Raw genomic sequence first — 55,071 nt, forward strand, 5'->3', positions numbered from 1 at the left:
TTACATTCCGAACCCGGAAGCTAAGCCTTTCAGCGCCGATGGTACTGCATGGGGGACCGTGTGGGAGAGTAGGACGCCGCCGAACTAAATTTGATAAAGCCGTAGGCCCCGGATCGATGACAAATCGATCCGGGGCCTACGGCTTTTTTGTGTTTCCCGATAGCGTGGCCGTCATGAGCGGTCGTGCACAACTGATGTGGGATGAAGCGGTCACCGGTTACGACTTCGGTCCGGGACACCCCATGGATCCGGTACGCCTCGCCCTCACCATGCGGCTCGTCGAAGCGTTCGGTCTGGACAAGGCGGTGGACGTCGTCGCGGCCAGGCCGTCCGGGGAGTCGACACTGCGGCTGGTGCACCGTCAGGACTACATCGAGGCCGTCCGGGCGGCTTCGGCCGACCCGCGGGCCGCCGACCCCGCCTATGGACTCGGGACCCCCGACGATCCCGCCTTCGCGGGTATGCACGACGCGTCCGCGCTGATCGCCGGCCAGTCCGTCGCCGCCGCCGAGGCCGTGTGGCGTGGCGAGGCCGCGCACGCCGTCAACTTCGCCGGCGGGCTGCACCACGCGATGCCCGGCTCGGCGGCCGGCTTCTGCGTCTACAACGACGCCGCCCTCGCCGTCGCCCGGCTCCTCGAACTGGGTGCCGAACGCGTGGCCTACGTCGACGTGGACGTCCACCACGGGGACGGCGTCCAGGCCGCGTTCTGGGAGGACCCCCGCGTCCTCACCATCTCGCTGCACGAACACCCCCGCACCCTCTTCCCGGGGACCGGATGGCCCGAGGAGACCGGGGCTCCGTCGGCCGAGGGCGGCGCCGTCAACGTGGCGCTGCCGGCCGGGACGGGGGACGCCGGATGGCTGCGGGCGTTCCACGCCGTCGTCCCCGAACTGCTGGCCGCCTTCCGCCCGCAGGTGCTGGTGACCCAGCACGGGGCCGACACGCACTTCGAGGACCCCCTCGCGCACCTGACGGTCTCCCTGGACGCCCAGCGCCTCGTCGCCGAGTCCTGCCACGCTCTCGCCCACGAGCACGCCGACGGGCGCTGGGTGGCCCTGGGCGGCGGCGGGTACGCGGTCGTCGACGTCGTGCCGCGGGCCTGGACGCACCTGTGCGCCATCGCCGCCGGCCGGCCCGTGGAGCCCGGCACGGCCGTCCCGGAGGACTGGCGGCACGAGGTCTACCGGCGCACCCGCCAGTGGGGTCCGCAGCGGATGACCGACGGACTGCGGCCGGAATGGCGGGACTTCGCGACGTCCGGCTACGACCCCGCGGACCGCCTGGACCAGGCGATCCTGGCGACCCGCCGGGCCGCCTTCCCGTCCCACGGCCTGCTTCCCTGAGCGTCCCCGAGCCCCGATGTCCCCATGCCCCGGAGCCGCAGCCCACGCCCGTAGCCCACGCCTGTAGCCCACGTCCGTAGGACCACGGTCGCAAGGCACGTCCGTAAGCCCCCCGTACCCCGCCCCCGCCCGTCCCCGTTACCCGTGCGTGGAACGCTTGCGCGCGCATCTGCTCGCCGCCGGCCTCGCCGGGGTCGTGGCCACCACCCGTGAGCGGAGCCTTGACCGCTATCGGCGGTTCGTGGCCGGGGACCCCCGGGTGCTGATGGGGCTGGAGCCGGAAAGTGACTGGCACTACGAGGAATTGTTACGGCTGATGGGCCGAAGGTGTGGAGTTTCAGCCGATCCTGAACAGACTTCCGGGCATGATGTGATCGATCCCGATCGAACGCTGACGGCGCTGGGAGCCTTCGCGGAACGCGTCGCCACGGTCGCCGCGAAGGGCGCTCCGGTGCTGATCGGTACCGGTCACCCCCACCGGCTCCTGGGTTTCTACGCCGGGTTGGCCGCAGGTCTGTCGTCGGCGGGATGTGCTGTCCTCACCCCGGCGCAGGGTCGAAGTATCGACATAACGACCCGGTTTGGCGTACGCACATACAACCTTGACTACGTCCGGGGAGTCGCGATGGTGCGCGAACCCGGCGCGCACGCCACCGCGAACGAGCCGGGCGCACACACGCATTCACCCCTCCCGCTTCGTACCGCGCTGGCGGCCGCGGCGGATGTCGGCGGCCCTCTCCCGGCCCTGGTCATCGGGGACCACGGGTGGGTCTGCGGGGCAGGTCAACTGGGCTTTGAGGCCATCGGACTGGCGGATTCCGACGACCCCGCGGTCTTCGTCGGGGAGGCCGAGGGAAGGGTGTCCGTGGCCGTTCCGCTTGATGACACTGTGCGGTCTGATTACTACCGACCGCTTACTCGCTATGTACTCAATCGAGCGTGTCTGTCACGGTAGGCGGCCGATGGCTGCTCCTCTTCCCCACTCGCATCACCCGCCCCTAATCTGGGGAGTGAGCGCGCAGCGACGAGGAGTCACCGGAGGGGAAGCCGGTGCGCGTCATGTGCGGAAGGTTCAGGTGTGTCATGGCTGCTGGCGAAAGGCCTCTCAACGAGGTCGTGTTCCTGACCGTGGCGGAAGTCGCCGCGGTGATGCGCGTGTCCAAGATGACCGTGTACCGCTTGGTGCACAGTGGTCATCTGCCGGCGATCCGGGTGGGAAGGTCCTTCCGGGTCCCAGAGCAGGCGGTGCACGAGTACCTCCGTGAGTCATTTGTGGGGGTGGAAACCGCCTGACGAGGACCTCGGATTACGCTGTTCGCCCGGTGCCGGGTAGGCTGGCCCGATGTAGGTCGTGTGGGCTCGGACGCCCCGCACCGAGTGAATCGATGTAAGCGAGGGTAGTCGTGGGCTCTGTTATCAAGAAGCGGCGCAAGCGGATGGCCAAGAAGAAGCACCGCAAGCTGCTCAAGCGCACTCGCGTTCAGCGCCGCAACAAGAAGTAAGCAGCGTCGCTGTGTTCGTCCCGCAGCCCTCTCATCGCCTCGGCGGTGGGAGGGCTGCGGTGCGTCCGGCTCCGGGCCGCTCAGGGGGCACGGGAGGCGCCGGGCCCCGTGTGGGGCGTACGGAGCCTCCAGGGGCTTCCGGGGCCCGCCGGGCCGTCCGGGACGCCCCGGGCGCCCCAGGCCCCGTACGGCCGTCCCCGCGGCCGGAAATGTGGCTCCCCGCGACGAGCGCACCTCACAGCGCGACGGCGACCCGCTACGGTGGCCGCCACAGGGCACCCGGAACCGGGTGGGGGACGCCCCCGGGAATGTCCTCCGGGGCGCCCTCGGGATCCTCCTCGGGAACGTTCCCACGGAAGGGAAGGCGCTGACCTTGGGCAGGGTGGTGCTCGTCACCGGAGTCGCACGCCGGCTGGGCGGCCGGCTCGTCCGCAGGATCCTGCGGGAGCCCGGCGTCGAACGGGTCGTCGGCGTGGACGCGGTGCCGCCCGAGCACGGCCTGGGCGGGGCGGAGTTCGTCCGGGCCGACATCCGGCAGCCCGCCATCGCCCGGGTGCTGACCGAGTACGCGGTCGACACCGTGGTCCACATGGACGTCACCGGCACCCCGCTCGGCACGCGCGGCAGCGGCCGGGGGAGCCGGAGCGCGGTCAAGGAGACCAACGTCATCGGCACCATGCAGCTGCTGGGCGCCTGCCAGAAGACCCCCTCCGTGCAGCGGCTGGTCGTGAAGTCCACCACGAGCGTCTACGGCTCGGCGCCTCGCGACCCCGCGGTCTTCACCGAGGCGACGCCGCCCAAGTCGCTCCCCGGCGGTGGCTTCGCGAAGGACGCCGTGGAGGTCGAGGGCTACGTCCGGGGATTCGCCCGCCGGCGGCCCGACGTCGCGGTGTGCGTGCTGCGCTTCGCCAACCTGCTCGGCCCCCACGCCGACTCGCCGCTCGCCGAGTACTTCTCGCTGCCCGTGCTGCCCACGGTCCTCGGCTTCGACCCCCGGCTGCAGTTCGTGCACGAGGACGACGCCGTCGAGGTGCTGCGGATCGCCGCCTCGGAGCCCGCCAGGGGCACGCTCAACAGCGGGACGTTCAACATCGCGGGCGACGGCGTCGTCCTGCTCTCACAGGCCGCCAGGCGCCTCGGACGCCCCACCCTGCCGTTCTTCCTCCCCAGCGTCACCTGGGCCGGCGCCGCGCTGCGCGCCCTGGGGATGCTGGACTTCTCCCCGGAGCAGATCCGGCTCCTCACCCACGGCCGCGTCGTGGACACCACCCAGATGCGGGAGACGCTCGGCTTCCACCCCCGGTACACCTCGGCGGGGGCCTTCGCCGACTTCACCCGGAGCCGTGGCACCGGCCTGCTGCCGCCCCACACCCTCGCCCGTACCGTCGACCGGATCGCCGCCGCGGTGCCTGCCGGCCGCGGCCTGAAGTGAGGAGCGCACGCACCATGGCGGACGCGAAGGTCATCCCGTTCGGCGAGGAGCCGCGCTCCCGGCGGCGGTCGCGGCGCGGCGCCCCGGCCGGCCGTACCCCGCGGGCCGCCGCGGCGCCCCTCGCGCCCGTCCCGCCGCCGCGCGACGAGCCGGCCGCGACGGACGCGACGAACGGGTCCCCCGGGATCTCCGACGCCGCCGAGGCGGCCGCCGACGGCTGGGAGCGGAAGCTCGCCCACGGGCTGAGCTTCCTGCGCCGCCGGATCACCGGCGACTACGAGGTGGACGAGTTCGGCTTCGACAAGGAGCTCACCGACCAGGTCGTGCTCTCCGCCCTGCGCCCGTTCGCCGAGAAGTACTTCCGCGTGGAGGTGCGGGGCATCGAGAACATCCCGGAGAAGGGCGCGGCGCTGGTCGTCGCCAACCACTCCGGGACGCTCCCGATCGACGGTCTGATGCTCCAGGTCGCCGTGCACGACCACCACCCGGCGGCGCGGCACGTCCGGATGCTCGCCGCCGACCTGGTCTTCAAGCTGCCCGTCGTCAACGAGATCTCCCGCAAGCTCGGCCACACCCTCGCCTGCGCCGAGGACGCGCAGCGGCTGCTGGAGCGCGGCGAGGTGGTGGGGGTGATGCCGGAGGGCTTCAAGGGGATCGGGAAGCCGTTCTCGGAGCGGTACCGGCTGCAGCGCTTCGGCCGGGGCGGCTTCGTGTCGACGGCGCTGCGGGCCGGGGCGCCGATCGTGCCGTGCTCGATCGTCGGGGCCGAGGAGATCTATCCGATGATCGGCAACTCCAAGACGCTGGCGCGGCTGCTCGGGCTGCCGTACTTCCCGGTGACGCCGACGTTCCCGTGGCTCGGACCGCTGGGCGCGGTCCCGCTGCCGACGAAGTGGACGATCCAGTTCGGGGAGCCGGTGCCCACCGACGGCTATCCGCCGGAGGCGGCGGACGACCCGATGCTGATGTTCAACCTGACCGACCAGGTGCGGGAGACGATCCAGCACACGCTCTACAAGCTGCTGGTACAGCGGCGGTCGGTGTTCTTCTGATCCCGAAGCCCTTTCGGCACGGGAAAAAACGGTGGCCGGCGTTCCCCGTGGGAACGCCGGCCACCGCCGCGTCGGACCGCTACTTCTGCTCCTCGCCGTGGATGCCGAGCCCCGGGATGATGTCCGGGAGCAGCGGCGGGAGCGTGACGTCCGGCTGCCTGGACGGCTTGCCGTCCTTGCCGTGCGGCGCGGTGCCGGCCGGGCCGGAGCTCTCCGCGGTCGGGGCCGGGTGGAGCAGTCCCGTGCCGCCGAGCAGCCCTTCCTGCTCGTCCTGGGCGCTCTGGGAGGGCGCTTCCGGACGGTGGGACGCGTGCTTGTCGCCGCCGCTCGCCGACGTGTGGGGCGCGGGGGCGCTGTGGCCCGGCGTGCTCCGGTGGTCGGTGCGCGGAGGAGTGGCGGCGTGCCGGCCGTGGTTCTCGTGCCGATCCTTGTCGTGGATCAGCGACTGCAGCGGCTCGATCTCGTCGTCTATGGCCCTGAAGACCGAACTCACGTCGTCCCGGACGTCGGTGAGCTGGAGCGGCAGCCGGTCGCGGAGCTGGCTCCAGCCCTCGCGGTGCGAGGCGGTGAACGACGAGAGCCGCCGCATCGGACCCAGCGAGCCGTCCTGGTGGTACGCGGCCCGCAACAGGCGGTGGCCCTCGGAGACGTCCTGGCGCATGCCGGTGAGGGTCTTGCGGATCTCGCTCAGCGACTCGTGGTCGAGGTGGCCGGAGCGGCCGCGCTCCATCAGCCGGCGGGCCTCCTGGAGGCGGGTGGACGCCTGGTCGAGGAGGATGTCGCCGCGCTCGGAGTCGCTGTCGGCCATGCCGAGCTTGAGGTCCTCCATGCCGCGCTTGAGCCCGTAAAGGGTGTCTCCCGGAAGGGCGTTGGAGCTGGCGGCGGCGACTCCGCCGAGGGCTCCGGCCGCCACGCCCACCGTGAGGCCGCCGGCCGCCAGCCCCTTGGACCAGCGGGAGCGCGGCTTGAGCCGGCCGAGCGGGCCGGCCCGGTGGGCCCCCCGTCCGGAGGACCCGGCCGACCCGGCCGACCCGGAAGCGGCCCTGCGGGGCTCCGGGACCGTCGCGGTGCCACCGGCGAACTGGGCCTCCATGGCGGCGATCAGCTGCGCCCGCTGCACGGTCCGCACCTCGGGATCGAGCTCCGGGGCGGGCAGTGCGGCGAGGCCGCCGGCCAGGCTCAGCAGCCGCCCCCGTTCGGTCTCGTCCGCCGGTGCGCCGGTCCGTACGGCCGCCTCGCCCTGGAGTTCCTGCTCCTCCAGGGCTTGGGCGAAGGCGTTCGCCCGCCGGTGCGCCGAAACGTTCGCGATCACAGGCGGCACCTCCTCTCGTCATGACGATCGACTCCCCCGGACACCTGGAGGTTGCACGCCTTGAGTGCATCCACTCGATCGAGTGAGTGTGTGCGGGCATGGCGCGACAGCGGGAAGTCTGCATCCCGCACAACGAGCGGCGTGGCAGTCGGGTTACGCGCCGCCGTCGCGGGCGGGCCGTCGGGCGGCCGGCCGGCGGGTCCCGGCGGCGTCTCACCGGGGGTCGGCGGCGTCTCAGCGGGCGTCGTCGGGAAGGAGCCGGGCGAGGGTGCGGACGGCCCGGTACTGCAGGGTCTTGATCGCGCCTTCGTTCTTCCCCATGACCCGGGCGGTCTCGGCGACCGACAGGCCCTGGAGGAAGCGCAGGGTGACGCACTCCTGCTGCTGGGGGTTGAGCTTGCGCACCGCCTCCAACAGGGCGGCGTTGGACAGGGATTCGAGGACGGAGTCCTCGGGGCTGCGCTCGACCTCGTTGGCGTCGAGCATCTCGCCGGTGGTGACCTCCAGGCGGAACCGGGAGGACTTGAAGTGGTCCGCGACGAGATTGCGGGCGATGGTGACCAGCCAGGCGCCGAAGTCCCGGCCCTGCCAGGTGAAGGTGCCGATGCGGCGCAGGGCGCGCAGGAACGTCTCGCTGGTCAGGTCCTCGGCCGTGGCCCGGCCGCCGACGCGGTAGTAGATGTAGCGGTAGACGGTGTCGGCGTACTGGTCGTAGAGGCGGCCGAACGCCTCGGCCTCGCCGGCCTGGGCGCGTTCGACGAGGTCCAGCATGCGGGCGCTGTCGCTGTCGGCGCTGGGACGGCGCGTGGGGGTGGTGGGCCCGGAGGCCGCGGTGGCGGCGGTGCCGCGGCGGGCGCGTCTGCCGACGGCGGCGCCGGCCTCGGCAAGGGCGTAGCAGGGGCTCCTTTGCCCGGCAGCGCCAACGGCTACCGCGGGGACGGGTGTGGCGAAGGCGGGGACGGCGTACGCGGTGGGGACGAAGCCGCGCAGGCGGTCGACGACCGCTGCGCGCAGCGTAGCCAGGCCCGAGGCGTCAACCCCGACGTGTGGGTACACGGGACTCCCAGAGGCAGAGCTTCCATCACGTGCAGTGCCGGTGCGTTCACTCGACGTAGGGACAAGCGAGGTACCGGATTGCGTTTGAGGAGAATAACCCTTCGTACAGGCAGCACTACACCGAGTTGCTCAAATCACCGTTTCCGTTCGCACTCCCACCTATTGCTGCACGTTCAAATATCGAACTCCCGGCGGAAGTTGACCGTATTTGCTGTGGGTGTGGCCGATTGGGCAGCGTGTTGTGGCAATCCGGACATGGCAGGACTGTCGGGGGGTGAGTGGGGGTATGACAACCGGATTGCCTGTGGGGGAACGCCGGTTACGCAGAGTGGCCCATGAGGCGTCTGCGGCTCGCCTGGGTGATCGCCCGATCCGGTGACGGTGGGTGGACGGGCCCGGGCGCGGCCTTTCTTCGGTTCTTCGGGGCGCGGCTCGTCATCCGGGCGCGGTCCGGCGGCGGGAGACGCCGGCGTCGGAGGGCGTCAGCGGCGGCGGCGGTGCAGGGCGACGGCCGCGGCGGCGCCGCCCGCCAGGGCGCCCAGGCCGACGGCGGCCGGGATGCCGATCCGGGCCGCCTTGCGGCCGGTGCGGTAGTCGCGCAGCCGCCAGCCGTGCTCCCGGGCGTGGCGCCGCAGCCGCGCGTCGGGGTTGACCGCGCAGGGGTGGCCGACCAGCGACAGCATCGGGATGTCGTTGGCGGAGTCGCTGTACGCGGCGCACCGGGAGAGCTCCAGGCCCTCGGCCGCGACCAGCGCGCGGACGGCCTCGGCCTTGGCCGGGCCGTGCAGCATCTCGCCGACGAGCTTGCCGGTGTAGACGCCGCCGACGGACTCGGCGACGGTGCCCAGGGCGCCGGTCAGGCCGAGCCGGCGGGCGATGATCGTCGCCGTCTCGATGGGGGCCGCGGTGACCAGCCAGACCTTCTGGCCCGCGTCCAGGTGGGCCTGGGCGAGGGCGCGGGTGCCGGGCCAGATGCGCTCGGCCATGTACTCGTCGTAGATCTCCTCGCCGACGGACATCAGCTCGGAGACCCGGTGGCCCTTGACGATCGACAGGGCGCTGTCGCGCGCGTCCTGGATGTGGGCCGGGTCCTCGTTGCCGGCCAGCCGGAACCACGCCTGCTGCCAGGCGAACCGGGCGAGTTCGCGCTTGCGGAAGAAGTGCCGCTTGTACAGGCCCCGGCCGAAGTGGAAGAGGGCGGCGCCCTGCATCACGGTGTTGTCGAGGTCGAAGAAAGCCGCCGCCTTGGTGTCGCCCGCGACGGGGAACTCCGGTTCCGCGGCCCGCGCGCCCTTCTTGCCGCTCGGGGCGGGGGCCTCCTCGACGGTGGCCGGCGCGGCCTCCCGGGCCTCCTGCTCCTGGACCGTCTTGCGGGCCGCCTCGGCCGCCGCCTCGCCCGCCCGGACGCTGCGCGCGGTGGCGTAGCGGCGCGGCGAGAGCCACGTGAGCCAGGACAGCCAGCGGAATTCGAGGCGCCCCGCGAAGGGGCTCCTGCCGGGACGGCGGTCGGGCGACGGGTGGGCGGCCATGCCGCGAGCATAGCCAGTTTGTTCGGAGTGATCAGGGCGGTGAAGGAGCCCTGACATGAACGATACGTGTCGGTAACCTCCGCAGGCCTCCGGGCGCCGCCCGCGCGGGCGGGTCAGCCGCCGAGGGCCTTGCGGAGCCGGTCGGGGTCCACGCGCCAGAAGTCGTGCTGCTCCCCGTCGATCAGGACGACCGGGATCTGCTCCCAGTAGGCGCGGTGCAGCTCCTCGTCCTGGGTGATGTCCTTCTTCTCCCAGCGGGTGCCCAGGCCGCCGCAGACCTCGGCGATGACGGCCTCGGCGGCGTCGCAGAGATGGCAGCCGGGCTTGCCGACCAGGGTGACCAGGTGATCCGCGGGGTTCTTGCGGCGGCGCAGCAGACTCATGCCGCCATTGTGCCGGGACCGGGCGGGTGCGGAGGGGGCCGGACGGGCCCTGGTGATCAGGCGGGCCGGCCGCCCCGCGCGGGGCGAATAGGTGCCTGAGTCGACTACCATCATGGGCGATTTGTAGGTGTCCGGGGGTATAGCGGTGAGGAGTGAGCGCCCGTGTCCCCGTCGACCGACCCCTGGTGCGGGCGTGACGTGCGTGGTTGTAGGCGTGGCCCGGCCAATGGTTCCCCGAACCGGCCGAAAGACCGCGTGACGCCTGTCACTTTGCACGGACAAAGCGGACACCATCTTTGTGCACGCGTTCACAAAGACATAGCCTGCATACGACGGGGCGGTCCTGGGACAGGGCGCCGCCCGCAGCCCCGCTCTACCCGCAGGAGCACCGTGGCAACTGGCCGAACTCACCGACCGGCGACCCGAAGCCGAGGGATCCCCGAGGCCACCGTCGCCCGGCTTCCGCTGTATCTGCGCGCGTTGACCGCGCTCTCCGAGCGCTCGGTCCCCACGGTCTCCTCGGAGGAGCTCGCGACGGCGGCGGGGGTCAACTCCGCCAAGCTGCGCAAGGACTTCAGCTACCTCGGCTCGTACGGCACCCGCGGCGTGGGCTACGACGTGGAGTACCTCGTCTACCAGATCTCCCGCGAGCTCGGCCTGACCCAGGACTGGCCGGTCGTCATCGTCGGCATCGGCAACCTCGGCGCGGCCCTCGCCAACTACGGCGGCTTCGCCTCCCGCGGTTTCCGCGTCGCGGCCCTGATCGACGCCGACCCCGCGATGGCGGGCAAGCCGGTGGCCGGGCTGCCCGTGCGGCACACCGACGAACTCGAGTCGATCATCAGCGACAACGGCGTCTCCATCGGCGTCATCGCCACCCCGGCCGGCGCCGCCCAGCAGGTCTGCGACCGCCTGGTGGCCGCCGGGGTCACCTCGATCCTCAACTTCGCGCCGACCGTGCTCGCGGTGCCGGACGGCGTCGACGTCCGCAAGGTCGACCTGTCGATCGAGCTCCAGATCCTGGCGTTCCACGAGCAGCGCAAGGCCGGGGAAGAGCCGGGGCAGGCCGCACGGACCACGGCTTCGCGATCGGGAAGCCCCCGTCCGGCCGCCGCCGCGGGCCGCGACGGCAGGAAGGGTCCGGACGGGGACGTCCCCGCCGTGATGCCGGCATGAGCCTGCTCGTCGTGGGTCTCAGCCACCGCAGCTCACCGGTGAGCGTGCTGGAGCGGGCCTCGCTGACCCCCGAGGCCCGGGCCGCGCTGGTGCACGACACCCTCGCGGCCGAGCCGGCCACCGAGGCGGCCGTGCTCGCCACCTGCAACCGGATCGAGCTCTACGCCGACGTGGACAAGTTCCACGCCGGTGTCGCCGAGCTGTCCACGCTGCTCGCCCGCCACACGGGCGTCCCGCTGGACGAGCTCACCCCGTACCTCTACGTCCACTACGAGGACCGGGCCGTCCACCACCTCTTCTCGGTGGCCTGCGGCCTGGACTCGATGGTCGTCGGCGAAGGCCAGATCCTCGGCCAGATCAAGGACGCCCTCGCCCTCGGCCAGGAGCTGCACAGCGCGGGACGGCTGCTCAACGACCTGTTCCAGCAGGCCCTGCGGGTCGGCAAGCGCGCCCACAGCGAGACCGGCATCGACCGGGCCGGGCAGTCGCTGGTCACCTTCGGCCTGGAGCAGCTCCACGACGGCCCGTCCGTCGAGGAGTGGGTCGCGGGCAAGCGCGCCCTGGTCATCGGCGCCGGCTCCATGTCGTCCCTCGCCGCCGCCACCCTCGCCCGCGCCGGCGTGGCCCACGTGGCCGTCGCCAACCGGACCCTGGAGCGGGCCCGGCGCCTGGTGGAGATCCTCACCGAGCCCGGCGCCGCACGCGTCACCGCGAGCGCCGTCGAGATGACCGCCCTGCCGGACGAGCTCGCGCTCGCCGACATCGTCGTCTCCTGCACCGGCGCCACCGGACTCGTCCTCACCGCCGACGCGGTCACCACCGCGCTCGCCGGCCGGCCCGGCTGCGCCGTCGACGCCGACTGCGCCCGGCTCGCCCTGCTCGACCTCGCCATGCCGCGCGACATCGACGCCGCCGCGCACGGCATCGACGGCGTGCGGTTCGTCGACATCGAGGCGCTCGCCGAGGCCTCGGCCGACGCGCCGATGGCCGCCGACGTCGACCGGGTGCGGACCATCGTCTCCGACGAGGTCGCCGCCTTCGGCGCGGCCCAGCGGGCCGCCCACATCACGCCCACCGTGGTCGCCCTGCGCACCATGGCCGCGGACGTGGTCGCCGGCGAGATCGCCCGGCTCGACGGTCGGCTGCCCGGGCTGGACGACAAGCAGCGAGCCGAGATCACCCAGACCGTCCGGCGCGTCGTCGACAAGCTCCTCCACGCACCCACCGTGCGCGTCAAGGAACTCGCCTCGACCCCCGGCGGCGCCGGCTACGCCGACGCCCTGCGGGAGCTCTTCGACCTCGACCCGCAGGCGGTCGCCGCCGTCAGCCGGGCCGACGCGCGGCACGACACCAAGAACAACGCACGGGAGTCGGCATGAACGGCACAACCCCGCTGCGCCTGGGCACCCGGCGCAGCAAGCTGGCCATGGCCCAGTCGGGCCAGGTCGCCGAGGCGGTGAGCCGGCTGACCGGCCGCCCGGTCGAGCTGGTGGAGATCACCACCTACGGCGACGTCTCGCGCGAGCACCTGGCGCAGATCGGCGGCACCGGGGTGTTCGTCTCCGCGCTGCGCGACGCGCTGCTCGCCGACGAGGTCGACTTCGCCGTGCACTCGCTCAAGGACCTGCCGACCGCGCAGCCCGACGACCTCGTCCTGGCCGCCGTCCCGCGCCGCGAGGACCCGCGCGACGTACTGATCGCCCGCGACGGCCTCTCCTTCGAGGAGCTGCCGGCCGGCGCCCGCGTCGGCACCGGCTCGCCGCGCCGCATGGCCCAGCTCAACGCCTGGGCCCGGGCGCTCGGCAAGGAGATCGAGACCGTGCCGGTCCGCGGCAACGTCGACACCCGGCTCGGCTTCGTCACCGGCGGGGAGCTCGACGCGGTCGTGCTGGCCGCCGCCGGGCTGACCCGCCTCGGCCGGATCGACGTGGCGACCGAGTTCCTGTCGCCCGACACCGTTTTGCCCGCCCCCGGCCAGGGGGCCCTGGCGATCGAGTGCGCCGCCACCGCCGCGCCGCTCGCCGCCGTGCTCGCCGAGCTCGACGACCCGTACACCCGGGCCGCCGTGACCGCCGAGCGTTCCCTGCTCGCCGCCCTGGAGGCCGGCTGCTCCGCACCCGTGGGTGCGCTGGCCGACCTTTTGGGAGACGAGCAGGACGTACCCGAAATGCGCCTGCGCGGCGTCGTCGGCACGACCGACGGCTCGACGCTGGTGCAGCTGTCCACCACCGGTCCCGTTCCCGCGTCGCACCACGACGCCCTGGCCCTCGGACGCGAACTCGCGGCCGACATGCTGGACAAGGGTGCGGCCGGTCTTATGGGGGAGCGAGCACATTGAACCCCACCGCCCCGAACCACCCCGCGCACGGGCACGTCACCTTCCTCGGTGCGGGCCCCGGCGATCCGGGACTGCTGACGCTCCGCGCCGTCGAGGCGCTGGCGTCCGCGGACGTCCTGATCGCCGACCCACAGGTGCTGGAGGTGGTGCGCGCGCATGCGCGCGCACATGTGGACATGCCGGCGCAGCCCGTCCCTGACGAGGCGTCAAAGGCCGCCGACATCCCTGTCCTCAGGGACACGGCCAATCTTGTCATGACGGCCGCGCGCGGCGGCAAGCGGGTCGTCCGTGCGGTCCTCGGCGACCCCGGCCTCGACGGGAACGCCGCCGACGAGATGCTCGCCTGCGCCGCCGAGGGCATCACCTTCGAGGTGGTCCCCGGCGTCGCCACCGCCGTCGGCGTACCCGCCTACGCGGGGGTGCCGCTGCGCGACCCGAAGGGCGGTGACGTGCGGTTCGTCGACGCCCGGACCGCCTCCGACACCTGCTGGTCCGAGGTGGGCGCGAGCCAGGCCACGGTCGTGGTGACGACCACCCTGGACACCGTCACCGCCGCCGCCGGCGAACTGGTCGCGGCCGGCCGCAAGCCGGACACCCCGCTGAGCGTCACCGTCGCCGGCACCACCACCCGCCAGCGCACCTGGACGGCCACCCTGGGCACGGTCGCCCAGGTGCTCAAGGCGGCGAAGGTGCTGCCGTCGCCCGACGGCGGGCAGCCCGTGATAGCCGTGGTCGGCGAGCGCAGCGCGGCCGACCACCGCGAGCCGCTGTCCTGGTTCGAGTCCAAGCCGCTGTTCGGCTGGAACGTCCTGGTGCCGCGCACCAAGGAGCAGGCAGCGTCGCTCTCCGACCAGCTCCGCTCGTACGGCGCCGTGCCGCACGAGGTGCCGACCATCGCCGTCGAACCGCCGCGCACCCCGCAGCAGATGGAGCGCGCGGTCAAGGGCCTGGTCACCGGCCGCTACGAGTGGATCGCCTTCACGTCAGTGAACGCCGTCAAGGCGGTGCGCGAGAAGTTCGAGGAGTACGGGCTCGACGCGCGTGCCTTCGCCGGCATCAAGGTCGCCGCCGTCGGTGAGCAGACCGCCAAGTCGCTGATCGAGTTCGGCGTCAAGCCCGACCTGGTGCCGAGCGGCGAGCAGTCGGCCGCCGGGCTGCTGGAGGACTGGCCGCCCTACGACCCGGTCTTCGACCCGATCGACCGCGTCTTCCTGCCGCGCGCCGACATCGCCACCGAGACCCTGGTGGCGGGCCTGATCGAGCTCGGCTGGGAGGTGGACGACGTCACCGCCTACCGGACGGTGCGCGCCTCGCCGCCGCCGGCCGAGACCCGCGAGGCGATCAAGGGCGGCGGCTTCGACGCCGTGCTCTTCACGTCCTCGTCCACCGTGCGGAACCTCGTCGGCATCGCCGGCAAGCCGCACAACGTCACCGTCATCGCCTGCATCGGCCCGGCCACCGCGAAGACCGCGGAGGAACACGGCCTGCGGGTGGACGTGCTGTCGCCCGAGCCCTCGGTGCACAAGCTCGCCGAGGCGCTCGCGGAGTTCGGTGCCGCGCGGCGCGACGCCGCGATCGAGGCCGGTGACCCGGTCACGCGCCCGAGCGAGCGGCGGCCCGGATCGCGTAGGAGGGCACGGAGTTGAGCACCACGTACGGCACGTTCCCGGGGGCCCGGCCCCGCCGGCTCCGCACCACCCCGGCCATGCGCCGGATGGTCGCCGAGTACCGGCTGCACCCGTCCGACCTGATCCTTCCCGCCTTCGTGCGGGAGGGTGTCAGCGAGCCGGTGCCGATCTCGGCCATGCCCGGGGTCGTGCAGCACAGCCGTGACACGCTGCGGAAGGCCGCCGTCGAGGCGGTCGAGGCGGGCGTCTCCGGGATCATGCTCTTCGGGGTGCCCGAGGAGGCGAAGAAGGACGCTCTCGGTACGGCGGGTACGGACCCGGACGGCATCCTCCAGGTCGCCATCCGCGATGTGAAGGCCGAGGTCGGGGACGAGCTCGTCGTCATGTCCGATCTGTGCCTGGACGAGTTCACGGATCACGGGCACTGCGGTGTGCTGGACTCCGCCGGGCGCGTCGACAACGACGCCACTCTCGAGCGGTATGCCGAGATGGCGCAGGTGCAGGCCGACGCGGGTGTCCACGTGGTGGGGCCCAGCGGGATGATGGACGGTCAGGTCGGGGTCATCCGGGATGCCCTGGACCAGACCGGGCATGAGGACGTGTCCGTCCTCGCGTACACCGCGAAGTACGCGTCCGCGTTCTACGGGCCGTTCCGGGAGGCCGTCGGGTCCTCGCTGCAGGGGGACCGGAAGACGTACCAGCAGGACGCGGCCAACCTGCGGGAGTCGATGCGCGAACTCGCGCTCGACCTCGACGAGGGCGCGGACATGGTCATGGTGAAGCCGGCGCTGCCCTACCTCGACGTGCTCGCCAAGGTGGCCGAGGCTGTTGACGTTCCCGTCGCGGCGTACCAGATCTCGGGGGAGTACGCGATGGTCGAGGCGGCGGCCGCGAACGGGTGGATCGATCGGGAGCGGGCGATTCTGGAGACGCTTACGGGGATCAAGCGGGCTGGTGCCAACATGATCCTGACGTACTGGGCGACGGAGGTCGCGCGGCAGCTGGGCTGACGCGGTGGGGGTGCCCCAGTCCCGCCCCTTCTCCGTTTTCTTGCGGGGGCTCCGCCCCCGCACCCCCGAAGCGCCCTGCGGGCGCTGTCCTCAAACGCCGGACGGGCTGACCAGTCAGCCCGTCCGGCGTTTGAGGACAAGGGGGTCTGGGGCGCAGCCCCGGGAATCGGCGAAGGGCGGGACTGGGGCACCCTCAAACTCCCCGTGTCACCCACATAGGTCGTCTCTCCCCGAAACCGGGCACCCCTGGCACCGGAAAACCGAACATGACTACTCTGCGTGTCAGATCGCTCACTCTGTGGAGGCGTGCATGAGTCATGAGCCGGATCTCGCCGACGACTGGGAGTACACGCTCCAGGTCCCGTCCGACCCCATGGCACCGTGCATCGCCCGGCGTACGCTCCGCACGATCCTCGAGGAGCACGGGTTCCTCGAACTCGCCGATACCGCCGAGCTGCTGACCTCCGAGCTGGTCACCAACGCGTACCGGTACTCGGACGGGCCCGCGTCCGTGCGGGTGCGGCGGGACGGCGACCGGGTCAGGGTCGCCGTCTGGGACACCAATCCGCGGATGCCGACGCTGGACGCGGGGCCGGTCGCCGACGAGGCCGAGCAGGGGCGGGGGCTCGGCCTCGTCCGGCGGTGTGCCGACAGCTGGGGCGGGTTCGCGCTCCGGGATCAACCCCAGGGGCTGGTGGGGAAGTTGATCTGGTTCGAGCTCGGAGCGCCGACGGGCGCGGCCGGCTGACGCGTCAGAGGCGCTCGGGCGTGTGGATGCCCAGCAGCGCCATGCCCTGCCGCAGCGTGCGGGCGGTCAGGTCGACGAGGAACAGGCGGTTCTCCACGACCTCCGGCGCGTTCTCGTCGCTGATCACCTGGCACTGGTCGTAGAACGTCGTCAGGTGCGAGGCCAGCTGGTACAGGTAACCGGCCAGCTTGTGCGGCTCGTACGACGCGGCGACCTCGGTGACGACCTCGCCGAACTGGTCCAGGTGCAGGCCCAGCGCCCGCTCGGCCGGGGCCAGCGGCAGCTCCGGGTGGGCGGCCGGTGCCACCTCGCCCGCCCGGCGCAGGATCGAGCGGATCCGCGCGTAGGCGTACTGGAGGTACACCGACGTGTCGCCGTTCAGCGACACCATCTGGTCCAGATCGAACTTGTAGTCGCGGGAGACCGAGGTGGACAGGTCGGCGTACTTCACCGCGCCGATGCCCACGTGCCGGCCGTTCTCCACGATCTCCCGCTCGCTCAGGCCCACCTTCTCGGCCTTGTCGCGCACCACGGCGGTGGCCCGGTCGATCGCCTCGTCCAGCAGGTCCACCAGCCGGACCGTCTCGCCCTCACGGGTCTTGAACGGCTTGCCGTCCTTGCCCAGCACCGTGCCGAAGCCGAGCATCACGGCCTTGGTGTCGTCCGTGAGCCAGCCCGCCCGGCGCGCCGTCTCGAAGACCATCTTGAAGTGCAGCGACTGGCGGCTGTCCACCACGTACAGCAGGGTGTCGGCCTTGAGGTGGAAGACCCGGTCGCGGACCGCCGACAGGTCCGTCGCCGCGTAGCCGTAACCGCCGTCGGACTTCTGGACGATCAGCGGGACCGGCTTGCCCTCCGGGCCCTTCACGTCGTCGAAGAAGACGCACAGCGCGCCCTCGGAGCGGACCGCGACGCCGGACTCCTCCAGGAGGCGGCAGGTCTCCGCGAGCATGTCGTTGTAGCCCGACTCGCCGACGATGTCCTCGTCGCGGATCTCCACGTCCAGCTTGTCGAAGACCGAGTAGAAGTAGATCTTCGACTCGTCGACGAACCGCTGCCAGAGCGCGAGGGTCTCCTCGTCGCCCGCCTGGAGGTCCACCACCCGGCGCCGGGCGCGGGCCTTGAACGCGTCGTCGGAGTCGAAGAGGGCGCGGGACGCCTTGTACAGCCGGTTGAGGTTGGACATCGCCTCCTCGCCGGAGATCTCGCCCTTGTGGTCCAGCTCGTGCGGGTGCTCGATCAGGTACTGGATGAGCATGCCGAACTGGGTGCCCCAGTCGCCGATGTGGTGGCGGCTGACCACCTTCTCGCCGACGAACTCCAGGATCCGGACGACCGAGTTGCCGATCACCGAGTTCCGCAGGTGGCCGACGTGCATCTCCTTGGCCACGTTCGGCTGCGCCCAGTCGATGACCGTGGTGCCGGCCTGCTCCTTGAAGGGCACGCCCAGACGGTCGTCCGCGTGCCGCGCGGCCAGCGTCCGCAGGATCGCGCCGTCGGTGAGGGTGACGTTGAGGAAGCCCGGGCCCGACACCTCGACGTCCGCGATCAGCTCGTCCGCCGGCAGGTTCTCCACGACCTTGCCGGCCAGCTCGCGCGGGTTCCCCTTGAGCTTCTTCGCCAGCGCCAGCATCCCGTTGGCCTGGAAGTCCGCGCGGTCGCTCCGTCGCAGCAGCGGGTCGGCGACGCCGGCCTCCGGCAGGGCCGCCGAAAGCGCGTCCGCGATGCGCCGGTCGAGCGTGGATGCGAGGGAGGGAACCAAAGCCATGGGAAGCGGGCCCATTCCTTGTAGGGGGCGTGCGTGCTGAGGGCGACGTGTGCAGGCAGAACGGCGCCGTCGCACCGAGTATCCCATGCGGATATCACAGGCCCCGCGCGCTTTTTCGCGCCTCCCCGGGCAACCGGCGGCCCCCCGCCGCCGTCTGGGACAATGGTCATGCCAGACCGTAAGGAAGGAAGTGCCGTGGCTCAGGCTCAGAGCACCGAGGCCGACTGGGTCTCCCGTTTCGCCGACGAGGTCATCGCCGAAGGCGAGCGCCGCGCGCCCGGCAAACCCATCGTCGTCGCGTCCGGCCTCAGCCCCTCCGGCCCGATCCACCTGGGCAACCTGCGCGAGGTCATGACCCCGCACCTGGTCGCCGACGAGATCCGCCGCCGCGGCCACCAGGTCCGCCACGTGCTGTCCTGGGACGACTACGACCGCTACCGCAAGGTCCCGGCCGGCGTCCCCGGCATCGACGAGTCCTGGGCCGAGCACATCGGCAAGCCGCTGACCTCGGTCCCGGCCCCCGCCGGCTCGGCGTACCCGAACTGGGCCGAGCACTTCAAGGCCGCCATGGTCGAGGCCCTGGCCGAGCTGGGCGTCGAGTACGACCCGATCAGCCAGACCGAGCAGTACACCTCCGGCGTCTACCGCGAGCAGATCCTGCACGCGATGAAGCACCGGGCCGACATCGACGCGATCCTCGACCAGTACCGGACGAAGGACAAGGCGACCGGCAAGCCGAAGCAGCAGCAGAAGAAGGTCGAGGAGGCCGAGCTGGAGGCCGCCGAGGGCTCCGGCGCGGCGAGCGAGGACGACGGCAGCGGCGGCGGCGCGGGCTACTTCCCGTACAAGCCGTACTGCGGCGCCTGCGAGCGCGACCTCACCACCGTCACCGCGTACGACGACGAGACCACCGAGCTCTCCTACACCTGCGTCTGCGGCCACTCCGAGACCGTCCTGCTCAGCGAGTTCAACCGCGGCAAGCTGGTCTGGAAGGTCGACTGGCCGATGCGCTGGGCCTACGAAGGCGTGATCTTCGAGCCCTCCGGCGTCGACCACTCCTCGCCCGGCTCCTCCTTCGTCGTCGGCGGCCAGATCGTCCGCAAGATCTTCGGCGGCGAGCAGCCCATCGGCCCGATGTACGCCTTCGTCGGCATCAGCGGCATGGCCAAGATGTCCTCGTCGAAGGGCGGGGTCCCGACCCCGGGCGACGCACTGAAGATCATGGAAGCGCCGCTGCTGCGCTGGCTCTACGCCCGCCGCAAGCCCAACCAGTCCTTCAAGATCGCCTTCGACCAGGAGATCCAGCGGCTCTACGACGAGTGGGACAAGCTGGAGGCCAAGGTCGCCGACGGCTCCGTGCTGCCCGCCGACGCCGCCGCGTACAGCCGCGCCGCCCGCACCGCCGCCGGCGAGCTGCCCCGCACCCCGCGCCCGCTGCCGTACCGCACGCTCGCCTCGGTCGTCGACATCACCGCCGGCCACGACGAGCAGACGCTGCGCATCCTCGGCGACCTCGACCCGGAGAACCCGGTCACCTCGCTCGACGAGACCCGGCCCCGGCTCGACCGCGCCGAGTACTGGATCAACACCCAGGTCCCGGCCGACCAGCGGACCATCGTCCGCGACGAGCCCGACACCGAGACCCTGGCCGCCCTCGACGAGCAGGGCCGCGAGTCGCTGCGGCTGCTCCTCGCCGGGCTGGACGAGCACTGGTCGCTCGACGGGCTCACCACCCTGGTCTACGGCGTGCCCAAGATCCAGGCCGGCCTGGAGCCGGACGCCAAGCCCACCCCCGAGCTCAAGGTCGCCCAGCGCTCCTTCTTCGCGCTGCTCTACCAGCTGCTCGTCGGCCGGGACACCGGCCCGCGCCTGCCCACCCTGCTCCTCGCCGTCGGCGCGGACCGGGTGCGCAAGCTGCTCGCCGTCTGACGCGCGCACGCGGAAGGGCCCGCCTCCCCGAGGGGAAGCGGGCCCTTCCGCTGTTTCCCGGTTCTTCCGCTACTTCTTGTTGGCGGCGGCCACCGAGGCCACCGCCTCCTTCGCCGCGGCCTGCGCGTCCTTCGTGAGGTCGGCCGCGCTCGGGCTCTTCGCGCCCTCGTACCCGGCGCCGCTGTACTTCAGGGCGACCACCGCGTTGGCCGTCCGGGCGACCACCGTGACGTTGGAGAACTCGACGTCCTTCTTCTTCGTCGTCGTGGTCACCGTCGTCGCCCAGTCGCCGATGCCGGCGGTCTTGGCGGTCTTGACGTCCTTGGGGTCGTCCTCGGTGGTGGCCTTCTTGACCTGGCCGTCCGCGTAGGTCTGGGCGCGCTTGTCCGCGGAGCCCATGTTCGGGTCGCCGCTCAGGGCCATGATGTGCAGGTTCACCGACCGGAACTGCTGGTTGTCGGTGTCCTCGCTGTCCAGGCCGTTCCAGAAGCAGCTGCCGGTCAGCAGCTCGCCCTTCTTGTCCTTCACCTTCGGCACCAGGTTCTCGACCGTCTTGGCCGACAGGGCCTTGCACAGGTCGGGGACCTTGGCGTACTTGCCGGCGGTGGCCGGCGGCGTGGCGCTGGACGTGGCCGGGGCGGAGGCCGAGGGCGTGGCGGAGTTCGAGGAGCTCTTCTTCCCGCCGTCCGAGTCCGAGCAGCCGGCGACGAGCATCACCGGTACTGCGGCGCAGGCGAGGAGTCGGGCGAGTCGCGGAGCTGTTGGTCGGTGCATGGGTCCTTCGCTCAATCGGTGCGGGGCCGGACAGGGCTACTGGCACGGTACGCGGCCCGGCCGCGGCGGCGGCCTGAAAAGGGGTGGTACTCGCCGGGTCAATTGCTGAAGTGCCCGGCCTCGATCTCACGGGCCAGGCTGTGCGCCTTGCCCTGGAGGTCCTGGCTGCCCGGGACGCGCGTCCGGTCGGTGGGCTGCTGGTGGTAGACGATCGTCACCAGGACGTTCGCGGCGCGGAAGACCACCGTCACGTCCCGGTGCACCTCGGCGCCCCCGGACGTCAGCCGGTCGCTGACGAACGCGTCGTCACCCACGTCGTCCAGCGGCCGCGAACCGAGCTCCGGCTCGTCGTGGGCCGGCGGGGCGGGGGCCGTGGCGGGCGGGGTGGCCGTGCCGGCGGGGCGGGACGAGGCGTCGGTGGTCCTCGGCTCGTTCTTCGCGCCCTTTGACTTGGCGTCCTTGCCGCTCTTCGGAGTGCCCTTGCCCGACGGCGGAGGCGAGGAGGGCGCCTTCGCCGGGGCGGACGGCGAGGACCCCGACGACGCCTCGGGGATGTGCGCGGCGTCGGCCAGCTTGTCGTACAGCTGCCGCGCCCGCTCCTCGTCGCTGACCCCGGCCTGGTAGGACACCACCCGTTCGAAGTCGACCGACAGCCGGCGGGTGCCGTCCGGGGTCTCCTGGTTCCACCGGCATCCGACGCGGCGGTCCGCGTCGTAGGTGATGGTGGGCTGCCCCCGGTAGAGCTTCTCGGCGTCCGGGTCGCCGTCATCGCCGCCGCCGGGCAGCATCCGGCGGAGCGTGTCGCGGCTGACGTAGCCGCACGGCTCGGGGAGGCTGTGGTACTTGCCCGGCTCGGCCGCGGGCGCCGCGGACTCGCCCAGACCGGGCTTCGGGTCGTCGTCCCCGCCCGCCCCTCCCGAGCCGCCGCTGCACCCGGCCAGCCCCGCCGCGAGCACGGCGGCGGCCAGTCCGGCCACCGGTGCAGCTACCAGCCGGTGCGCCTTTCGCTGCACTGTCCGTGGCTCCCTTCGCCCGCTCGTCCACGGGCTTCCGGCCCGTTCAGGAGCCGAAAACCGGTTGTCGCGGCCGGGGGGCCGCTGGACACAATGTCTACCGCACGCGCCGCCGCACCGCTGGTCCGCTGTCGAGAATCCACGGATTGATCCGGCTTTTGCGTTATCTGCCTTTTATGGGGGAATGAGGAAACCATGCCGTACACCGAGCTGCCCGGCGCCCGGGTGCCGATCCGCATGTGGGCGGACCCGGCGACGGTCGAGGACGGCGCCATGCAGCAACTGCGGAACGTCGCCACCCTCCCGTGGATCGAGGGCCTGGCCGTGATGCCGGACGTGCACTACGGCAAGGGCGCGACCGTCGGCTCGGTGATCGCCATGCGCGGCGCGGTCTGCCCGGCCGCCGTGGGCGTGGACATCGGCTGCGGCATGTCCGCCGTGAAGACCTCCCTGACGGCGAACGACCTCCCCGGCGACCTCTCCCACCTCCGCTCCCGCATCGAGCGCGCGATCCCGGTGGGCTTCGCGATGCACGACGAGGCCGTGAACCCGGGCCGGCTGCACGGCTTCCCGACGGCGCCGTGGGACGACTTCTGGCGGCGGTTCGACGGGATCGCGGAGGCGGTCAAATTCCGTCGGGATCGGGCGCTGAAGCAGATGGGATCGCTCGGCGGAGGCAACCATTTTGTCGAAGTTTGCCTGGATGAGACCGGTTCCGTCTGGCTGATGCTCCATTCCGGCTCCCGCAACATCGGCAAGGAGCTGGCCGAGTACCACATCGGCGAGGCCCGGAAGCTGCCGCACAACCAGGGGCTGGTCGACCGGGACCTCGCGGTCTTCGTGGCGGACACCCCCCAGATGGAGGCCTACCGGAACGACCTCTTCTGGGCCCAGGAGTACGCGCGCCACAACCGGGAGATCATGATGGCCCTCCTCCAGGACGTCGTCCGCAAGGAGTTCAAGAAGGCCAAGGTCGCCTTCGAGCCCGTGATCTCCTGCCACCACAACTACGTGGCGGAGGAGAGCTACGAGGGCATGGACCTGCTCGTCACCCGCAAGGGCGCGATCCGCGCGGGCGGCGGCGAGTACGGCATCATCCCCGGCTCGATGGGCACCGGCTCGTACATCGTGCGCGGCCTGGGGAACGCCGCGTCCTTCAACTCGGCCTCGCACGGCGCAGGACGCCGGATGAGCCGCAACCAGGCGAAGAAGCGGTTCTCGGCCCAGGACCTGGCCGAGCAGACCCGGGGCGTCGAATGCCGCAAGGACTCCGGCGTGGTGGACGAGATCCCGGCGGCCTACAAGCCGATCGAGCAGGTCATGGACCAGCAGCGGGACCTCGTCGAGGTGGTCGCCAAGCTCAAGCAGATCGTCTGTGTCAAGGGCTGACCCGAGGCCGCGCGCACCGCGCGGCCACCCCGCCCGTCACGCGTCCTGCGGGTACCAGCGGAGCTCGATCGTGTTGCCGTCCGGGTCGCGGACGTAGAGGGACTCCGCCTGGCCGCGGGCGCCGAAGTTGTTCGAGGGGCCGCTGACGACGTCGAAGGTGCCGGCGTCGATGACCTGCTGCCAGTCGAGGGGCTCGACGACCAGGCAGAAGTGGTCGACGTTGGTCTCGCCGCGGTCGCGCTGGAACAGGTCGATGATGGTGCCGGCGGAGACGCGGACCGAGGGGAACGGGACCTTTCCGGCGCGCCACTCGTCGACGCGGACCGGCTCCAGACCGAGCGGGCCGGTGTAGAAGGCCAGGGAGCGCTCGACGTCGGTGACGTTGAGGACGAGGTGGTCGAAGCCGGTGACGCGCATGGGTCAGTTCTCCTGGGGCTCGCGGTGCACCTTGTAGTTGGACGCCTGGGCGCGGGGGCGCAGCACGAGCAGGTCGACGTTCACGTGGTGCGGCCGGGTGACCGCCCAGGTGATCGTCTCCGCCACGTCCTCGGCTGTCAACGGTTCGCTGACGCCCGTGTAGACGCTGTCGGCCTTGCCCTCGTCGCCGCGGAAGCGGTTGAGGGCGAACTCCTCGGTGCGGACCATGCCGGGGGCGATCTCGATGACGCGGACGGGCAGGCCGTTGAGCTCCAGGCGCAGGGTCTCGGCGATGACGTGGGCGCCGTGCTTGGCGGCGACGTAGCCGCCGCCGCCCTCGTAGGTGGCGAGGCCGGCGGTGGAGGAGACGATGACGACGGTGCCGGGGGAGTCCTTCCACAGGGGGAGGAGGGCCTGGGTGGTCTGGAGGGTGCCGAGGACGTTGACCTCGTACATGGTGCGCCAGTCGGCGGGGTCGGCGGTGGCGACGGTCTCGGTGCCGATGGCGCCGCCGGCGTTGTTGACCAGGACCTCGACCGGGGCGTAGTCGTCGAGGAAGACGGAGAAGACGGTGACGGCGTCGCGGTCGGTGACGTCGAGCTCGTAGGCGACGGCCTGGTGGCCGGCCTCGGTGAGTTCGGCGGCGAGGGCGTCGATGCGGTCCTTGCGGCGGGCGGTGAGGACGACGCGGTAGCCGGCGGCGGCCAGGGCGCGGGCGGTGGCGGCGCCGATTCCGCTGCTCGCTCCGGTGATCACGGCGGTGGGGGTGGTCATGGGGCCTCCTCGGGCGGCGGTGGCGTCACGGACGGGCGTGGCTGGTGCCGAGGATATGACGGGTGTTCGGTTCGGTTCCGGGGTGCGGGGGCCTTCGGGTCGCCGGGCCTTTGGCCGCCGGGGAGCCGCGCCGCCGGGCCGCCGCGCTGCCGGGCCACCTGGGCCGTCAGGGCCAGACCAGGCAGTACGGCTGGTGGCCGGCCTCGTGCAGCCGGTGGCTGAAGTCCTGCCACTCGTGGAGCAGCCGGTAGACCGTGAAGGCGTCGCGAGGGCCGCCCCGGTCGGGGACGGTGGACCAGATGAAGGCGGCGGCGCCGACGGATTCCTCGCCGATGCCGCGCAGGGGGTCGACGACCGTCATGGGGAGCTTGACGACGGCGTAGTCGGGGTGGAGCACGACCAGTTCGAGCGGGGGCACCTTGTGCAGGGGTATGCCCTGGATGCCGGTGAGGACCATGGCGGCGACGGTCTCCGGCTTGATCCTGGTGAACATGCCGCCCATGCCCAGCTCGTCGCCGCCGAGCTCTTCGGGGCGCATGGAAATGGGCACGCGTGCCGCGGTGGCCCCGTTGGGCGCGCCGAAGTACTTGTAGGTCACCCCCACTCGGCCACTCCTGATCGCGCTGTGTCCCCCGTCGACCCTGTCGTCGTCGGTCCTGTCGGCCCTGCCCGTCCCGCCGGGTCCGCCGGCGCCGTCCGCGCCGCCGGGCCTGAGGTGGTCGTCCCGCCGGTGCCGGCCCCTGCGGGGCGGCCGGGCTCGCTCGGGCCCCAGGTCGTCGGTGCCCTCGCCCAGTCCGCCACCGCGATGCATATCTCCACCCGATCGCTTTTTTACGCAGCACAGCCCCCGCCGCGCAACCCGATCATCGTCTCAGACACCTCCCCCGTCGAGAGCGTGTGAAACGCCCGGACACACGTGCCTACGGGGCTCTGAGACCATGGCTAGCGTGAGCTACCCCTCTTCGGCCCCAGTGTCCCAGATGCGCGGGGGCTGACACCCGGTCGGAAGCGGGAGAAAAACCAGCGAACCCGAGTGAACCCCAGCAGGGCCCACAAGCCGGGGCGTGCGGCGGCCGTCGCCGTCCCTCCCTACGTCTCCGCAGGCAGGAACAGAGTGCCTTATTCATATGAAGCCCCAGTGTCCCAGACGCTCTTCGAGCGCGCGGCGGTCGTGACGCCCGGTGGCGTGAACTCTCCGGTGCGGGCGTTCCGTGCCGTGGGTGGTACGCCCCGGTTCATGGTGTCCGCGACCGGCCCGTACCTCACCGACGCGGACGGCCGGGAGTACGTGGATCTGGTCTGCTCGTGGGGGCCGATGATTCTCGGCCACGCGCACCCCGAGGTGATCGCGTCGGTGCAGGCCGCGGTGGCCCGCGGTACGTCGTTCGGTACGCCCGGTGAGGGCGAGGTGGCCCTCGCCGAGGAGATCGTGGCGCGGGTGGAGCCGGTGGAGCAGGTGCGCCTGGTCTCGTCGGGGACCGAGGCGACGATGTCGGCGATCCGGCTGGCGCGCGGGTTCACCGGCCGGGCGAAGGTGATCAAGTTCGCGGGCTGCTACCACGGCCACGTGGACGCGCTGCTGGCCGCGGCGGGCTCGGGTGTGGCGACGTTCGGGCTGCCGGACACGCCGGGCGTCACCGGCGCCCAGGCGGGCGACACGATCGTGCTGCCGTACAACGACCTGGAGGCCGTGCACGAGGCGTTCCACGCGTACCCGGGCGAGATCGCCTGTGTGATCACCGAGGCGTCGCCGGGCAACATGGGCGTGGTGCCGCCGCGTCCGGGCTTCAACGAGGGCCTGAAGCAGGCGTGTGCCAAGAACGGCGCCCTGTTCATCTCCGACGAGGTCATGACCGGTTTCCGGGTCTCGAAGGCCGGCTGGTACGGGATCGACGGCGTCAAGCCGGACCTGATGACGTTCGGCAAGGTGATGGGCGGCGGCTTCCCGGCGGCGGCGTTCGGCGGCCGGGCCGACGTGATGGCGCACCTGGCCCCGGCGGGCCCGGTCTACCAGGCGGGCACCCTGTCAGGTAACCCGGTGGCGACGGCGGCGGGCCTGGCGCAGCTGCGGCTGCTGGACGACGCGGCGTACGAGCGGGTGGACGCGGTGTCGGCCGAGGTCGGCGGGCTGGTGACGGCGGCGCTGACGAAGGAGGGCGTGGCGCACCGGCTGCAGACGGCGGGCAACATGTTCTCGGTCTTCTTCACGGACCGGGAGGTCACGGACTACGAGCTGGCCAAGCGGCAGCAGTCGTTCCGGTACACCGCCTTCTTCCACTCGATGCTGGCGCAGGGCGTCTACCTGCCGCCGTCGGCGTTCGAGTCCTGGTTCGTGTCGACGGCCCACGACAGCGCGGCGATCGAGCGGATCGCGGCGGCTCTGCCCGCGGCGGCGCGGGCGGCGGCCGAGGCGACGGAGGAGCAGAAGTGAGTGGCGAGGGCAACGACATCACCGTCGTGCATCTGATGCGGCACGGCGAGGTGCACAACCCGGAGGGCGTGCTGTACGGCCGCAGAGCGGGCTACCACCTGTCGGACCTGGGCCGGGAGATGGCGGACCGGGTGGCCGAGCACCTGTCCGGGCGGGACGTCACGCATGTGGTGGCCTCGCCGCTGGAGCGGGCGCAGGAGACGGCGGCGCCGATCGCCAAGGCGCACGGTCTGGACCTGGCGACGGACGGGCGGCTGATCGAGGCGGAGAACGTCTTCGAGGGCAAGACCTTCGGCGTCGGCGACGGCGCGCTGCGCAAGCCGGCCAACTGGAAGCACCTGACGAACCCGTTCCGGCCGTCGTGGGGCGAGCCCTACGTGGAGCAGGTCGTCCGGATGATGGGCGCGCTGAACGCGGCGCGGGACGCGGCCCGCGGGCATGAGGCGGTGTGCGTCAGCCACCAGCTGCCGATCTGGATCGTGCGCAGCTTCGTGGAGCGGCGCCGGCTGTGGCACGACCCGCGGAAGCGGCAGTGCACGCTGGCCAGCCTGACGACGTTCACCTACCGCGGCGACAAAATCGTTTCGGTGGGTTACAGCGAGCCGGCCCGCGACCTGGTCCCCGCCCATCTGCGGGCGGGCGCCAAGCCGGTCAAGGGCGGCGCCAAGGCGTTCGGGGCCTGACCGTGCGGCTTCGGGAGTAACGCGGCCGCCGTACGTCGACGCGCCCCCGTCCGAGTTGTCGTCTTATATGGACGACAGGAGGGCGGGGGCGCGTCGACGACGAGCGGAGGCCGCGCGTGCCGTACACCGGCGACATGGCCCGACGAGGGTTCCTGGGCGCGGTCGCGGGCGCGGCCGTCGCATCGGCCGCCGCGGGCTGCTCGTCCGCCCCGGACCGGGCGGCGGACCCGGTGGTGGCCCCGGCCCGGGGCCTGGCCCAGGTGCGGCCGATCGGCGACGGCTCGACGGCGTACACCGGCCGGCAGCCGGGCCGGCTCCCGCCGCCGGAGCGGCTGGAGCCGGGTCAGCGGCCGCCGCAGTTCGTCGTCTTCTCCTGGGACGGCGCCGGCGAGGTCGGCGACGGCCTCTTCCCGCGCTTCCGCGGGCTCGCCCGGGACCACGGCGTGCGGATGACCTTCTTCCTCACCGGCCTCTACTGCCTGCCCGAGTCCCGGAAGTCGCTCTACCGGCCGCCGAACAACCCGGTGGGCGCCTCGGCCATCGGCTACCTCTCCGACGAGCACATCAAGGAGACCCTGCGGAACCTGCGCGCGGCGTGGCTGGAGGGCCACGAGATCGGCACGCACTTCAACGGGCACTTCTGCTCCGGGCCCGGTTCGGTGGCCCGCTGGACGCCGGAACAGTGGGAGTCGGAGATCGGGCAGGCCGTCTCGTTCGTCATGTCGTGGCGGACGAACACCGGCTTCACCGACGTCGAGCCGCTGCCCTTCGACTACCGCAAGGAGCTCGTCGGCGGCCGGACGCCCTGTCTGCTGGGCCGGGGGAACCTGCTGCCCGCGGCGGCGAAGCTGGGCTGGCGGTACGACGCGAGCTCGCCGGGCGGACGCCAGGTGTGGCCGGTGAAGCGGCAGGGGATTTGGGACTTTCCGTTGCAGTTGATCCCCTTTCCGGGTCACTCTTTCGAGCTGCTTTCCATGGACTACAACCTGCTCGCCAACCAGTCCCGGAACTCCACCAAGGCCCCGCCCGCCCACTACCCGGGCTGGCGGCGGCAGGCCACGGAGGCGTACCTCGCCGGGTTCCGGCGCGCGTACGAGACCAACCGGGCGCCGTTCTTCATCGGCAACCACTTCGAGCGCTGGAACGGCGGGATCTACATGGACGCCGTGGAGGAGGCGATCAAACGCATCGCCGACGAACGGCACCGGGACGTCCGCCCGGTCTCCTTCCGGCAGCTCTGCGACTGGCTGGACGCCCAGGACCCGGCCGTGCTGGAACGGCTGCGCCGGCTGCGGACCGGGGAGAAGTGGACTCCGGGCCGCTGAGCACCAGGGTCGGGTGGGGCAAGGGGGGCGCGCAAGATCCCGGAAATCGCCATGCGAAACTTTTCACATGAGTGCCTGCCGCGCCGATCGACGCACCCGGTTCCGCCCGTTCCGCCGTCGTACCACCGTGCCGGCCGTCGGCGCCGTCCTCGTGGCGCTGACGCTGAGTGCCTGCGGGTCCGGAGGGACCTCCGGCGGGGGCGGCGAGACGCAGTTCGTGCAGGGCGCCGGCGGGGTCGACATCGTCAAGGACAGCGGCTCCCGGAAGGACGCGCCGGAGCTGTCCGGCACGACCCTCCAGGGCGAGCAACTCAATGCCACCGAGAAGTTCAAGGGCAAGATCATTGTCTTTAACGTCTGGGGCTCGTGGTGCGCTCCCTGCCGGGCCGAGGCGAAGAACCTGGTGAAGGCCGCCCGGGACTTCAAGAGCAAGGGCGTCGAGTTCGTGGGCCTCAACGTCCGCGACCCCGACAAGGCGAACTCCGTCGCCTTCGAGAAGTCCTTCGAGGTCCCGTATCCGAGCATCCACGACTCCGGTGGGAAGCTGATCCTGCGCTTCCCCAAGGGCAACCTCAACCCGCAGGCCATCCCCTCCACCGTCTTCATCGACCGGAACGGGAAGATCGCCGGCCGGGCGCTCAAGCCGCTGACCGAGGACGAGCTGACCGAGACCCTCGACCACCTGGTCGCGGAGAAGTGACGCCGTGAACGCCGCGCCGCTCGTCCTCGCCGCCTCCGGCGACGGTCTGAACCACACCATCCTCTCCGGAGCACTGCTGCTGGCCCTGCCCGTGGCGGTGCTCGGCGGGCTGGTGTCGTTCTTCTCGCCGTGCGTGCTGCCGCTGGTACCGGGCTACCTCTCGTATGTGACGGGAGTGGGCGGCGCGGACCTCGCGGAGACCCGCCGGGGCCGGATGCTGGCCGGCTCCTCCCTGTTCGTCCTGGGCTTCAGCGCCGTCCTCGTCTCCATGGGCGCGGCCTTCGGCTACTTCGGCACCACCCTCCAGCGGTACCAAGGGACGATCTCCACGGTCCTCGGCGCCGTCATGATCGTCCTCGGACTCCTCTTCACGGGTCTGCTGAACCGATTCGGTCAGCGCGAGTTCAGGTTCCACGTGAAACCCACGATGGGGCTGCTCGGGGCGCCGCTGCTGGGCATCGGCTTCGGCGTCGGCTGGACGCCGTGCATCGGGCCCACGCTGGCCGCCGTCCAGGCCCTGTCGTTCAAGGAGGCCAGCCCGGGCCGGGGCACCCTGCTGACCCTCGCCTACTGCGCCGGGCTCGGCCTGCCGTTCATACTCACCGCCCTCGCCTTCCGCCGGGCGCTCGGCGCCTTCGGCTGGGTCAAGAAGCACTACGCATGGGTCATGCGGATCGGCGGCGGCATGCTCGTCCTGGTCGGCCTCCTGCTGGTGACGGGAGCGTGGGACTACCTCATCCAGGACCTGCAGACGTGGTCGAACAAGTACCAACCCGGGATCTGAACCATGGCCAAGACCGATAGCACGCCCACCACCGAGGCGCAGGAGGACGACGCCGCGGGCGCCCGGCTGTCCACGGCCCCGGCCGAGGACCGCGGCCAGGCGGTCCCGGGTTCGTTCGGCGGTGTCCGGCGCCCGGGCGCGCTGGGCGCGCTCGCCTGGACCGGGCGGGAAATCTTCGGCTGGCTGCGCTGGTTCTGGCGGCAGCTGACCTCGATGCGGGTCGCGCTGATCCTGCTGCTGCTGCTCTCCCTCGCGACCATCCCCGGCTCGCTGATCCCGCAGACCAGCGTCGACTCGGTGAAGGCCGACACGTGGAAGGAAGCGCACAAGACGCTGACGCCGGTCTACGAGAAGCTTCAGCTCTTCCACGTCTACAGCTCGGTGTGGTTCTCCGCGATCTACATCCTGCTGTTCGTCTCGCTGATCGGCTGCATCGTCCCGCGCACCTGGCAGTTCGTCGGCCAGCTCCGCGGCCGGCCGCCGAAGGCGCCGCGCCACCTCGACCGGCTGCCCGCCTACGCCACCTGGCGCACCGACGCCGATCCGGACGAGGTCCTGGCGGCGGCCCGGCGGACGCTGCGCCGCAAGCGCTTCCGCACGGTCGCGGCGGACGACTCGGTCGCCTCCGAAAAGGGCTATCTGCGCGAGGCGGGCAACCTCCTCTTCCACGTCTCGCTGATCGTGATGCTGGTGGCGTTCGCGTCCGCGCAGCTGTGGAAGTACGAGGGCGGCAAGCTCGTCGTCGAGGGCGACAAGTTCTCGAACACGCTCACGCAGTACGACGACTTCAAGTCGGGCTCGCTGTTCAACGCCGACGACCTGCCCCCGTTCGGCTTCGAGCTCAAGGGCTTCACCGGGACGTACGAACGCACCGGCCCGCAGAAGGGCACCCCGCGCGACTACCGGGCGCACATCAGCTACTGGGAGGGCGCGGACGGCACACCGCGCGACACCACGATCAAGGTGAACGAACCGCTGGAGGTCGGCGGCTCGAAGGTGTACCTCCAGGGCCACGGCTACGCGCCCCGGGTCACCGTCCGCGACGGCCAGGGCACCGTGGTCTACCAGGGCGCGGTCGCCTCGCTGCCGCTGGACAACAACATCACCGAGACCACCGTCATCAAGGTCCCCGACTACTGGGACAAGAACGGCAAGAAGGGCCAGGTCGGCTTCCGGGGCAACTTCGTCCCGACGCTCGACCTGCGCACCGGCCGGATGGCGTCGGTGTTCCCGGCGCTGGACAACCCCGTGCTGATCCTCACCGCCTACAAGGGCGACCTGGGCATCGACTCGGGCCTGCCGCAGAGCGTCTACAAGCTCGACACCAAGCGGATGAAGCAGTTCATGGAGGGCGACCGGCCCTTCGCGCGGGCGCTGAAGCCCGGCGAGACCATGACGCTGCCGGACGGCGCGGGCTCGCTGAAGTTCGACGGCATCAGCACCTGGGCAACCTTCCAGATCTCCCACAAGCCCGGCGACATGCCGGCGCTGGCCGGTGCCGTCGCGGCGCTGATCGGTGTGGCCGGGTCGCTGTTCATCCAGCGCCGCCGGGTGTGGGTGCGCGCCGTGCGCGGGGCGGACGGGCGTACTGTCGTGGAGCTGGCCGGCCTCGGGCGCAGTGAGTCGGCCAAGGTGCCGGAGGAGCTGTACGACCTGGCGGTCGCGCTGCAGAGCGAGGCACCGCCGGTGGTGGAGGAGGAGCCCGACGGGACGACCTCCTCCGGCGAGAGCTCGGATGAGAGCTCCGGCGAGGGCTCCGACGAGAGCTCCGGCAAGGGCTCCGGAAAGAGTTCCGCAAAGAGCGAAGAAGAGAAGGCCGTGGAGACAGCCGAGGAACGGGCCGTGGAGAAGCCCGCCGAAGCGAACGCCGACGCGACCGCCGAAGAACCCACCCGACCCGCTGAACCCACGGATCCCTCCGAAGGAGCGCGCGCGTGAACATCGCTGCCGCGGCCAACGAGAACATGGCCCACACCAGCAATGTGCTGATCTACTCCGCGATGGCCGTCTACACCCTCGCCTTCCTCGCCCACATCACCGAGTGGGTCTTCGGCAGCCGCAGCGCCGTCGGCCGGACCGCCGCCGCGATCACGGCGGAGACCCGACCGGCCGCCGTCGCGGTCACCGTCCGCAAGGCGGGCGGCACGGCGGTGCTGGAGCGGCCCAAGGTCGTCACCCGGTCGGCCCCCGGCACCCGCGAGGACGTGCCCGACGGCCCGGGTGCGGCCGGCACCAGCGAGAAGGGCGACCTGTACGGCCGCATCGCGATCTCGCTGACGGTGCTGGCGTTCGCGCTGCACGTGGGCGGGGTGCTCACCCGCGCCCTGTCGGTGCGGCGGGCGCCGTGGGGCAACATGTACGAGTTCTCCACGACGTTCGGCATGGTCGCCGTCGCGGTCTACCTGGGGCTGCTCCTCGCCAAGAAGAACATCCGCTGGCTGGGCCTGCCGCTGGTCACCACGATCCTGCTCGACCTGGGTCTGGCCATCAGCGTGCTCTACACCTCCAGCGACCAGCTGGTGCCCGCGCTGCGCTCGCCCTGGCTGTGGATCCACGTCTCCTGCGCGATCATCTCCGGTGCCTCGCTGTACGTCGGCGCCGTCTCCACCCTCTTCTACCGTTTCCGCGACGGCTACGAGGTCCGGCTGGCGGCGGGCAAGACGGGGCCGGGCGTCCTGGAGAAGAAGCTCAAGGGCCTGTCGAAGGACGCCGGCCTGGGCATCCGGCTGGGCGTCCGCCTCCACATGGCCTGGGACAACATGCTGAGCCGCATGCCGTCCGCCGCGACGCTCGACAAGTTCGGCTACCGGATCAACGCCACCGTCTTCCCGCTGTGGACCTTCACGATCATCGCGGGCGCGATCTGGGCCGAGGCCGCCTGGGGCCGCTACTGGGGCTGGGACCCCAAGGAGGTCTGGTCCTTCATCACCTGGGTCGCCTACGCCTCCTACCTCCACGCCCGCGCCACCGCCGGCTGGAAGGGCCGCAAGGCCGCCTACCTGGGCCTGGCCGCGTTCGCCTGCTACTTCTTCAACTACTACGGGGTGAACTTCCTCTTCGGCGGCAAGCACTCCTACTCGGGCGTCTGACCGGCACCCGTCACGCATCACCCACATGGGCCCGCTCCTCCTTTCGGGGGGAGCGGGCCTTTGTGCGGCGCCGGGGGCGGCCGGTGTTCCTACGATCGTCGGACGAGGAGGTGCCGATGGCGGACGTCGCGGACTCGGCCGAACTGGATGAGATGTTCTCGCTCGTCGAGGCCATGAAGGTTCCTCCCGGCTACCGCGCCGAGATCATCGAGGGGCAGATCGTTCTGAATCCGCACCGTAAGGCGCAATCCACGATCATCAGGCGGCTGGTCGGAGACCTGACGTCGGCACTCGGACGGGACGCGGACATCCTCTGGGACGTCCGCGTCGACTTCCCCGGCGGTCTCAACGGTTATGCCCCTGACGTGGCCCTCATGAGGGACGGCGCCGAGGAGGACGATCACGGGCTCCACGACTACCGCGACATCGAGTTCGTCGCCGAGGTCGTCTCCCAGGGCAGCCGGCGTGACGACTACGACGCCAAGCTGAAGGTCTACGCCGCCGCCGGCATCCCGACGTACCTGATCGCCGACCCGAAGACGGGCGTGGCGCACGTCTTCCACGCGCCGCGCGAGGGCGTGTACACCGATGAGACGAGCCACACCTTCGGTGAGAAGTTCGCCCTCCCCGGTTCCGGCATCGTGATCGACACCACCTCCTGGCCACGCGACTGACGCGCGGGACGTGTGGGGCTGTGGTGTGCTGGAGGCATGGAGATGCCGTCCCCCTACGGGGCCTCGGAGACCCACGGTGACGTCCACACACTCTGCTACGAGCTGTCGCTCCCGTACCCCCGGGAGCGGGTGTGGGAGGCCGTCGCTACGCCGGAAGGGCTGCCGACCTGGCTGGCCGCCGCCGAGCCGTTCGAGCGGCGGGAGGGCGGGGCCATCACGCTGCGGTGGCTGAACACCGACCCGGAGGGCAACGCCACCGTCGCGCCGGGCCGGGTGACCGCCTGGGAGCCGGAGAGCCTCGCCGAGTACACCGTCGAGATCCACGGGCGCATCCGGTTCGAGCTGGAGAAGGCCCCGGCGAGCGTCGGCGGGACGCTGCTGCACTTCACCAACGAGATGCCCGGCACGGACGACCAGCGGCTGGACTGCCTGGCCGGCTGGCACCACCACTTCGAGTACCTGCTGCGGGCGCTGGCCGGGCACCCCGCCGACTGGGCGGCCTGGCGGCTCGACCGGTGGCGGGAGCTCCGGGAGGAGTACGGGAAGGGGAAGCGGGAGCTCCCCTAGGAGGCCGTCCCCCAGGGGAGTCTCCCTCTCGTCACCGGCGGGGCCTGGTGCCCTTCTCCTGTACCGGGACCTGCTGCGTCGCCCCCGGCAGCGTCGGCTTCGGCAGGTGGGCGACCTCCCACTCCGCCTCCTCCAGCTCCTTCTCCGTGTCGCGCGGCAGCCGTGGCGCCCGGGGGGCCGGTGCGTCGAAGCCGAAGGCCGAGGTGAGGTCGCCGAAGGTGCGCCGGCGCCAGTCGCTGATGTTGGGCTCCCGGACGCCGGTGAAGCGCTCCAGGAAGCGCAGCGCCGAGGTGTGGTCGAACGCCTCGCCCGCCGCCCAGCCGCCCACCGTCCACGGCGAGACGATCAGGCAGGGAACCCGGAAGCCGCCCCCGATCGGCAGCCCCTTGACGAACTCGTCCTTGGTGCCCTTCGGCGGCACCGGCGGCGGGACGTGGTCGAACAGGCCGTCGTTCTCGTCGTAGTTGAGGATGAAGACGGTCTTCGCCCAGACCTCGGGGTTGTCCGCGATCGCCTCGATCTTCTTGGCGACGAAGTCCGCCCCGGCGGCCGGCATGAAGTTCGGGTGCTCGGACTGCGGGCCCGTGGGGATGATCCAGGAGACGGCCGGCAGGCGGTCGTTTCGGGCGTCGTCCTCGAACGTCCCCTCCGGCTGCCGGCGCATCCCGCGCTCGTACAGCGGATCTCCGGGCTTCGCGTCGCGGAACCGCTTGAACCACTCCAGCATGTTGCAGCCGTAGTTGTCCGCCTGCTGGTAGACCCGCCAGCTGACGCCCGCCGCCTGGAGGCGCTCGGCGTAGGTGGTCCAGCGGTAGGGGGACGGCATGGTGTTGCTGATGATCGGGCCGCCCTTGGTGCCGCCGGGGTCGATGGTGCCCGTCATCCAGTAGAGGCGGTTGGGCCAGGTGGGGCCGAAGACCGAGCAGAAGTAGTTGTCGCAGATGGTGAACGTCTCGGCGAGGGCGAACTGGAACGGGATGTCCTCGCGGGTGTGGTACCCCATCACGTACGGGCCGTTCTTCCCGTCCGCCTTGCGGTGCGCGGGCAGCCACTTGTCCATCTTCCCGCCGTTCCACGCCTCGTGCTGGACGGACCAGGCGTGGCTGGTGGACGGGATGGCCTGGGCGCTCGTCTTCCGGGTGTCGAGGTGGAAGGGGAGCAGATAGCCCTTGGGGTTCTCGGCGTCCGGCTGGTGGAAGACGCTGCGGCCGGTGGAGAGCCGGAGGGCCTTGGGGTCGGCGAAGCCGCGGACGCCCTTGAGGGTGCCGAAGTAGTGGTCGAAGGAGCGGTTCTCCTGCATCAGCATGACCACGTGCTCGACGTCCCCCAGCGAGCCGCGCCGCGGCGGCCCGGCCGCCACCGCGCGCTGGACGCTGGGCGGCAGCAGCGAGAGCGCGGCGGCGCCGGCACCGGCCGCGGCCGAGCCGAGGAGTCTTCGTCTGCTCATGATCCCGGGCATTGCACCCTCCCTGAGGTCGCGTCAGGCCACAGTGTGGCCGTTGCGACTCTCCCGGCCCGGGAGTGCGGGGGGATAGGGGAGTGCGGGTGAAATGCTCGGCAATTGGCCGTAAAGGAGGGGGCGTTGGGAGCTGCGGGGAGGGCGGGATGGTGATCGTATTACCCGATCGGGGGATCGAAGGCTGGGCCGATGGGCGGACGCGACGCCCGCCGAACGGGCGGGCGGGCGATCGAGGGACCAGGGGATCGGGCGGCCGGGGGATCAGGTGGACGGGCGGGTCCGCGGCGGGCGATCGGTACGGGCTCGAACCCTCGAACCCTCGGCCCCTTGAATCCTCGGTCCCTCGGTCCCTCGGTCCCTCGGCCCCGGGTGCCGCCGGCCGTGACCGCGCGCCAGGTCCCTGCCGTCCCGGCTGCGCGTTTGCCGCCAGCCGTCCCGGCCGCGTAGTTGCTGTCTGCCGCTCCGACCGCCGCGTGCTGAGTGCCTGCCGTCCCGGCCGAGCGCCTGGGGCCTGCCGTCCCGGCACCGCCGCGTCGCTCAGCCCCGGTCCTCGCCCTCCCCGCGCGGCCGGCGGTCCTGGTCCAGCGAGCGGAGGAACTCGGGGTTGTCATCCGGGGCCACCCAGCCGCCGCCGCCACCGCCCCCGCCGGCCCCCGCGGCGCCGCGCCGGCCGGACCGGCCCGCCGCGCGCGGCCGGCCCACGGCCAGCCAGGCGACCGGCCCCAGCAGCACCTCGCCGAAGAGCAGGATGATGATCACCCACGCGGTCTTCGGCAGCTTGCGGACCTCTTCCTCGGGCGTGTTCAGACAGTCGATGAACGCGTAGATCCACAGCGCCAGGACCAGCAGGAACGGCAGATACCTGAGCATTGGCCGAAGCCCCCCGGGACGTGGCGGTGGGGCCGTCCCGCGGCCCCGTGACAAGGCCAGGGTAGTCCGTGCTCGATACTGGAACGCATGGCTTATGACGATCTCCGCTCGTTCCTCAGAGCGCTCGAACGCGACGGCGACCTCAAGCGCGTCAAGGCCGAAGTCGACCCCCACCTGGAAGTCGGGGAGATCGTCGACCGGGTGAACAAGGCCGGCGGCCCGGCGCTCCTCTTCGAGAACGTCAAGGGCTCGGCGATGCCCCTGGCGATGAACGTCTTCGGCACCGACCGGCGGCTGCTCAAGTCGCTCGGCCTGAAGTCCTACGACGAGATCGGCGAGAAGATCGGCGGGCTGCTGAAGCCCGAGCTGCCGCAGGGCTTCGTCGGGATCCGGGAGGCGTTCGGCAAGCTGGGCGCGATGGCGCACGTGCCGCCGCGCAAGGTGAAGCCCGGCGACGCGCCCGTCCAGGAAGTGGTGCTCACCGGGGACGACGTCGACCTGGACGCGCTCCCGGCGCTCTTCACCTGGCCCGAGGACGGCGGCTCCTTCTTCAACCTGGGGCTCACCCACACCAAGGACCCCGAGACCGGCGTCCGCAACCTCGGCCTCTACCGGCTCCAGCGCCACGACAAGCGCACCATCGGGATGCACTGGCAGATCCACAAGGACAGCCGGAACCACTACCAGGTCGCCGCCCGCCGCGGCGAGCGGCTGCCGGTGGCCATCGCCTTCGGCTGCCCGCCCGCCGTGACGTACGCGTCGACCGCGCCGCTGCCGGCGGACATCGACGAGTACCTGTTCGCCGGCTTCGTGCAGGGCAAGCGGATCGACATGGTCGACTGCAAGACCGTCCCGCTCCAGGTGCCGGCCGCGGCCGAGGTGGTGCTGGAGGGCTGGCTGGAGCCGGGGAAGATGCTCCCGGAGGGCCCGTTCGGCGACCACACCGGCTTCTACACGCCGCAGGAACCGTTCCCCGCGCTGACCATCGACTGCGTCACCATGCGGCGGCGCCCGCTGCTCCAGTCGATCGTCGTCGGCCGGCCGCCGACGGAGGACGGGCCGCTGGGCCGGGCGACGGAGCGGTTCTTCCTGCCCCTGCTCAAGATCATCATTCCGGACATCGTCGACTACCACCTGCCGGAGTCCGGCGGCTTCCACAACTGCGCGATCGTCTCGATCGACAAGAAGTACCCGAAGCACGCCCAGAAGGTGATGCACGCGGTCTGGGGCGCGCACATGATGTCGCTGACCAAGCTGATCGTGGTCGTGGACAAGGACTGCGACGTCCACGACCTGCACGAGGTGTCCTGGCGCGCGTTCGGCAACGTCGACTACGCGCGCGACCTCACCGTCGTCGAGGGCCCGGTCGACCACCTCGACCACGCGTCGTACCAGCAGTTCTGGGGCGGCAAGGCGGGCATCGACGCCACCGCGAAGTGGCCCGAGGAGGGCTACACGCGGGACGGCGGCTGGCCGTCGATGGTGGAGTCGGATCCCGAGGTCGCCGAACGGGTGACGAAGCGCTGGAAGGAGTACGGGCTGTGACGTCTACGGCCGCCATTCGCACGGATGGCCGGGGGTGGCGCCGATGAGCGCCTCCGCCGCCGCCCTCCCGCAGCCGGGGCGCACCCGGGCGTTCCTGCGCCTGGTGCTGATAGAGCACTCGGTGTTCGCGCTGCCCTTCGCGTACATCGCCTCGTTCACGGCGATGTTCCAGGAGGACGGGCGCGTCGACTGGTGGAAGCTCTTCCTCGTCACCGTGGCGATGGTCGGGCTGCGCACCTTCGCGATGGCCTGCAACCGGATCATCGACCGCGAGATCGACGCCCGTAACCCGCGGACCGCCGGCCGCGAACTCGTCACCGGCGCGGTCTCCGTCCGCTCGGCGTGGACGGGCGCGCTGGTGGCCGTCGTCATCTTCCTGGGCGCCGCGGGCCTGCTGAACCCGCTGTGCCTGGCGCTGGCCCCGATCGCGGTGATCCCGATGGTGGTCTATCCGTACGGGAAACGGTTCACCCACTTCCCGCACGCGATCCTGGGCCTGGCGCAGGCCATGGGCCCGGTCGGCGCCTGGCTGGCGGTGACCGGTTCCTGGTCCTGGGACGCGGTGATCCTGGGGCTCGCGGTCGGCGTCTGGATCGGCGGTTTCGACCTGATCTACGCCTGCCAGGACGTTGCCGCCGACCGCGTACATGGCGTGAAATCGACCCCCGCCCGCTTCGGTGTCCCGGCCGCGTTGCACGGCGCCCGCGTCTGCCACGTGATCACCTCCGCCCTGCTGGTCTGGTACGGCGTGGCCACGCACGCGGGCGCGTTCTTCTGGACCGGCCTGGTGGTGGTCGTCGCGACGTTCCTGTACGAGCACTCGATCGTCCGCCCGCACGACCTGTCCCGCCTGAACCGCGCCTTCTTCACGGTCAACGGCTTCATCGGGATTGCCCTGTTCGTGTGCGCGCTGCTGGATCTGGGGGTGCGGGGGCTGGGGGTGTAGCTACGGTTCCTCCTACTATCGGTGCAGGGAAGGGAGACTGTCGTGGCCATCTCGGAGCTCGACCGCCTGCACTCGAAGCTCACCAAGCTGGAGAGCCAGCTTGAGGGCTACAAGGGTGAAATCGTCGGGGGCGCCATCATGATGAGTCCGGTCAAGCCGATCCACGGCAAGACCATGCGTCGTCTCGGTCCCATGCTGGAGTCCCAACTGGCCGGGGAGTGGGAGGTCGTGGAGGACGTGGCCTTCGTCTTCTCGGAGGACGACGAGTTCTGCCCCGACCTGGCGGTCATCCCCGCGGCGGAGGAGACGCGGAACCTCGGTTCCTACCCCGCGGACCTGATCGAGTTGGCCGTCGAGGTGGTCTCCCCGTCCAGCGTTCGCAACGACTACCGGGTCAAGGACCGTGCCTACGCCAGGGCGGGTATCGCCAACTACCTCGTCTTCGACCCGTACAAGGGCCACTGCGTCACCCTTTGGAACCCCGGCCCGGATGGCTACCTCGGCCGGGACACCGTTCCCTATGGCAAGACGGTCACGGTCGAGTCGTCCATCGGCCCCCTGAGCTTCGATACCTCCGGGCTTCCGGTGGCCCTCGGCGGCTGACCCCCGCCCGACGGAGCCCCCGCGCCCCGGCCGACTAGGCTCGGGGGCGTGGAGCCGTACGAACACGCAACGCAACGATCCGAGCGCCGGCCCTGGGTGGTCGGTGTGTCCGGTGCGTCCGGGACGCCGTACGCGGCGGCCGTGGTGCGCGGGCTGCTGGCCGCGGGGGAGGGCGTGGACCTGGTGGTCAGCCGGGCCTCGCGGCTGACGCTGCTGGACGAGACCGGGATCTCGTTCCGGGACGCGCACTGGCGGGACGACCTGCGGCAGTGGCTGTCGCTGGGGGCGGACGGGAAGCCGCAGGCGTTCGACGTGGGCGACGCGGAGCTGGCCCGGGTGCGGTACTGGGCCGCCGGTGATCTGGCGGCGGGGCCGTCGTCGGGCTCGTACCCGGTGAAGGGGATGCTGATCGTCCCGGCGAGCACGGCCTGTGTGGCGGGTGTGGCGCTGGGGCTGTCGAAGGACCTGCTGCAGCGGGCCGCGAGCGTGACGCTCAAGGAGCGGCGGCCGCTGGTGGTCGCGGTGCGCGAGACGCCGCTGAGCGGTCAGACGCTGCGCCAACTGGTGGCGCTCGACGAGGCGGGCGCGATCGTGCTGCCCGCCTCTCCGGCGTTCTACGCGGGGGCGACGCACATCCAGGATCTCGTGGACTTCGTCGCCGGGCGGGTACTGGACGCGGCGGGGGTGCCGCACCGGTACTACCGCAGGTGGAAGGGGGAGCTCGGCGGTGGCCGGGCCCCGGAGGGGAGTTAGCGCTTCTTCGTGGCGCGCGCGGCGCGGGCCCCTGCGGCCTCGGCGCGGCGGGCGGCGGTGACGGACTGATGGGCACGCGAGCGGTTGGCCAGGTCCTGCAGCTCGCGCATGCGGGCGTAGGCCATCTCGATCGTGTACACGGGGCTCACTCCTGAAGGATCGTTGGTGCCGTAAGCGTTCGGTGAAAGATTTTCGGGGCGTCAGCCCTTCAATGCCTTAGATTCTACATGCAAGACGGCAAGTTCGCTGATTATTGAAAGGTTCCAGCCATGGACGCGGTGGACAGGCAGCTCATCCAGGCCCTCCGGGAGAACGGGCGGGCCTCGTACGCGGAACTGGGCCGGCTCGTCGGGCTGTCCGGCCCGAGCGTCACGGACCGGATCAACCGCCTGGAGGCGGCCGGTGTCATCACCGGCTACCGCGCGACCGTCAACGCCGCGTCGCTGGGCCTGGGCGTCACGGCGCTCATCGGCATCCAGCTCTCGGACGCCGCCGACCACGAGGACGTGGCGCAGCGGCTGCGCGACCTGGAGGAGATCGAGGACTGCTGGTTCATCGCCGGCGACGACTCGTACATGCTCAAGGTGCGCGTCGGCGACGTCGACGGCCTGGAGCGCACCATCCGCCGGCTCTCCGGGACCAAGGGCGTGAGCCGCACCCGCACCACGATCGTGCTCTCCACCAAGTGGGAGAACCGGGTGGGCGAGCTGCCCGAGGACATCTGATGGGTGGCGGGCCGAGCCCCGAGGGCGTCTGACGGCCGTCTCCCGCGGGGGAGTAGGCTCGACCGGGCCAGGCGGAGGAAACCGGACGTACTCCGGACATACCAGAGAGGCGATCGCATGGACGCGGGACTCAAGCGCGAGCTGGAGCAGAAGGTGCGCGCCGGTGAGCGGCTGACCCGCGAGGACGGCATCGCCCTCTACGCGTCCGACGACCTCGCCTGGCTCGGCGGTCTGGCCCACGAGGTGCGGACGCGGAAGAACGGCGACACGGTCCTCTTCAACGTCAACCGCCACCTCAACATGACGAACGTGTGCACGGCCTCGTGCGCCTACTGCTCGTTCCAGCGCAAGCCGGGCGAGAAGGACGCGTACACCATGCGCATCGAGGAGGCCGTCCGCCTCGCCAAGGCGATGGAGAACGACCACCTCACCGAGCTGCACATCGTCAACGGCCTGCACCCCACCCTGCCGTGGCGGTACTACCCGCGGTCGCTGAAGGCGCTCAAGGAGGCGCTGCCGCAGGTCTCCCTGAAGGCGTTCACCGCCACCGAGATCCACCACTTCGAGAAGATCTCCGGCATGCCGGCCTCCGAGATCCTCGACGAGCTGATCGACGCCGGCCTGGAGTCGCTGACCGGCGGCGGCGCGGAGATCTTCGACTGGGAGGTCCGGCAGCACATCGTCGACCACGAGACCCACTGGGAGGACTGGTCGCGCATCCACCGCCTCGCGCACGAGAAGGGCCTCAAGGGCCCGAGCACGATGCTCTACGGGCACATCGAGGAGCCGCGCCACCGCGTGGACCACGTGCTGCGGCTGCGTGAGCTCCAGGACGAGACCGGCGGCTTCCAGGTCTTCATCCCACTGCGCTACCAGCACGACTTCGTGGACATGAAGGACGGCAAGATCCGCAACCGGCTCCAGGCGCGGACCTCCATGGCCACCGGCGCCGAGGCGCTGAAGACCTTCGCGGTCTCCCGGCTGCTCTTCGACAACGTCCCGCACGTCAAGGTCTTCTGGGTGATGCACGGTCTGCAGACCGCGCAGCTCGCCCTCCAGCACGGCGCCTCCGACATGGACGGCTCGGTCGTCGAGTACAAGATCACGCACGACGCGGACAACTACGGCACGCCGAACAAGCTGACCCGTGACGACCTGCTGGAGCTGATCCGCGACGCGGGCTTCCGCCCGGCGGAGCGGAACACGCGGTACGAGGTCATCCGGGAGTACGACGGTCCGGACCCGGCGCGGCGCGAGGTGCCGCAGGCGATGCGGGTCTGATGGCGGGTGGCTCGGGGAAGCCCTGGTGAGGCGGTCGTCTCACCAGGGCTTTTCTCTTGCGTGCTGAAGGCGCGTAATGGTTGCATCGGATCCATGGCTCTTACGTTCCAGCGTGATCCGCAGCTGACCCCCGAGCTCCCGGGCGAGTTCGCCCGCCTCTGGTACGACGTGTCCCGGGCCGGCGGCTCGGTCGGGTTCGTCGAGTCGGTGACCGAGGACGAGGTGCGCGCGGCGACCGAGGTGCAGGTCGCGCGGGTGGCGGCGGGGGAGCACCGGATGCTCGGCGCGTATGACGCCGAGGGGCGCCTGGCCGGGACGACGTTCCTGCGGCTCCACACCGACTTCAAGACGCGGCACTGGGCCATGGTCGTCCTGGTGATGCTCGACCCCGCGCTGCAGGGCGGCGGCCACGGGCTCCGGCTGATGCGGGAGACGGTCGGCATGGCGCGCGACGCCGGCCTGGAGGCGCTGCGGCTGGAGGTGCGCGGCGGCATGGGGCTGGAGGAGTTCTACGGGCGGCTCGGGTTCAAGGAGGTCGGCCGGGTGCCGGGCGGGCTGCGGCTGGCGGCGGACGACTACCGCGACGACGTCCAGATGTGGCTGCCGCTGAACTGACGGACCTCCCTCTGGATTGATCCACTGCTCCTCGTGCTTGACTGGTAGGGACCCTTTCGGCTGCCGTTGAGAAGAAGGTCCGTCCCGTGAGTAGCCAGAAGTACGCCTCGCTCCGATACACCGCTCTGCGATTCGGCCTGCTCGTCGCCTCTTTCGCCGTCGTGTGGGTGCTCTGCTACCTCCACGCCATCCCGCTCGGGGCGAACGGCTCCAACACCGTCTGGATGATCCTGCTGGCCCTGATCATCTCGGCGCCGCTGAGCTGGGTGCTGCTGCGCAAGCAGCGGGACGCCATGGCGATGCAGGTGGCGGAGCGCGTCGAGCGGACGCGGGAGCGGCTGCAGGCGAACGCGGGCCAGGAGGACCGGGCGTAACCGGGCACGGCCGGACAACTCACGCCAAGGGCGGCCATCGCCGCCAAGGGTAGTTTTCGTCACATCGCGCGCCGCCGTCTCGCCGCCGGGCAACCGCCCGGCGGTGGGGCGTGCGGCGCTTTCGCATGTCCTGGGGCGCCCCTGGCGGGGCCTCAGCCCAAAGAATGTCTTTGGGTTCCTCAAAGTTCCAGTGTTAACGTGTCGATATGAAGACAGCAGCAGCGCACCGAATCCCCACGGGCCCCGGCCTCGTGGCGCGCCTGCACGTCGATCTTTGCCGCTGTCTGTCCGCGGCCTGTCGCCGCCGCTGATCGCTCCACGCCGATCACCCCGACGCGGCCGGAGATCCCGTACGTACGGACCTCCTGGCGCCTCGCGCCCCTTCTCCACCCCCGTCTGTCCCCGGAGTTTCCGTTGTCATCGACGCCTTCTTCGTCCGCTTCCGCCGTCCGCGGCCGGATACCCAAGGTGCCCTTCTGGGCCCAGATCCTGCTCGGCCTCGTCCTCGGCGCCCTGCTCGGCTGGGCGGCCCGCAGCGGCGACATCGCCTGGCTGCAGACCACGCTCGACAAGATCGGTGAGATCTTCGTCCAGCTGCTGATGGTCGTGGTGGCCCCGCTGGTCTTCTTCGCCATCCTGGTCTCGATCACCAACCTGCGGAACGTCTCGAACGCGGCGCGGCTGGCCTCCCGGACCCTCCTCTGGTTCATGATCACGTCGCTGATCGCCGTCACCATCGGCCTGACGATCGGCCTGCTCACGGACCCCGGCTCCGGCACCGGCCTCACCGCGGCCGACGGCGCCGACCCCAAGAAGAAGGGCTCCTGGCTCGACTTCATCACCGGCATCGTCCCGACCGACGTCATCACGCCGTTCACCCAGCTGAACGTGCTCCAGATCGTCTTCATGGCCGCCGTCGCCGGTGTCGCCGTCCTCCAGGTCGGCGAGAAGGCCCGCCCGCTGCTCACCCTGAGCGAGTCCGTCCTGGAGCTGCTCCAGAAGGTGCTGTGGTGGGTCATCCGGCTCGCCCCGCTGGGCAGCCTCGGCCTCGTCGGCCACGCCATCCACAAGTACGGCTGGGACCTGATCGGCAAGTACGCGACCTTCACCGCGGACATCTACGTCGGCTGCGCCATCGTCCTCTTCGGCGTCTACCCGCTGCTGCTCGCGACGGTCGCCAAGGTCAACCCGCTGCGGTTCTTCAAGGGCGCCTGGCCCGCGATCCAGCTCGCGTTCGTCTCCCGCTCCTCCGTGGGCACCATGCCGCTGACCCAGCGGGTCACCGAGCGGCTGGGCGTGCCGAAGGAGTACACGTCGTTCGCCGTGCCGTTCGGCTCGACGACCAAGATGGACGGCTGCGCCTCCATCTACCCGGCCATCGCCGCGATCTTCGTCGCCCAGGTCTTCGACGTGCCGCTGGAGGTCCGCGACTACCTGCTGATCGCGTTCGTCTCGGTCATCGGCTCCGCCGCGACCGCCGGTCTGACCGGCGCCACCGTGATGCTCACCCTGACCCTCTCGACGCTGGGCCTGCCGATGGCCGGCGTGGGTCTGCTGCTCGCGATCGACCCGATCGTCGACATGATCCGCACCGCCACCAACGTCGCCGGCCAGTCCGTCGTCCCGATCATCGTCGCTTCCCGCGAGGGCATCCTCGACCGGGAGGCGTACGCCACGGCCGACGGCTCCAAGCTGGACGGCGAGCCGGAGCGGGAGCACGTCCGCGAGCAGGAGCCGGTGCTGAGCGCGGCGTGACGCGGTCGCCGGGTGACCGGCGCGTGAAGTGACGGCGGGAGTCCCCGGCCTTCGTTCCCTGACGAGGCCGGGGGCTCCCGCCGTGGTCGTGCGCCGGCGTGCGCGCGGGGTGTTCACCACGGTGCCGTTCCCACCCGGCCGTCCCCGGGTGCCGGCCTGGGCTGTCCGGCCGCGCCGGACCGACCGTCACGCGTGACCGTGTCCGGCCGCGCCCGCACCGGACCTGCCCGCGTGCGCGATGTCCGCGCGCGCCGGGTGGTGCGGTGTACGTGGTGAACGGTGTGACGGCGCTACGGCTGGGTGCGCGTCCCGCCCGTAACCGCTGCCGCGACGGGGTAGCGATGTCGTCCGTGGGAGGGCGAATGGGCGGCAGGAGAGCGCTGGGCGCGGCGGTGGCCGGAGGGCTGCTGATGGCGGTGTCGCTGACGGGCGTGCCGCCGGCGGCGGCGCATGACGGGCCGATGGGCTGCCAGGGACGGGAGAGCACGCACTTCTCGCCGGGGAAGACGCTTTTGCCCCGCCTGGTGCACGCCACCGCGCACATCGACTACCTGTGCACGGACGCGTCGGGATCCGTACGGCCGGCTACGGGCCGGATCACCGGGCGGACCCGGACGTCGTGCGTGGACATCAGCGGCGGCCGGACCCGTGAGGTCATCACCTATGCCGACGGCGGCCGTTCACTGATCCTCTACACCGACGACACCGTCGCCCAAGTCGCCAACGCCAACCTCGTCACCTTCCGCGGCCGGGTCCTGGAAGGCCGCGGAAAGGGCCTCCGGGCCGACCGCACCCTGCTCCTCCTGGACAAGGGACTCCCCACCGCCTGCCTGACCCCCGAGGGCCTCACCGCCGCGAGCGGCGTAGCCTCCTTGCGCATCGGGCCCGGCTGAGCGGCGACGGCCCCCACCGGGCGGGACCGCCCGCGACTGCGCGGTGTGCCGATCGCCGCCGGGGGGGGGCGGCGGGTGCGTCAGGGCGCGGTGCGGCCGGGGATCGGCGTCGCGGGAGAGTGCTTCCACAACCACCAGGGGGCGCGCCATGAGCTTCTCGTGCTCTGCCCGTTGCCAGGGCCCCTCATGGCGTTGGCCATCGCCGGCCTCCCTCGATCACGTCCAGGCGTGCCCGCGCTGACGGCTGTGTCAGGGCGAGGCCGGGACGCCGTGCTCCAGGTAGCGGACGGCCGTCGCGTCGCGCGCGGTGACGGCCTGGTGGACGCGGCGGGCCAGTCGGGGGATCAACAGGTCGTCGATCGCCTCGCGGGGGTGGAAGCGGGCCTCCAGTACCTCGCCGTCGGCCGGGTGGATCGCTTCGTAGTGATGGCGGTCCAGGAGGCCGCCGTCGAAGATGAACAGGACCTTGTCGCCTTCGGCGGGGCTCGGCGCCCAGTCGACGACCAGGAGGGAGCCGATGGGCGGGGTGATGCCCAACTCCTCGGCCACTTCGCGCCGGCAGGCGTCGAGCGGCGACTCGCCCTTCTCGACGTAGCCGCCGGGGATCTCCCACCCGGGCTTGTAGGAGGGGCGGACCAGCAGTACACGGCCACCCTCGTCGAAGAAGAGCGCCCCCGCGGCCATCCGGGGGTGCGCCATGCGCTCCTCGTGTTCGTTCTGCGGCTGCGCCATGCGGCGAGCCTAGTCCCGTCGGTTCCCGCTCCGTACACCGTGCTCCGTCGTTGCTCAGTGCGGCGCACCATACGGGAGGGGCGCGGCCGGGAGGGGTGGCGATGCGAGGCATGGCGGATCACAGGGCGTTCGGGGCACGGGTGCGTTTCTACCGGGAGCGACGGCGCCTGACGCAGCGGGAGTTGGGGGCATTGCTCTGCCGGTCCGAGGACTGGGTCTACCGGGTCGAGTCCGGACGCATCCCGGTGAACAACGTCCGGATGCTGATGGATCTCGCCGAGGCGTTGCGTGTGCACCTGGAGGACCTGAACGGCTCTCCCGGCCCTTCTGGATGACAGGGGCGAGCACCAAGGGAGCGTCCCGCGCATCCGCGCCGCCCTGATGCGGTCGCGTCGGCTGTCCGGCGCACTGTTCGAAGAGCGCGAGCCTCCGCGCGTGGAGCGGGTGACGGACGAAGTGGCGCGGGCCTGGGAGCTTTACCAGGCGTCGGAGTACGCCCGGCTCGGTGCCGTCCTCCCCGGCCTGCTGGCCGATGCCCGGCTGGGTGTGGACACTTCGGGGCCGCGGACCGGACCGGTGCGGCGGGACTTCGCCCTGGCGTGCCATGTGGCAGCCGTGTACCTGCGGAAGCGCGGCGAGACGAACCTCGCCTGGACGGCGGTCGACCAGGGCGATGTGGCGGCGAGCGGTACGGGCGATCCCGCGGTGGTGCTGACCCTGCGGCGGGGTGTCGCCCACGTTCAGTTGGGAGCCGGACTCGCCGAGGAAGCGGCGCGCGTCACGCTTGATGCCGCCTCGGATCTCGCTCCCGGGTGGTGGCGGAGCACGCCGGTGAACCTCTCCGTCTACGGAACGCTGTTCCTGAACGGCGCCGTGGCGGCGGCGCGCATGCGGGACCGGGCGCTCACGGACGAGATGCTGGCGAAGGCCCAAGAGGCCGCCGACCTGCTGGGCGCGGACCGGAACGAGATGTGGACGTCGTTCGGTCCCGCCAATGTCGGCATCCACCGTCTGGCGACGGCCTTGGAGTTCCAGGACGTCCCCGCCGCCCTGGAACTGGCTGACCCGGCCCGTGCGTTCGGGCTTCCGGTCGAACGGCGGGCGCGGCAGCGTCTTGACGTCGCACGCGCGTACGGTGAGGCAGGCCGGACGGATGAAGCGGTCGACCAGCTCAAACGTGCTTACCGCACCGCGCCGGAGCAGATGCGGGCTCATGAGTTCGCGCGTGACCTCGCCCGGCGTCTGCGGACACGGACGCGTCGGCGCGATGCGCAGGAACTGGCCGTGCGGTTGGGGGCGGTGCGTTAGCCGTCGTCGACGTACGGCACTCGGCCGGAAATTTCTTCCGGGTCGGGGCACGCGCGGGCCCCTAACGTCACTGCCTCGAACGCCGGTGACGTCGGAGGTCAGTGATGAGGCACGCGCGGGTCAGGGTCGACGAGGTCGCCGTCGCACCCGACAAGTGTTTCCGTGAACTGACCCTCGACGTGGACGTTCCGGGCGCGGTGCGGACCGCCCGCGCCGTGACGGTGACCACCCTGGCCGGCTGGGGCCTGGGAGCTCTGGCGGACGACGCGGCGCTGGTCGTTTCCGAGCTTGTCGGCAACGTGGTGCACCACGCGGTGCCGGACGGCGGTCGGCTGCGAGCCGGAGCCTCCCGCAGAGCCCGCGTCGCCTTCCTCGGCTGGCCGAAGTGGCTGTTCATCGGCGTGACCGACGAGGACTCCAGCCCTCCGGTCGTCCCGGTGGAGGAGGCATTCCCGCCCGGGCGGCTCGACGGTTCGCCGGACGCGGTGGTTTCCGACCGGGGGCGCGGCCTGCTGATCGCCCGTCGGCTGTCCGACGCGCTCTGGTGGACACCGCGGGAGGGCGAGGGGAAGACCGTGTTCTGCCGCTTCGACCTGAGGCCGGAGCATGACTGATCGCCGGAACGAGGCAGGGTGCGTCGGCCGGCTCTTCGCCCGCCTGGCCGCCGCCGTGTTCGTCGTCGAGGAGTGGTGGTGGCGGCACCTGACGCACCGGCGGCTGTTCCGGGTGTTGGACGCGCGGGGGCTGCCGGGGTGGGTGGGGCGGGAGTTGGTGTGGCTTGAGTGCTGCCGGCGGGCCGGGGGCCGCCCTTGACGGTCGCGCCCTGCGTGATATTACCTGCCGGTACTGTAGCGGGGGCGGAGGGATGCTTGTTGTGACCACTGCACAGACCGACGCTGTCAGGAGCCGGGCCGGCGCCAAGGCGTCCGTGCCGGGCGGGGTGCCGAAGCCCAGGGTCCGGCGGATGCCCCGGGAGGTGCGGGAGCGGCAGATGATCGACGCCGCCGTGCGGGTGTTCGCCCGCTGCGGCTACAGCGCCGCCTCGATGGACGAGATCGCGGAGCTCGCCGGGGCGTCCAAGCCGCTGATCTACCTGTACTTGCACTCGAAGGAGGATCTGTTCGGGACCTGTATTCGGCGGGAGGCGGAGGCGCTGCTCGGTGCCGTGCGGTCCGCCGTCGAGCCGCACGCCCCGGCCGACCGCCGGCTCTGGGACGGGCTGCGCGCGTTCTTCGCGCACACCGCGGCGCATCCGGAGGGGTGGGCGGTGCTCAGCTGCCGGGCCCGTACGCATGGGGAACCGTTCGACCGAGTGGTGGCCGAACTGCGCGAGGAGATCGTGGAGGTCGTCGTGCGGTTGATCGAAGAGGCTGCCGAGGACGCCGTCGGGGCGGCGGCCGGGCGGGTGCCGCTCAACGGGCGGGAGGTCACCGGGCTCGCCCACGCCCTCGTCGGCGCGGCCGAGTCGCTCGCCGGGTGGGCGAACGGGCCCGCCGGCGCCGTCCCCTCGGCCAAGGAGACGGCGGAGACGCTGATGAACGTGGCCTGGGTGGGGCTGCAGAATCTGGTGAGCGGGCGGCGGTGGGAGGGGACTTCCGAGGCCGGGGTGGTGTCGTCCGGCTGATGCCTCCTGGGCCGCTTCAGGCGCAGTCGCCTCCGTCCGGGCGGTCCGCGAAACGTTCCGCCAGCCAGTTCGCCGCCGGGATTGCCTGGACCACCGCGCCGCCCACGTGCTCCGTGAGCGGCAATGCCGTCCAGCGGACGCTCGCCCCCCGCGCGCACCAGTCCGCGCGCAGGCGCCGGCCGAGGTCGTAGGGGATCAGCTCGTCGGCCGTCCCGTGGTACAGGTACACGGGGTGGTCGGGGGCGTGCGTGCCCAGGTTCGAGGAGCGCAGGACGCGCTGCCAGTCGGCCTCGTAGAGGGGGTTGCGCACGGTGACGTCGGAGATCTTCTTGAAGAGGCCGGCGGCCACGTTGGCGGCGACGCAGTTCTCCCTGAGGAAGCTGAGGTGGGCGCGGCCGCGGTCGTTGAGGTAGTCGTCCAGGCGGAGTTCGGGGTAGGCGGCGTTCTGGCCGGACGCCGCCATGAGGATCAAGCCGGCGCCGATGCCGCCGTTGTCGTAGTCCGCGGTCCTGAGGAGGTCGGCGGGGACGCCGCCGGTGGCCGTGCCCTTCACGTTCAGCTCGGGGGCGTAGCTGTCGTGCAGCTCCGCCGCCCAGGAGGTGGCCTGGCCGCCCTGGGAGTAGCCCATGATGCCGACGGGCGCGTCCGGCGACAGGCCTGCCTCGGGGAGCCGCAGGGCGGCGCGGGCCGCGTCGAGGACGGCGTGGCCCGCCGAGCGGCCGACGACGTAGGTGTGGTCGCCCGGGGTGCCCAGGCCCTCGTAGTCGGTCACGGCGACGGCCCAGCCGCGTGCGGTGAGGAGTTGGATGAGGTTCGCCTCGACCGTCGTCCCCCGCGGGAAGCCGGCGGACGGGGCGCACTTGTCGGCGAGGCCGACGGTGCCCACCGCGTAGGTGATCAGGGGGCGGGTGCGGTCGGGTCTGCCGTCCCGCGGGACGATCACCGTGCCCGAGACGGTGTTGGGGGTGTTTTTGGCGGTGGTCGAGCGGTAGGTGATGTGCCAGGCGCGGGTGGGGGTCGGTTGGGCGGGGAGGGGGTGGAAGGTGGTGGGGGTGGTGGTGAGGATGTCGCCGGGGGCGAGGTTGTGTGTGGTGGCCGCCTTGGTGGTTTGGGCGGCCGCCGGGGTCGCTGAGGCCGCCGTGGCCGCCGTGGCGGTGAAGGTGAGTGTCGCGGTCAGTGCGGCTGCTGCGGTGCGGGCTGCGGTGCGGAGGCGCATGGGGCGCTCCCAACTGACGGGCTTGTAGGGGTTGCTGGGCGCACCGTAGTGACCGACTGGTAAGTACGGGGTTGGCCGGAGTGCTCGGGTTTGTTGGCTGGGGGGCTCGTCGTGTGGGGTGGGGGTGCCCCTGTCCCTCCCTCAGAGGGGGCACCCCCATTTCACCGCTTCTTGCAGGGGCTGTGCTTCCGCGCCCCCCGCAGCAGCACGCTGTGCGCTCTCCCAGAGGGGGTGCCCCCAGTCCTCAAACGCCGGACGGGCTGGTGGGGGGAAGCGTTCGCCTGTATGCGCCCGGCGTCGTCCCCGTCCAGCGGTGGAAAGCCCGGTGGAAGGCCGTGGGTTCCGAGAAGCCCAGGCGGGCCGCCAGTTCCGCGGTCGGTTCGCGGCCCGCGGCCAGGGAGGCCAGGGCCGCGTCGCGGCGGATCTGGTCCTTGACGCGGCGGTAGGACGTGCCCTCGGCGGCCAGGCGGCGGCGGAGGGTGGCCGGGCTCACCGCCAGGCGGGCCGCCGTCTCCGTGGCCTCCGGGAGGCGGACCGGGCGGCGGTCCTCGCGCAGGGCCCCGGACAGGGCCCTGCGGACCTGTTCGGTGACGGTCGTGCCGTAGTCGCGGCGCAGCAGCAGATCGGCGGGGGCGCGGCGGAGGAGGTCGGCCAGGCCCGCCTCGTCCCGGAGGAGCGGCGCGGACAGCCAGTGCCGGGCCAGGCCGACCCCCGTCCGGCGGGCGCCGAACCGTACCGGACAGCCGAACATCCGTCCGTACTCCGCCGCGTACGGCGGCGCCGGATACGCGAACTCCGCCCAGCCCAGGGCGATCCGCCGGCCGATGAGCCAGCTCGCCAGCCGGTGCCAGACCACCAGCGCGCATTCGGCGAGAAAACGTCCTTCCGGCAGGCGGCGGAGATCGTTGCGCAAGGCGAACACCGTCTCCTCCGCGCCGTGTTCCAGCGCCAGGGCGGGGCCGCCCGGGAAGAGGCCGTAGAACCGGGCCGCCCGGTCGACGGCCGTGCCGAGGTCCGGGCAGCCGACGCACGCGTGGCACATCATCGCGAAGGTGCCCGGCCTGCTGGGCGCCGTCCCCAGGGCCAGGAACTCGTCCCGCGTCGTCCGGCGCACCGCCCGGACCAGCCTCGTGAACTGCTCGGGCGTCACCCGCGCCCGGTCGTCGCCCGGCAGCAGCGGCGGGATGCGGGCGGTCTGGAGCAGGGGGACGGGGTCGTGGCCGAGGCGGACCGCGCCGGCGAGGGCCGCCCGGACGAAGTGCGTGCCGATCATCGGCTCGGCGGTCGGGATCAGGGGTGCCGCGGAGGCTGGTTCACGCATGAAGGCATGGTGCGCCGAGCGGTACGGACGGGGGTGCCGAGCGTTCCGGTCAATCCCGGCGGCGCGGCGGCGTGCGTAGGGTGCCGGAGCGCGGTCCGGAGGGCCCGGTGGCCGTTCCCCGACGGGCCGCACCACCCCGACCGCCGGAGGCGCCATGCCCGACCGACCCCGCACCCTGGCCCTGTTCGCCGAGTGGACGGCCGACCGGTACGCCGGCCGCCCGGCCCTCCGCTTCCGCCGGCCGGACGACGGGAGGTGGACGGACGTCGGCTTCGACGAACTGCGCGGGACCGTGCGGACCGTCGGACGCGCCCTGCTCACCCTCGGGGTGCGGCCCGGTGACCGGGTCGCCGTCCTCGCCCGCACCCGGCCCGAGTGGACGTACGTCCAGCTCGCGGCGCTCGCCGCCGGCGCCGTCGTGGTCCCCGTCTACCCGACGGCCGGCGACGAGGAACTCGGCTGGGTGCTCTCCGACTCCGGCGCGAGCGTCGCCGTCGCCGAGGACGCGGCCCAGGCGGCCCGGATCACCGCCCTCCGCGCCCGGCTGCCCGCACTCCGGCACGTCGTCGTCATGGAGGGCGCCGCGGAGGGGTACCCGTCCCTGGCGCGGATCGAAGCCACCGCCTCCCTCTCCCGACTCCTCGACCGCGCCGACCGCGTCAACCCCTCCGACCTCTGCGGCATCATCTACACCTCCGGCACCACCGGCCTCCCCAAGGGCTGCCGGCTCACCCACGGCAACCTCGCCGCCGCCCACGACGCGACGGCCGGCTTCATCACGTACGCGCCCGGCGACAGCACGTACCTCTACCTCCCGCTGGCGCACCTCCTCGCGCAGCTCGTGCAGTTCGGCGCCCTGCTGCGCGGCGCGACGCTCTGCTACCACTCCGGCCGGAACGAGGACATCGTCGCCGGGCTGGCCGCCACCCGGCCGACCCATCTGCCGTCGGTGCCCCGCCTGTTCGAGAAGGTGCACGGCATGGCGCTGGCCCTCGCCGACGCCGAGGGGCCGGACGGGCGGGCACGGCTCGCGGCGGCCGTACGGGCGGGGGTCGAGGCCGCCGCCCTGCGCGAACGCGGGGAGGCGCCCGACGGGCCGCTGCGCGCCGCCTGGGAGGCCGCCGAGGAGCGGGTGTTCGCCCCGGTGCGGGAGGTCTTCGGCGGACGGCTGCGCTGGGCCCTGACCGGGGCCGCGCCCATCGCGACGGCCACCCTGGACTTCCTGTGCGCCTGCGGTGTCCTGGTGCACGAGGGATACGGGATGACGGAGACGGCCGGGGTGATCTCGCTCAACCGGCCGGGGGCGTTCCGGCCGGGCACGGTCGGCCGGCCGGTGCCCGGCTGCGAGGTGCGCATCGCGGCCGACGGCGAGATCCTCGCCCGGGGGCCCGGGATCTTCCCCGGTTACCACGGCGACCCGGCCGCCACCGCCGCCGTGCTGGACGCGGACGGCTGGCTGCGGACCGGGGACCTCGGCACGCTGGACGCGGACGGGTTCCTCACGGTGACCGGCCGGAAGAAGGACCTCGTCATCACGTCGAACGGCAAGAACATCGCCCCCGCCCTGCCCGAGGCCGCCCTCCGGGAGTCCCGCTGGATCTCCCACGCGGTGCTGGCCGGCGACCGCCGCCCGTACCCGGTCGCGCTGCTCACCCTCGACGCGGCCGAGATCGCGGCCTGGGCGGCCCGGGAGGGCGTCGATCTGGGGCCCGACGGGCCGGAGCGGCACCCTGCCGTACGGCGGCTGTGCCAGGAGGCGGTGGACGCGGTGAACGCCCGCTCGGCCGGGCCGGCCAGGATCCGGGCGTTCGCGATCCTGCCGGGCGATTTCGGGGTGGAGAGCGGCGAGCTGACGCCCACCCTCAAACTGCGCCGTTCGGTAATCCTCGAACGGCATGCGGGGGAAATCGCCGCACTGTACGAACAGCGTATGGATGTGCGGGGTTAAGAATTCGTTAAACGGAACGTCGTGGGGGTTTGTGGCGGGAGCGGTGCGGCGGGAGGGGCGCCCGGGACGGGGGAAATCCGAAATCCCTGATCGTCCGGCGGGCCGGGGCCAGGACGACGCCGGGGCCGGGATCGGCGTCGGGCCCGGCAAAGGCAGGAGCCCCGCCCCGCCGTCGAAACGGCGGGGCAGGGCTCCTTGGTGGTGCTGTGTGTCGACCGCGATCGGCCGGTCACCGCTTGCCGGCCCGGAGGCCGGCCCCGTGTTACGCGGGGGT

Annotated in this window: 56 protein-coding genes and 1 rRNA gene (1 of these 57 only partly in view); 40 read left to right on the top strand and 17 right to left on the bottom strand. The window is 71.7% G+C overall.

The annotated features are described in order from the left end of the window. The 7 genes from rrf to ACH4PU_RS34340 all read left to right on the top strand — a co-directional run. A 5S ribosomal RNA gene (gene rrf, locus ACH4PU_RS34310) occupies nucleotides 1-85 on the top strand; the annotation flags it as partial. An 88-nt stretch (nucleotides 86-173) separates the two neighbouring features. Further along, nucleotides 174-1,346 (top strand): acetoin utilization protein AcuC, encoded by a 1,173-nt coding sequence (locus tag ACH4PU_RS34315; RefSeq protein WP_398281303.1) that lies wholly within the window; start codon nucleotides 174-176, stop codon nucleotides 1,344-1,346. Between the two features lie 157 nt (nucleotides 1,347-1,503). Beyond that, complete coding sequence (locus ACH4PU_RS34320; protein WP_398281306.1) at nucleotides 1,504-2,301, top strand: phosphatase; 798 nt, start codon at nucleotides 1,504-1,506, stop codon at nucleotides 2,299-2,301. 128 nt (nucleotides 2,302-2,429) lie between these two features. Then, nucleotides 2,430-2,639, top strand: coding sequence for a helix-turn-helix domain-containing protein (locus tag ACH4PU_RS34325; RefSeq protein WP_154080489.1), 210 nt, complete (start codon nucleotides 2,430-2,432; stop codon nucleotides 2,637-2,639). A 110-nt stretch (nucleotides 2,640-2,749) separates the two neighbouring features. Continuing rightward, nucleotides 2,750-2,848: a 30S ribosomal protein bS22 gene (locus tag ACH4PU_RS34330; RefSeq protein ID WP_003948845.1), complete on the top strand. Its 99-nt coding sequence runs from the start codon at nucleotides 2,750-2,752 to the stop codon at nucleotides 2,846-2,848. 373 nt (nucleotides 2,849-3,221) lie between these two features. Next, on the top strand, nucleotides 3,222-4,280 hold the full coding sequence (locus ACH4PU_RS34335; protein ID WP_398281309.1) for an NAD-dependent epimerase/dehydratase family protein: 1,059 nt from the start codon (nucleotides 3,222-3,224) through the stop codon (nucleotides 4,278-4,280). A 14-nt stretch (nucleotides 4,281-4,294) separates the two neighbouring features. Continuing rightward, the gene (locus ACH4PU_RS34340) at nucleotides 4,295-5,332 is read left to right on the top strand and encodes a lysophospholipid acyltransferase family protein (protein WP_398281312.1); all 1,038 of its coding nucleotides are present in this window, start codon (nucleotides 4,295-4,297) and stop codon (nucleotides 5,330-5,332) included. Between the two features lie 79 nt (nucleotides 5,333-5,411). Here ACH4PU_RS34340 and ACH4PU_RS34345 read toward each other — a convergent pair whose 3' ends face one another. From ACH4PU_RS34345 to ACH4PU_RS34360, 4 genes are all read right to left on the bottom strand, one after another. After that, on the bottom strand, nucleotides 5,412-6,644 hold the full coding sequence (locus tag ACH4PU_RS34345; protein ID WP_398281315.1) for a DUF5667 domain-containing protein: 1,233 nt from the start codon (nucleotides 6,642-6,644) through the stop codon (nucleotides 5,412-5,414). 234 nt (nucleotides 6,645-6,878) lie between these two features. Further along, entirely contained in the window at nucleotides 6,879-7,700 is an 822-nt protein-coding gene (locus tag ACH4PU_RS34350) for an ECF subfamily RNA polymerase sigma factor, BldN family (protein ID WP_185943816.1), read from the bottom strand. A 482-nt stretch (nucleotides 7,701-8,182) separates the two neighbouring features. After that, the gene (locus ACH4PU_RS34355) at nucleotides 8,183-9,157 is read right to left on the bottom strand and encodes an HAD family hydrolase (protein ID WP_398281442.1); all 975 of its coding nucleotides are present in this window, start codon (nucleotides 9,155-9,157) and stop codon (nucleotides 8,183-8,185) included. Nucleotides 9,158-9,342: 185 nt separating this feature from the next. Beyond that, nucleotides 9,343-9,612: a glutaredoxin family protein gene (locus ACH4PU_RS34360; RefSeq protein WP_398281319.1), complete on the bottom strand. Its 270-nt coding sequence runs from the start codon at nucleotides 9,610-9,612 to the stop codon at nucleotides 9,343-9,345. 390 nt (nucleotides 9,613-10,002) lie between these two features. On the opposite strand from ACH4PU_RS34360, the gene ACH4PU_RS34365 reads away from it, so the two are divergent. The 6 genes from ACH4PU_RS34365 to ACH4PU_RS34390 all read left to right on the top strand — a co-directional run bounded on the left by ACH4PU_RS34365 (nucleotide 10,003) and on the right by ACH4PU_RS34390 (nucleotide 16,512). Then, entirely contained in the window at nucleotides 10,003-10,788 is a 786-nt protein-coding gene (locus ACH4PU_RS34365) for a redox-sensing transcriptional repressor Rex (protein WP_398281322.1), read from the top strand. After that, nucleotides 10,785-12,167: a glutamyl-tRNA reductase gene (locus ACH4PU_RS34370; RefSeq protein ID WP_398281325.1), complete on the top strand. Its 1,383-nt coding sequence runs from the start codon at nucleotides 10,785-10,787 to the stop codon at nucleotides 12,165-12,167. Before ACH4PU_RS34365 ends, ACH4PU_RS34370 begins: the two co-directional genes overlap by 4 nt. Further along, complete coding sequence (gene hemC / locus ACH4PU_RS34375; protein ID WP_398281328.1) at nucleotides 12,164-13,126, top strand: hydroxymethylbilane synthase; 963 nt, start codon at nucleotides 12,164-12,166, stop codon at nucleotides 13,124-13,126. The genes ACH4PU_RS34370 and hemC overlap by 4 nt, the downstream gene beginning before the upstream one ends. Beyond that, entirely contained in the window at nucleotides 13,123-14,772 is a 1,650-nt protein-coding gene (locus ACH4PU_RS34380) for a uroporphyrinogen-III synthase (protein ID WP_398281331.1), read from the top strand. The genes hemC and ACH4PU_RS34380 overlap by 4 nt, the downstream gene beginning before the upstream one ends. Next, nucleotides 14,769-15,764, top strand: a complete 996-nt coding sequence (hemB, locus tag ACH4PU_RS34385; protein WP_398281334.1) for a porphobilinogen synthase — start codon at nucleotides 14,769-14,771, stop codon at nucleotides 15,762-15,764. Before ACH4PU_RS34380 ends, hemB begins: the two co-directional genes overlap by 4 nt. 310 nt (nucleotides 15,765-16,074) lie before the next feature. After that, entirely contained in the window at nucleotides 16,075-16,512 is a 438-nt protein-coding gene (locus ACH4PU_RS34390) for an ATP-binding protein (protein WP_398281337.1), read from the top strand. A 4-nt stretch (nucleotides 16,513-16,516) separates the two neighbouring features. Here the strand turns inward: ACH4PU_RS34390 and argS are convergent, their stop codons facing one another. Continuing rightward, nucleotides 16,517-18,280: an arginine--tRNA ligase gene (gene argS / locus ACH4PU_RS34395; RefSeq protein ID WP_398281340.1), complete on the bottom strand. Its 1,764-nt coding sequence runs from the start codon at nucleotides 18,278-18,280 to the stop codon at nucleotides 16,517-16,519. A 168-nt stretch (nucleotides 18,281-18,448) separates the two neighbouring features. On the opposite strand from argS, the gene lysS reads away from it, so the two are divergent. Continuing rightward, nucleotides 18,449-20,209: a lysine--tRNA ligase gene (gene lysS, locus ACH4PU_RS34400; protein ID WP_398281343.1), complete on the top strand. Its 1,761-nt coding sequence runs from the start codon at nucleotides 18,449-18,451 to the stop codon at nucleotides 20,207-20,209. Between the two features lie 69 nt (nucleotides 20,210-20,278). On the opposite strand, the gene ACH4PU_RS34405 is transcribed toward lysS, so the two are convergent. After that, nucleotides 20,279-20,983, bottom strand: coding sequence for a hypothetical protein (locus ACH4PU_RS34405; RefSeq protein ID WP_398281346.1), 705 nt, complete (start codon nucleotides 20,981-20,983; stop codon nucleotides 20,279-20,281). Between the two features lie 98 nt (nucleotides 20,984-21,081). Next, on the bottom strand, nucleotides 21,082-21,996 hold the full coding sequence (locus ACH4PU_RS34410; RefSeq protein ID WP_398281349.1) for a hypothetical protein: 915 nt from the start codon (nucleotides 21,994-21,996) through the stop codon (nucleotides 21,082-21,084). 195 nt (nucleotides 21,997-22,191) lie between these two features. Between ACH4PU_RS34410 and ACH4PU_RS34415 the strand changes: the two genes are divergently transcribed. Further along, nucleotides 22,192-23,385: an RtcB family protein gene (locus ACH4PU_RS34415; RefSeq protein ID WP_398281352.1), complete on the top strand. Its 1,194-nt coding sequence runs from the start codon at nucleotides 22,192-22,194 to the stop codon at nucleotides 23,383-23,385. Between the two features lie 36 nt (nucleotides 23,386-23,421). Here ACH4PU_RS34415 and ACH4PU_RS34420 read toward each other — a convergent pair whose 3' ends face one another. The 3 genes from ACH4PU_RS34420 to ACH4PU_RS34430 form a co-directional block, all read right to left on the bottom strand. Further along, nucleotides 23,422-23,802 carry a VOC family protein gene (locus ACH4PU_RS34420; protein ID WP_398281355.1) on the bottom strand — a complete coding sequence of 127 codons (381 nt, stop codon included), beginning with the start codon at nucleotides 23,800-23,802 and terminating at the stop codon, nucleotides 23,422-23,424. Nucleotides 23,803-23,805: 3 nt separating this feature from the next. After that, nucleotides 23,806-24,576 carry an SDR family oxidoreductase gene (locus tag ACH4PU_RS34425; protein ID WP_185943829.1) on the bottom strand — a complete coding sequence of 257 codons (771 nt, stop codon included), beginning with the start codon at nucleotides 24,574-24,576 and terminating at the stop codon, nucleotides 23,806-23,808. A 166-nt stretch (nucleotides 24,577-24,742) separates the two neighbouring features. Further along, the gene (locus ACH4PU_RS34430; RefSeq protein WP_398281359.1) at nucleotides 24,743-25,387 is read right to left on the bottom strand and encodes a hypothetical protein; all 645 of its coding nucleotides are present in this window, start codon (nucleotides 25,385-25,387) and stop codon (nucleotides 24,743-24,745) included. Between the two features lie 303 nt (nucleotides 25,388-25,690). On the opposite strand from ACH4PU_RS34430, the gene hemL reads away from it, so the two are divergent. The 9 genes from hemL to ACH4PU_RS34475 all read left to right on the top strand — a co-directional run bounded on the left by hemL (nucleotide 25,691) and on the right by ACH4PU_RS34475 (nucleotide 34,829). Then, on the top strand, nucleotides 25,691-27,007 hold the full coding sequence (hemL, locus tag ACH4PU_RS34435; RefSeq protein WP_398281362.1) for a glutamate-1-semialdehyde 2,1-aminomutase: 1,317 nt from the start codon (nucleotides 25,691-25,693) through the stop codon (nucleotides 27,005-27,007). Between the two features lie 35 nt (nucleotides 27,008-27,042). Then, nucleotides 27,043-27,690 (top strand): histidine phosphatase family protein, encoded by a 648-nt coding sequence (locus tag ACH4PU_RS34440; protein WP_398281445.1) that lies wholly within the window; start codon nucleotides 27,043-27,045, stop codon nucleotides 27,688-27,690. A 134-nt stretch (nucleotides 27,691-27,824) separates the two neighbouring features. Then, the gene (locus tag ACH4PU_RS34445) at nucleotides 27,825-29,015 is read left to right on the top strand and encodes a hypothetical protein (RefSeq protein ID WP_398281365.1); all 1,191 of its coding nucleotides are present in this window, start codon (nucleotides 27,825-27,827) and stop codon (nucleotides 29,013-29,015) included. A gap of 67 nt (nucleotides 29,016-29,082) precedes the next feature. Next, nucleotides 29,083-29,715 (top strand): TlpA family protein disulfide reductase, encoded by a 633-nt coding sequence (locus ACH4PU_RS34450; RefSeq protein WP_398281368.1) that lies wholly within the window; start codon nucleotides 29,083-29,085, stop codon nucleotides 29,713-29,715. A gap of 4 nt (nucleotides 29,716-29,719) precedes the next feature. After that, nucleotides 29,720-30,499 (top strand): cytochrome c biogenesis CcdA family protein, encoded by a 780-nt coding sequence (locus tag ACH4PU_RS34455; protein WP_185943833.1) that lies wholly within the window; start codon nucleotides 29,720-29,722, stop codon nucleotides 30,497-30,499. Between the two features lie 3 nt (nucleotides 30,500-30,502). Further along, nucleotides 30,503-32,437 carry a cytochrome c biogenesis protein ResB gene (locus ACH4PU_RS34460; RefSeq protein WP_398281372.1) on the top strand — a complete coding sequence of 645 codons (1,935 nt, stop codon included), beginning with the start codon at nucleotides 30,503-30,505 and terminating at the stop codon, nucleotides 32,435-32,437. Beyond that, nucleotides 32,434-33,588 carry a c-type cytochrome biogenesis protein CcsB gene (ccsB, locus tag ACH4PU_RS34465; protein WP_398281375.1) on the top strand — a complete coding sequence of 385 codons (1,155 nt, stop codon included), beginning with the start codon at nucleotides 32,434-32,436 and terminating at the stop codon, nucleotides 33,586-33,588. Before ACH4PU_RS34460 ends, ccsB begins: the two co-directional genes overlap by 4 nt. Nucleotides 33,589-33,704: 116 nt before the next feature. Beyond that, nucleotides 33,705-34,262: a Uma2 family endonuclease gene (locus ACH4PU_RS34470; protein ID WP_398281378.1), complete on the top strand. Its 558-nt coding sequence runs from the start codon at nucleotides 33,705-33,707 to the stop codon at nucleotides 34,260-34,262. Nucleotides 34,263-34,298: 36 nt separating this feature from the next. Next, a complete protein-coding gene (locus ACH4PU_RS34475) occupies nucleotides 34,299-34,829 on the top strand; it encodes an SRPBCC domain-containing protein (protein ID WP_398281381.1) in 531 nt (176 codons plus the stop codon). Between the two features lie 31 nt (nucleotides 34,830-34,860). Here the strand turns inward: ACH4PU_RS34475 and ACH4PU_RS34480 are convergent, their stop codons facing one another. Both ACH4PU_RS34480 and ACH4PU_RS34485 read right to left on the bottom strand, forming a co-directional pair. Next, on the bottom strand, nucleotides 34,861-36,276 hold the full coding sequence (locus ACH4PU_RS34480) for a phosphocholine-specific phospholipase C (protein WP_398281384.1): 1,416 nt from the start codon (nucleotides 36,274-36,276) through the stop codon (nucleotides 34,861-34,863). A 549-nt stretch (nucleotides 36,277-36,825) separates the two neighbouring features. Then, entirely contained in the window at nucleotides 36,826-37,158 is a 333-nt protein-coding gene (locus ACH4PU_RS34485) for a PLD nuclease N-terminal domain-containing protein (RefSeq protein WP_398281387.1), read from the bottom strand. Between the two features lie 87 nt (nucleotides 37,159-37,245). Between ACH4PU_RS34485 and ACH4PU_RS34490 the strand changes: the two genes are divergently transcribed. Genes ACH4PU_RS34490 through ACH4PU_RS34505 form a run of 4 tightly spaced genes read left to right on the top strand, consistent with a single transcriptional unit; the run spans nucleotide 37,246 to nucleotide 41,005 of the window. After that, nucleotides 37,246-38,703, top strand: coding sequence for a menaquinone biosynthesis decarboxylase (locus ACH4PU_RS34490; RefSeq protein WP_398281390.1), 1,458 nt, complete (start codon nucleotides 37,246-37,248; stop codon nucleotides 38,701-38,703). Between the two features lie 43 nt (nucleotides 38,704-38,746). Continuing rightward, nucleotides 38,747-39,649, top strand: a complete 903-nt coding sequence (gene mqnP / locus ACH4PU_RS34495; RefSeq protein ID WP_398281393.1) for a menaquinone biosynthesis prenyltransferase MqnP — start codon at nucleotides 38,747-38,749, stop codon at nucleotides 39,647-39,649. A 42-nt stretch (nucleotides 39,650-39,691) separates the two neighbouring features. Further along, nucleotides 39,692-40,252, top strand: a complete 561-nt coding sequence (locus ACH4PU_RS34500) for a Uma2 family endonuclease (protein WP_398281396.1) — start codon at nucleotides 39,692-39,694, stop codon at nucleotides 40,250-40,252. A gap of 48 nt (nucleotides 40,253-40,300) precedes the next feature. Continuing rightward, nucleotides 40,301-41,005, top strand: a complete 705-nt coding sequence (locus ACH4PU_RS34505; protein ID WP_040889420.1) for a UbiX family flavin prenyltransferase — start codon at nucleotides 40,301-40,303, stop codon at nucleotides 41,003-41,005. Here the strand turns inward: ACH4PU_RS34505 and ACH4PU_RS34510 are convergent. Then, nucleotides 41,002-41,154, bottom strand: a complete 153-nt coding sequence (locus ACH4PU_RS34510; protein ID WP_398281454.1) for a hypothetical protein — start codon at nucleotides 41,152-41,154, stop codon at nucleotides 41,002-41,004. The genes ACH4PU_RS34505 and ACH4PU_RS34510 overlap by 4 nt on opposite strands. Before the next feature lie 120 nt (nucleotides 41,155-41,274). Here ACH4PU_RS34510 and ACH4PU_RS34515 point away from each other — a divergent pair, with 120 nt between their 5' ends. The 6 genes from ACH4PU_RS34515 (at nucleotide 41,275) to ACH4PU_RS34540 (ending at nucleotide 46,648) form a co-directional block, all read left to right on the top strand. Beyond that, on the top strand, nucleotides 41,275-41,730 hold the full coding sequence (locus tag ACH4PU_RS34515) for an Lrp/AsnC family transcriptional regulator (RefSeq protein WP_004943663.1): 456 nt from the start codon (nucleotides 41,275-41,277) through the stop codon (nucleotides 41,728-41,730). 117 nt (nucleotides 41,731-41,847) lie between these two features. Next, entirely contained in the window at nucleotides 41,848-43,011 is a 1,164-nt protein-coding gene (gene mqnE / locus ACH4PU_RS34520) for an aminofutalosine synthase MqnE (protein ID WP_398281400.1), read from the top strand. Nucleotides 43,012-43,104: 93 nt separating this feature from the next. After that, nucleotides 43,105-43,626 (top strand): GNAT family N-acetyltransferase, encoded by a 522-nt coding sequence (locus ACH4PU_RS34525; protein ID WP_398281403.1) that lies wholly within the window; start codon nucleotides 43,105-43,107, stop codon nucleotides 43,624-43,626. Nucleotides 43,627-43,712: 86 nt separating this feature from the next. Further along, the gene (locus tag ACH4PU_RS34530) at nucleotides 43,713-44,000 is read left to right on the top strand and encodes a DUF4229 domain-containing protein (RefSeq protein WP_398281406.1); all 288 of its coding nucleotides are present in this window, start codon (nucleotides 43,713-43,715) and stop codon (nucleotides 43,998-44,000) included. A 414-nt stretch (nucleotides 44,001-44,414) separates the two neighbouring features. Further along, entirely contained in the window at nucleotides 44,415-45,755 is a 1,341-nt protein-coding gene (locus tag ACH4PU_RS34535) for a dicarboxylate/amino acid:cation symporter (protein WP_398281409.1), read from the top strand. 362 nt (nucleotides 45,756-46,117) lie between these two features. Further along, nucleotides 46,118-46,648, top strand: coding sequence for a hypothetical protein (locus ACH4PU_RS34540; protein ID WP_398281412.1), 531 nt, complete (start codon nucleotides 46,118-46,120; stop codon nucleotides 46,646-46,648). Nucleotides 46,649-46,897: 249 nt separating this feature from the next. On the opposite strand, the gene ACH4PU_RS34545 is transcribed toward ACH4PU_RS34540, so the two are convergent. Then, nucleotides 46,898-47,380: an NUDIX domain-containing protein gene (locus tag ACH4PU_RS34545; protein ID WP_398281415.1), complete on the bottom strand. Its 483-nt coding sequence runs from the start codon at nucleotides 47,378-47,380 to the stop codon at nucleotides 46,898-46,900. 110 nt (nucleotides 47,381-47,490) lie between these two features. Here ACH4PU_RS34545 and ACH4PU_RS34550 point away from each other — a divergent pair, with 110 nt between their 5' ends. The 5 genes from ACH4PU_RS34550 (at nucleotide 47,491) to ACH4PU_RS34570 (ending at nucleotide 50,312) form a co-directional block, all read left to right on the top strand. Then, nucleotides 47,491-47,715, top strand: coding sequence for a helix-turn-helix domain-containing protein (locus ACH4PU_RS34550; RefSeq protein ID WP_398281418.1), 225 nt, complete (start codon nucleotides 47,491-47,493; stop codon nucleotides 47,713-47,715). A gap of 100 nt (nucleotides 47,716-47,815) precedes the next feature. Continuing rightward, nucleotides 47,816-48,688, top strand: coding sequence for an XRE family transcriptional regulator (locus ACH4PU_RS34555; protein ID WP_398281421.1), 873 nt, complete (start codon nucleotides 47,816-47,818; stop codon nucleotides 48,686-48,688). Between the two features lie 104 nt (nucleotides 48,689-48,792). After that, on the top strand, nucleotides 48,793-49,302 hold the full coding sequence (locus ACH4PU_RS34560; RefSeq protein WP_398281424.1) for an ATP-binding protein: 510 nt from the start codon (nucleotides 48,793-48,795) through the stop codon (nucleotides 49,300-49,302). Next, nucleotides 49,295-49,501 (top strand): hypothetical protein, encoded by a 207-nt coding sequence (locus tag ACH4PU_RS34565; RefSeq protein WP_398281427.1) that lies wholly within the window; start codon nucleotides 49,295-49,297, stop codon nucleotides 49,499-49,501. The genes ACH4PU_RS34560 and ACH4PU_RS34565 overlap by 8 nt, the downstream gene beginning before the upstream one ends. A gap of 151 nt (nucleotides 49,502-49,652) precedes the next feature. Continuing rightward, complete coding sequence (locus ACH4PU_RS34570) at nucleotides 49,653-50,312, top strand: TetR/AcrR family transcriptional regulator (RefSeq protein WP_398281448.1); 660 nt, start codon at nucleotides 49,653-49,655, stop codon at nucleotides 50,310-50,312. 16 nt (nucleotides 50,313-50,328) lie between these two features. On the opposite strand, the gene ACH4PU_RS34575 is transcribed toward ACH4PU_RS34570, so the two are convergent. Together ACH4PU_RS34575 and ACH4PU_RS34580 are read right to left on the bottom strand one after the other, a co-directional pair. Further along, a complete protein-coding gene (locus ACH4PU_RS34575) occupies nucleotides 50,329-51,528 on the bottom strand; it encodes a lipase family protein (protein WP_398281430.1) in 1,200 nt (399 codons plus the stop codon). Nucleotides 51,529-51,772: 244 nt separating this feature from the next. Next, nucleotides 51,773-52,849: an AraC family transcriptional regulator gene (locus ACH4PU_RS34580; RefSeq protein ID WP_398281433.1), complete on the bottom strand. Its 1,077-nt coding sequence runs from the start codon at nucleotides 52,847-52,849 to the stop codon at nucleotides 51,773-51,775. Nucleotides 52,850-53,003: 154 nt separating this feature from the next. Here ACH4PU_RS34580 and ACH4PU_RS34585 point away from each other — a divergent pair, with 154 nt between their 5' ends. Beyond that, a complete protein-coding gene (locus tag ACH4PU_RS34585) occupies nucleotides 53,004-54,797 on the top strand; it encodes an AMP-dependent synthetase/ligase (protein WP_398281436.1) in 1,794 nt (597 codons plus the stop codon). A 262-nt stretch (nucleotides 54,798-55,059) separates the two neighbouring features. Here ACH4PU_RS34585 and ACH4PU_RS34590 read toward each other — a convergent pair whose 3' ends face one another. Beyond that, nucleotides 55,060-55,071 carry the 3' end of a cold-shock protein gene (locus ACH4PU_RS34590; protein ID WP_126914791.1) on the bottom strand. It continues 192 nt past the right edge of the window, so the window shows 12 of its 204 coding nt (coding positions 193-204); its start codon lies beyond the right edge, outside the window; it ends in the stop codon at nucleotides 55,060-55,062.

It is taken from the genome of Streptomyces sp. NPDC021100 (assembly GCF_044333095.1).
In the GTDB taxonomy this organism is placed as follows: Bacteria; Actinomycetota; Actinomycetes; order Streptomycetales; family Streptomycetaceae; genus Streptomyces.

Excerpts from the sequence above, each read along its gene's own strand:
- ACH4PU_RS34315 (WP_398281303.1), top strand. The coding sequence starts at position 174 with ATGAGCGGTCGTGCACAACTGATGTGGGATGAAGCGGTCACCGGTTAC.
- ACH4PU_RS34325 (WP_154080489.1), top strand. The coding sequence starts at position 2,430 with ATGGCTGCTGGCGAAAGGCCTCTCAACGAGGTCGTGTTCCTGACCGTG.
- ACH4PU_RS34340 (WP_398281312.1), top strand. The coding sequence starts at position 4,295 with ATGGCGGACGCGAAGGTCATCCCGTTCGGCGAGGAGCCGCGCTCCCGG.
- ACH4PU_RS34360 (WP_398281319.1), bottom strand. The coding sequence starts at position 9,612 with ATGAGTCTGCTGCGCCGCCGCAAGAACCCCGCGGATCACCTGGTCACC.
- ACH4PU_RS34370 (WP_398281325.1), top strand. The coding sequence starts at position 10,785 with ATGAGCCTGCTCGTCGTGGGTCTCAGCCACCGCAGCTCACCGGTGAGC.
- hemC (WP_398281328.1), top strand. The coding sequence starts at position 12,164 with ATGAACGGCACAACCCCGCTGCGCCTGGGCACCCGGCGCAGCAAGCTG.
- ACH4PU_RS34390 (WP_398281337.1), top strand. The coding sequence starts at position 16,075 with ATGAGTCATGAGCCGGATCTCGCCGACGACTGGGAGTACACGCTCCAG.
- argS (WP_398281340.1), bottom strand. The coding sequence starts at position 18,280 with ATGGCTTTGGTTCCCTCCCTCGCATCCACGCTCGACCGGCGCATCGCG.
- lysS (WP_398281343.1), top strand. The coding sequence starts at position 18,449 with ATGCCAGACCGTAAGGAAGGAAGTGCCGTGGCTCAGGCTCAGAGCACC.
- ACH4PU_RS34405 (WP_398281346.1), bottom strand. The coding sequence starts at position 20,983 with ATGCACCGACCAACAGCTCCGCGACTCGCCCGACTCCTCGCCTGCGCC.
- ACH4PU_RS34415 (WP_398281352.1), top strand. The coding sequence starts at position 22,192 with ATGCCGTACACCGAGCTGCCCGGCGCCCGGGTGCCGATCCGCATGTGG.
- ACH4PU_RS34420 (WP_398281355.1), bottom strand. The coding sequence starts at position 23,802 with ATGCGCGTCACCGGCTTCGACCACCTCGTCCTCAACGTCACCGACGTC.
- ACH4PU_RS34425 (WP_185943829.1), bottom strand. The coding sequence starts at position 24,576 with ATGACCACCCCCACCGCCGTGATCACCGGAGCGAGCAGCGGAATCGGC.
- ACH4PU_RS34430 (WP_398281359.1), bottom strand. The coding sequence starts at position 25,387 with ATGCATCGCGGTGGCGGACTGGGCGAGGGCACCGACGACCTGGGGCCC.
- ACH4PU_RS34440 (WP_398281445.1), top strand. The coding sequence starts at position 27,043 with ATGCGGCACGGCGAGGTGCACAACCCGGAGGGCGTGCTGTACGGCCGC.
- ACH4PU_RS34445 (WP_398281365.1), top strand. The coding sequence starts at position 27,825 with ATGGCCCGACGAGGGTTCCTGGGCGCGGTCGCGGGCGCGGCCGTCGCA.
- ACH4PU_RS34450 (WP_398281368.1), top strand. The coding sequence starts at position 29,083 with ATGAGTGCCTGCCGCGCCGATCGACGCACCCGGTTCCGCCCGTTCCGC.
- ACH4PU_RS34460 (WP_398281372.1), top strand. The coding sequence starts at position 30,503 with ATGGCCAAGACCGATAGCACGCCCACCACCGAGGCGCAGGAGGACGAC.
- ACH4PU_RS34470 (WP_398281378.1), top strand. The coding sequence starts at position 33,705 with ATGGCGGACGTCGCGGACTCGGCCGAACTGGATGAGATGTTCTCGCTC.
- ACH4PU_RS34475 (WP_398281381.1), top strand. The coding sequence starts at position 34,299 with ATGGAGATGCCGTCCCCCTACGGGGCCTCGGAGACCCACGGTGACGTC.
- ACH4PU_RS34480 (WP_398281384.1), bottom strand. The coding sequence starts at position 36,276 with ATGAGCAGACGAAGACTCCTCGGCTCGGCCGCGGCCGGTGCCGGCGCC.
- ACH4PU_RS34485 (WP_398281387.1), bottom strand. The coding sequence starts at position 37,158 with ATGCTCAGGTATCTGCCGTTCCTGCTGGTCCTGGCGCTGTGGATCTAC.
- ACH4PU_RS34490 (WP_398281390.1), top strand. The coding sequence starts at position 37,246 with ATGGCTTATGACGATCTCCGCTCGTTCCTCAGAGCGCTCGAACGCGAC.
- mqnP (WP_398281393.1), top strand. The coding sequence starts at position 38,747 with ATGAGCGCCTCCGCCGCCGCCCTCCCGCAGCCGGGGCGCACCCGGGCG.
- ACH4PU_RS34515 (WP_004943663.1), top strand. The coding sequence starts at position 41,275 with ATGGACGCGGTGGACAGGCAGCTCATCCAGGCCCTCCGGGAGAACGGG.
- mqnE (WP_398281400.1), top strand. The coding sequence starts at position 41,848 with ATGGACGCGGGACTCAAGCGCGAGCTGGAGCAGAAGGTGCGCGCCGGT.
- ACH4PU_RS34525 (WP_398281403.1), top strand. The coding sequence starts at position 43,105 with ATGGCTCTTACGTTCCAGCGTGATCCGCAGCTGACCCCCGAGCTCCCG.
- ACH4PU_RS34540 (WP_398281412.1), top strand. The coding sequence starts at position 46,118 with ATGGGCGGCAGGAGAGCGCTGGGCGCGGCGGTGGCCGGAGGGCTGCTG.
- ACH4PU_RS34545 (WP_398281415.1), bottom strand. The coding sequence starts at position 47,380 with ATGGCGCAGCCGCAGAACGAACACGAGGAGCGCATGGCGCACCCCCGG.
- ACH4PU_RS34550 (WP_398281418.1), top strand. The coding sequence starts at position 47,491 with ATGGCGGATCACAGGGCGTTCGGGGCACGGGTGCGTTTCTACCGGGAG.
- ACH4PU_RS34560 (WP_398281424.1), top strand. The coding sequence starts at position 48,793 with ATGAGGCACGCGCGGGTCAGGGTCGACGAGGTCGCCGTCGCACCCGAC.
- ACH4PU_RS34565 (WP_398281427.1), top strand. The coding sequence starts at position 49,295 with ATGACTGATCGCCGGAACGAGGCAGGGTGCGTCGGCCGGCTCTTCGCC.
- ACH4PU_RS34570 (WP_398281448.1), top strand. The coding sequence starts at position 49,653 with ATGCCCCGGGAGGTGCGGGAGCGGCAGATGATCGACGCCGCCGTGCGG.
- ACH4PU_RS34575 (WP_398281430.1), bottom strand. The coding sequence starts at position 51,528 with ATGCGCCTCCGCACCGCAGCCCGCACCGCAGCAGCCGCACTGACCGCG.
- ACH4PU_RS34580 (WP_398281433.1), bottom strand. The coding sequence starts at position 52,849 with ATGCGTGAACCAGCCTCCGCGGCACCCCTGATCCCGACCGCCGAGCCG.
- ACH4PU_RS34585 (WP_398281436.1), top strand. The coding sequence starts at position 53,004 with ATGCCCGACCGACCCCGCACCCTGGCCCTGTTCGCCGAGTGGACGGCC.